Here is a 56,656-nt window from a genome sequence, read left to right on the forward strand (position 1 = left end):
TCCGTGCCGATCATCGGCACCCACATGGCCGCCAACGCCGGTCTGGCGATCGTGATGCTGATCGAGTCCGGTCGGCCGATCGGCGAGATCCGCGCCGCGACCGCCGCGAAGCGGAGGGGCACCGGCTCCGCACCGCGCCCGCCCGCCGCGGAGCCTCCTTCTTCCGCCCGTCCCCGCGCACGCTGGCGCTCGCCGTCTCCGGCGGGCTCGTCGTCGTGGCCGTCGCGTCGAGTCTGAGCCTCACCGTCGGCACCGGCTCCTCGGCCGAGTCGGCCACCGCGACGCCGTCCGCTGCTCCGACCTCGACCAGCGTCGCCGTGCTCCCCGCGACCACCGCCTCCGCCCGGGTCGTCCTCAGCTCCGTCTCCACCACCTCCGGCACCGTCGCCGGCGGCACGAGCGTGACGCTCGAGGGATCGAACCTGGACTCGGTCGCCACCGTGCGCTTCGGCGAGGCCGAGGGCAGCGTCGCGGTCGACAACCCCGACCAGATCACGGTCACCGCCCCTCCGGCCGACGGAGAGGCAGCGGGCGAGGTCCCGGTCGCCTTCTTCGACGCCGACGGTCAGGCCATCACGTTCGACGCGGTCACCGACTCCGCCGCGGCGGTCACCGTCGACGGGACCCCGGCCGACGCGGTGCAGCCGGCCGTCGACACGTCGGGCGCCGCGGAGGGCACGACGGCCGAGGCCTCGACCGACCTCGCCGCCCCGACCGCGGCCGCCACTCCCAGCTTCGCCGCGACCGGCGTGCTCGCCAGCACGAAGGTCGTCGCCTCGGCGATCACCTTCGCCTACACGCCCGACCCGGCGATCGAGGCCGCGAAGGCCCAGGCCGCGCTGGACGCGAGCCGCCTGGCCTCGCAGCTCGACTACCTCTCCACCTACTGGAACGACTACAACTCGGCCCAGTACGGCGTGATCTCGGGCAACGACTGCGTCAACTTCACCTCGCAGTCGCTGATCGCCCGCGGCTGGGAGATGGACGGCGAGTGGAGCTACTCCTCCTCCGGCGGGTACAGCTCCGCCTGGGCGTCGTCGACCGCGTTCAACGCCTACCTCGCCGCGCACCCCGAGCGCGCGACCGCGATCCCCGACTCCGAGCGGAGCCGGGTGAAGCCGGGCGACATCGTCCAGTTCGACTGGGACGGCTCGGGCGACTGGGACCACACGGGCGTCGTGACCAGCGTCGACGGCGACAGGATCCTCTACTCCTCGCACACCGCCGACAACCACGACCAGAGCATCGACGCGGCCTCCGCCGGCCGGATCATGTTCTGGGGCGTCTGACGCTCGACGCACCCGCTCCACGCACGACGACGGGGCCGCCACCGCTGATGCGGTGACGGCCCCGTCGAGGTTCCGGTCAGATCACTTCTTGAAGACGTCCTTGACGTCCTCGCCGACCTTCTTGGTGTGGGCCTTGGTCTGGTCGGCCTGGCCCTCGGCCTCGAGGCGCTCGTTGTCCGTCAGCTTGCCGACGGCCTCCTTGGCCTTGCCGACCAGGTTCTCGGCTGCGTTGCGGATCTTGTCGTCTGCACCCATGAGGGGCTCCTTCTGTTCGGTGTGACCATCCGCCGGCGGGTGCCGGGGAAGCTGCGGGACCGGAGTCAGGCGACCCGGTCCTCCTTGGAGAAGCCGGCCCGGGCGCTCGAGGCGACCTCGAGCAGGACCGGCAGGCGGGCGCCGAGCAGGGCGTCGAGCGCGTCGACCTCCTGGTGCACGGCGTCGACCACGGTGCGGGGCGAGACGCCGCCGCGGGGGAGGACGCGCACCTTCAGCGCGGTCTCGGAGCCGTGGCGGTAGGCCGCGACCGTGACGTCGAGGAGCTCCGTCCGCCCGGCGAGAGCCGTCTCGAGGACGTCCTCCGCGAAGCCGGTCGCGATCTCGATCCCTCCGGCGGGCGCGCCCTCGGCCTCGTCGCGGAGGACGGTGCCGGTGCGGCCGTGACCGTGGGCGAAGGCCATCACCAGCGCGAGGACGATGCCGAGGAGGCAGATCCCGACGACGGCGTAGAGCGGCCAGAGGACGGCGGCATCGCTCCAGGCGGTGCCCTCCTCGGGGGAGAGGCGCGAGACCAGGGCCGCGCCCTCGCCGTCGGCGAAGGAGAGGACGGAGTCGCGGACCGGCTGCGAGACGGCGATCAGGACGGCTCCGGCGCTGACCAGCGCGAGCACGAGGCCCACGACGAGCAGGACGAGCCGGTTGACGAAGCGGTTGCTCGTGGTCATCAGATCCTCCCGGAGGTCGAGACGCGGACGGTGGAGCGCGGGGCGGGCTTCGCGCCGATGCGGGCGAGCTCCTCGTCGACGGCGCTCTGCACGGCGTCGCGGTCGACCGCGATGCCGGAGGCGGGGGTCACCTCGACCAGTGCGGTGCGCCGCCCGAGCGAGGCGCGGGTGTCCTCGCGGCGGGAGTGGGCGGCCGTGCGGGCTGCGCGGGCCAGGGAGGAGGCGATCACGCCGTCGTCCACGACCACGGCGAGGCGGTCGTCGTCCACGGTGTGGCGGGCCCGGGCCCCGGGCGCCAGTGCGAGCACCAGCAGGACCAGGGCGAGGACGCCCGCGCCGACGGCCACGCCGATGAGGGCGGGGTTCGCCAGCGACGCGACTCCGACGATCGCGCCCAGCAGGGCGGACGGTGCGGCGAGCAGGGGCGCGGCGCCGAGGATCGCGAGCACCGCCTCCGTGCCGACATAGGCCGCGACCAGGGCGATGAGCACCAGGACGACGATCTGCGCGGCGGAGCGGGACTTGTGGGTCTCGCGACGGAGGTAGCGGCTGTAGCGGGTGTCGGGCGCCGACGGTGCGGGGCTCATGCGACTCTCCTCGTGCTTCGGGTGCGGGTGCCCGTGACCCGGATGTCGATCCGGCTGACGGTGCGCCCGGTCAGCGCCTCCATGCGGGAGGCGATGCGGGTGCGATCGCCGTGCAGGCGCTCGAGCAGGGATCCGCCGGCCGGGGCGGTGCCCGGCTCGACGACGACCGGCGCGGTCACCGCGAGGGCGAGGCCGCCCCGGTCATCGGAGAGGCGGACGCGGATCGCGGAGACCTCCACGCCCAGCTCCTCGTGGACGATCGCCACGGCGGCGCGTTCGATGGAGCGGACGGTGATGGTGACGGTGCCCGCCACCGGCGATGCGGGACGCGTGTCGAGAGCGGTCACGGTGGGCTCCTAGCGGGAGGTGGTGCGGCCGCGGAACACGTCCACGAGGCTGCGCACGTCGAGGGTGCCGTCGGCGATGCGGGCGATCACGACGCCGAGGGCCATGAAGAGGGCGGTGAGGACGAAGCCCCAGAAGCCGAACATCAGGGCCGCGAAGGCGAGGATCGCGCCGACCACGACACCGAGGACGGTGCTGCGGCCGCCGGGGGCGGTGGGCGCGGGGCGCTGGAAGTCGCTCATCGGACGCGGCTCTCGGTGGCCTCGTCGTCCTTGTCGTCGCCGGGGATGTGGACGTCGACGACGGCGATGTTGATCTCGGAGACGGCCATGCCGACCAGCTCGGTGATGGCCTCGGAGACGGCGGCGCGGACGGAGTCGGCGACCTTCTGCATCGGCACGGGGTACTCGACGACGATGGTCACGTCGGCCGCGACCTGGGTCTCGCCGACCTCGACGCTCACGCCCTGGGCGTGGTCGGCACCGCCGACGGCCTGGCGGATCGCGCCGAAGGCACGGGCGGCGTTGTTTCCGAGGGCGAAGACGCCGGGCACCTGGCGGGCCGCGATGCCGGCGACCTTGGCCACGACGCTGTCGTCGATGACCGTGGTGCCCTGGGCGGTGCCGGAGGTCCGCGAGCCGCCGAGGCTCGTGACCGTGTCGACGGAGGTCTTGTCGACGCGGGTGGTGGAGGGGGTGCGCGTGGTGTCGCTCATGAGGTCTCCTGGACGTCTCATCGGCTGCCGTTGCTGAGCAGACCGGGGTCGAAGGCCCGTCGGGAATCCGGTCGGGCTGTGCTTTCATGAGTGAGACGGAGCCCGGACGGCGTTCGTCACGGTGCTCGGTGGACTTTTTCCTGAGCGTCACCTGAGAGGCGGCCCGAGGCCGCGTGAGCGGAGAGGGAGGAGGCGCCGTGCCCGGACTGGAAGCGGCGAGCGACGCGCTGCTCGCCGAGCGCTCCGCCGAGGGCGACGTGCGCGCCTTCGAGGTGCTCGTCAAGCGGCACCAGTCGATCCTCCGCGCCTACGCCTGGCGCCTCACCGGCTCGCAGGCCGACGCCTCCGACGCCGTGCAGAACGCGCTGATCACGGTCTGGGCGCAGCTCCCGCAGCTCAAGGAGCCGGCGAGCGTGCGCAGCTGGATGATGCGGATCGTCAGCCGCTCCAGCGTCGACCTGCTGCGCCAGCGCCGCCCGACCGACGACGTCGACGCCGTGGAGCATCCCCCGGCCCGAGAGCCCGGCCCGTTCGAGGCCGCCGAGCAGAGCGACGCCATGCGGGCTCTCGCGCACGCCCTGTCCGAGCTGCCGGAGTCGCAGCGTCAGTGCTGGGTGCTGCGCGAGGTCGGCGGGGAGTCGTACAACGAGATCGCCGATCACCTCGGTCTCACGGTGACCGCCGTGCGGGGCAAGCTCGCCCGCGCGCGCGAGTCGCTGGTCGTGGCGATGGAGGACTGGCGATGAGGGAGCAGACGCGATGAACGCGGACCAGGGTCCCGGCGACGGGCCGGAGCGCGCGGGGGAGCACGACGTCGTGCTGCCGCCCGCGCTCGAGCAGGAGGCGGACGCGACGGAGCAGGAGGGCGACGGCATCGGCATCGACGAGCTGAGCGACTACCTCGACCGCGGGCGCACGCCGTACGACCCCGCCATCGAGGAGTCGCCGGAGCACCGGCGCACTCTGCGCGCCCTCGAGCGCGTGCGCGCCCTCTCCGGCGCGCTCATCGACGACGACGCCGCACGCCTGCCCGCGCCGGAGGAGAGCTGGTTCGGCTCGATCCTCACCCAGGTCCGCCGCGAGTCGCGGGCCGGACGCGACATCCCGCTGGCGAGCGTCCAGCCCGACGTGGCGCTCACGATCACCGAGGGAGCGGTCCGCGGACTCGTGCGCGAGGCGGGCGACAGCGTCGCCGGCGTGCTGGTCGGCCGCTGCCGCCTGGTCGGCGACATCGCCGAGCCGGGCGCGGAGGTCGTGGTGGAGCTGACGATCTCGGTCTTCTGGGGGGTGCCGATCGCCGAGGCGGCCCAGCAGGTGCGCGAGCGCGTGCACTCGCGGCTGCTGACCCAGACCGAGCTGCGGGTGTCGAGGATCGACGTCCGCGTGGAGGACGTCTACGTCCCCGGGACGGAGGAGTCGTGAGCGGCCTCGAGTCGGCGGCCCCGGTCGATCCGGTGTCCGCGCTCGCTGCGGAGCTGCGCGCCCTGGACGGTGTCGCGACCCTGATGCCGGCCAGGCCCGAGGTGCGCGACGTGCTCGCGCATGCGGCGACGGCGCTGAGCGCGACCGGGATCGTGGTCGAGCCGCTGGGCACCGCGAGCGGCGGCACGTTCGCCGATCCGGTCCTGGTCCGCGTCGCGGGGGACGAGGTGTTCGTGGCCGTCGACCTCTGCGTGACCGCTGAGGCGTCCGCGCCGGACGTGGCGCGCGCGATCGGAGCCGCGGTGCGCGAGTGGTGCGTCCGGGTGCATCCGGAGCTGCGGCCGCGGGTGACCGTCCGGGTCGCCGCGATCGACTAGCCGGATCGGGGAGCGGGCGCGGCTGTCCGCAGGGCGGGACGCCTCGCCGTGAGGAGCGGAGCCGGGCCGGGCGGTCCCGTGCTTCTTCGGAGTGCACCGTGCCGACCGGAGCGACGGTGCTGCGGGCCGCCCGAGGTCGGTGTCCGCGCCGTCTCCCCCTGAGGAGCTTCCCGCTCAGGCGAGCCTCCCCGAAGAGCTTCCCGCTCAGGCGCGCTCGGCGAGGAACGCGTCCGTCTCGGCCGCCGTCGGCGCGGACACCGCCGCTCCGGCGCGGGTGACCGAGATCGCCGCGGCCGCGCTCGCCCAGCGGGTGAGGGCGACCAGCTGCTCCGGATCGTCGAGCCGTGCTCCCGTGGCGGCGAGCCGGGCCGAGAAGGCGCCGCAGAAGGTGTCGCCGGCGCCGGTGGTGTCCACGGCCTCCACCCGGAAGGCCGGGGTGCGCTCCGGCTCGCGGTCGCGGACCGCCACGACGACGCCGTCGGAGCCGAGGGTGACCAGCACGAGCGGCACCAGCGCGGTGAGGGCAGCGGCGAGCGCGTCGTCGTCGGCGGCGGTGATGCCGCGATCGGCGGCGAGCTCGCGGGCCTCGTGCTCGTTGACGATCAGCACGTCGAGCACCGCGAGGAGCTCCTCCGGCAGCGGGCCGATCGGGGCGGCGTTCAGGATCGACACCGTGCCGCCGGCGCGCGCGGCGCGGGCCGCCTCCGTCACCGTCGCCGTCGGGATCTCGAGCTGGAGGAGCAGGGCGTCGGCCGCCGCCACCAGGGCCGACTCCTCGGCGGTCAACCCGACCAGGGCGGCGTTCGCTCCGGAGTCGACGACGATCGCGTTCTCCCCGCGCTCGTCCACGGTGATCTGCGCGGTGCCGGTGCGGACGTCGCCGCGGCGGGCGCGCAGCTCCAGCGGCTCCTCGCCGAGGACCGCGGCGAGCCGGTCTCCCGCCGAGTCGCGTCCGAGGCTCGTGACGAAGACGGTGCCGGGCGCGGTCCGTGCGGCCGCGACGGCCTGGTTGAGGCCCTTGCCGCCCGGGAACGTGCTCGCGTCGAGGGCGAGCACCGTCTCTCCGGGAGCGGGGATCCGGGCGACCCGGTGGACGTGATCGAGGTTGGCGCTTCCGAGCACGAGGAGGGGCATGCCCTCGACGTTAGAGCACGCGCAAGGGGGTCCGCCGCGGGCTCGGCCGCACCTACGGTGGAGGCATGGAAACTCGAATCCTCGGACGCACCGGCGCCCCCGTCTCCGTCGTCGGCCTCGGAACCTGGCAGCTCGGTGCCGACTGGGGGGACGTCGCCGAGACCGACGCCCTCGCCGTGCTCGACGCCGCAGTGGAGTCGGGGGTGACCCTCTTCGACACCGCCGACGTCTACGGCGACGGCCGCAGCGAGCGGACGATCGGCGCCTACCGCGCGGCGCACCCCGACGCGCAGGTCTTCGTCGCCACCAAGATGGGCCGTCGCGCGGAGCAGATCCCCGCCAACTACGTGCTCGACAACTTCCGCGCCTGGACCGACCGCTCGCGCGCCAACCTCGGCGTCGACACCCTCGATCTGGTGCAGCTGCACTGCCCGCCCACCTCCGTCTACTCCGACGACGCCGTCTACGACGCCCTCGACACCCTCGTCGCCGAGGGCGCGATCGCCGCCTACGGCGTCTCGGTCGAGCGCACGGAGGAGGCGCTGACCGCCATCGCCCGCCCGAACGTCGCGAGCGTCCAGATCATCCTGAACGCGTTCCGCCTCAAGCCGCTCGACGAGGTGCTGCCCGCCGCCCGCGAGGCCGGCGTCGGCATCCTCGCGCGCGTCCCGCTCGCCTCGGGCCTGCTCAGCGGCCGCTACACGACGGAGACCGTGTTCGCGCCGGAGGACCACCGCAGCTACAACCGCGACGGCTCCGCCTTCGACGTCGGCGAGACCTTCTCGGGCGTCGACTTCGCGACCGGCGTGGAGGCCGCGCAGGAGTTCTCCCGCCTCGCCGACGACCACGGCCTCGCCCCCGCGGCGGCCGCGCTCGCCTGGATCATCCAGCAGGAGGGCGTCACCTCGGTGATCCCCGGCGCCCGCTCGCCCGAGCAGGCCCGCGCCAACGCGGCCGCCGCCTCCGCCGCGCCCCTCGGCCCCGCCTTCATGGAGGCCGTGAACGCCCTCTACGACACCCACTTCCGCCCCACCGTCCACCCGCGCTGGTAGCCGGCCTTTTCCTCACCGCCGCTGAGTCGCCCGAAAAGGCTCGTTCTCCTGGGCGGGAACGAGCCTTCTCGGGCGACTGAGCGCAGCGCCTAGGAGTTCAGCGCCGCGTCCACGATCGTGCGCGCCTCGGCCTGGACCTCGTGCAGGTGGTCGAGGCCGCGGAAGCTCTCGGCGTAGATCTTGTAGACGTCCTCGGTGCCGGATGGGCGCGCGGCGAACCAGGCGTCCTCGGTGACGACCTTGACGCCTCCGACGGCCGCGCCGTTGCCGGGCGCCTTCGAGAGCTTCGCGGTGATCTCGGACCCGGCGAGGGTCGTCGCCGCGATCGCGTCGCCGTCCAGCTTGCCGAGGGCCGCCTTCTGCGCCTTCGTCGCCACCGCGTCCACGCGCTCGTAGACCGGGTCGCCGAAGCGCTCGGTCAGCTCGCGGTAGAGCGCCGACGGGCTCTTCCCGGTGACCGCCACGATCTCGGAGGCGAGCAGCGCGAGGAGGATGCCGTCCTTGTCGGTGGTCCAGACGGTGCCGTCGAAGCGGAGGAACGAGGCGCCCGCGGACTCCTCGCCGCCGAAGCCGACCGAGCCGTCGACCAGCCCGGGGACGAACCACTTGAAGCCCACCGGGACCTCCCAGAGGCGCCGGCCCAGCGACTCCGCGACCCGGTCGATGATCGAGGAGGAGACCAGCGTCTTGCCGATCGCCGCGTCCTCGCGCCAGCCGGTGCGGTGGCGGTAGAGGTAGTCGATCGCGACGGCCAGGTAGTGGTTGGGGTTCATCAGCCCGCCGTCGGGGGTGACGATGCCGTGCCGGTCCGCGTCGGCGTCGTTGCCGGTGAGGATGTCGAAGTCGCCGGCGCGCGCGACCACCGAGGCCATCGCGCTGGGGGAGGACGGGTCCATCCGGATCTTGCCGTCCCAGTCGAGGGTCATGAAGCCCCAGGCCGGGTCGACCTCCCCGTTCACCACGGTCAGGTCGAGGCCGTGCATCTCGGCGATCAGCTGCCAGTAGTGCACGGAGGCGCCGCCGAGGGGGTCGGCCCCGATCCGCACGCCGGCCTTCCGGATCGCGTCGAGGTCGATGATGTTCGCCAGGTCCGCGACGTAGTGCGTGCGGTAGTCGTAGGTCTCGACCGCGGAGGGCTCGGCCGAGGTCACGCCGCGGTTGCCGTCGGCGATGAGCTCGTTGGCCCGGTCGGCGATCCAGGTCGTCGCGTCGGAGTCGGCGGGGCCGCCGTGCGGCGGGTTGTACTTGAAGCCGCCGTCGCGGGGCGGGTTGTGCGAGGGGGTGACCACGATGCCGTCGGCCCGGTCGGTGTGCGCGGGGTCGTTGTTGTAGCGGAGGATCGCGTGGCTGAGCGCCGGCGTCGGCACGAAGTCGTCGAACTCGTCCACGAGCACGCGGACCTCGTTGCCCACCAGGACCTCGAGGGCGGTGGTGAGGGCCGGGCGGGAGAGCCCGTGCGTGTCGGCGCCGATGAACAGCGGGCCGGTGATGCCCTGCTCCGTCCGGTACTCGACGATCGCCTGGGTGACGGCGGCGATGTGGTCCTCGTTGAAGGCCGTGTCGAACGAGGATCCGCGGTGGCCCGAGGTGCCGAACACCACCTTCTGAGCCGGGTCGGAGACGTCCGGCTTCTTCTCGTAGTACGCCCTCACGAGGGCCTCGACGTCGATGAGATCGGAGGCCTGTGCCGGCTTCCCTGCGCGATCGGTCATGCGGTCCATAGTGGCAGTCCGGCCCCCTCCAGGGGTACCGCGGCTGGCTAGGCTTGCGCCATGCCCGACAGCGCCCCCGAGACCCGTGCCTACAGCTATCTCGGGCCCAGCGGCACGTTCACGGAGGCGGCCCTCGCGCAGGTCCCGGAGGCGCGCGGACAGCTGTGGCGCAGCGTCGCGAACGTGGGGGAGGCGCTGAGCGATCTGGTCACCGGCCGCAGCGACGGCGCGGTGATCGCGATCGAGAACTCGGTCGAGGGCGGAGTGACGGCCGCGCAGGACGCACTGGCGCGGATCCCGGGGCTGCGCATCGTCGGCGAGTACCTGGTGCCGGTGTCGTTCATCCTGGTCGGCCGCCCGGGGACGAGCCTCGAGGAGGTGCGCACCGTCGCCGCGCACCCCGTCGCCTACGGGCAGTGCCGGGTGTGGCTCGACCGTGAGATCCCCAGCCACGAGCACCTGCCGGCCTCCAGCAACGTCCAGGCCACCGTCGACCTGCTGGGCGGATCGCCCGCGGACGCGGCCATCGCCCCTCCCGGGATAGTCGCCCACCACGACGTCGCGGTGCTGGCGGAGCGGATCGGCGACAACCCGAACGCCGTCACGCGCTTCGTGCACGTCTCGCGCTCGCACGCGCTGCCCGAGCCGACCGGCGCCGACAAGACCAGCGTGATCGCCGAGCTCCCGGCCGACCAGCCGGGCGCCCTGCTCGACATGCTCGAGCAGTTCGCGACCCGCGGGGTGAACCTGAGCATGATCCAGTCGCGGCCGATCGGCGATGCCCTCGGCCGGTACCGGTTCGTCATCGACCTCGACGGGCACGTCCAGGACGAGCGGGTCGCCGACGCGCTGATGGGGCTGCGGCGCTTCAGCCCGAAGGTGATCTTCCTCGGCTCGTATCCGCGCGCTGACCGCCGCCCGGTCACCTCCGTGCGACGCTACGACGACGAGGTGTTCCTCGAGGCCCGCGACTGGCTGCGCGGGATCCTCTCCCACGAGCCGGAGGTCGACGATGACCGGGGACGACGATGACGGGTCGCGACGATGACTGACGACGACGACGAACGGGTCGACCCGCGCTACGACCCGGCCTTCCAGCGCGGGTTCTCGGGACCGGTGGAGCGTCTGAGAGGCGACGAGCGGGCGTTCGCGAGGCCCGGCTCGGGTGCCGCCCCGGGCGCTCCCGCCGCCACGTCCGGAGCCGCCGCTCGTCCCGCGCTCCCGGAGTCGCGCGTGGTCCGCCCCGGCTCCTCGTCCGTGCCCGGACCGCGCCGCATCATGGCCCTGCCCGACATCGCCGGAGCCGCCGAGGGCCGGCGGTCGCACCGCCTCGGCGCCGAGACCGCGCCCGCACCCCTGCCGGAGCCGGCCGCCGACCCCGCTCCCGCTGCTCCCGCCGAGCCCGTGCGCGAGGCGCCCCTGCTGCGGAACCCGTGGCTCCTCGTGCTCCTGCTCGCCGGCCTCGCGGGGACCCTGATCGGCCTCGCGCTCCTCTACACCGGCTACTCCTCGCCGCCTCCGCCCTACTACGGCGACTCCGACGTGCCCTCGCCCGCGTGGATCCAGCGGCAGCTCCTCTATTACTCCTGCATCCCCCTGCTGGGCTGCCTGCCGGCGTCGCTGCTGCTGGCGGTCGGAGTGGCCGCGCTGCGGTGGCGCGGCGTCGTCGTGCGGCCCCGCGCCGAGGAGCCGCGCGAGTCCGCGCAGCTCCTCGAGGCCGAGGCTCAGACTCCGGACGCGCCGAAGAGCAGGCCGAGGAGGTAGGTCACCAGGGCCGCGCCGTAGCCGATCCCGAGCTGGCGCAGCGCCCGGGCCAGAGGCGGGGCGCCCGAGAGCAGCCCGACGACCGCGCCGGTGGCGAGCAGGGCGATGCCCACGAGCACGCAGGCGACGACCACCGCGGCGAGCCCGGTCAGGCCGAGCAGGTAGGGCAGCACCGGGATGATCGCGCCCGAGGCGAAGAAGCAGAAGCTCGACAGCGCCGCGCCCATGCCCGTGCCGATCGACTCGTGCTCGTCGACGTCGGGGTCTCCTGCGGGACCGCCCAGCGTGATGGGGGAGGTGACGGCGCCGCCGCGCAGGCCCGTGAAGACGGAGGCGGCACGCGCGTCGGCCTGCTCCTGGGTCATCCCGCGAGCGCGGTAGACCAGGGCGAGCTCGTTCGCGTCGACGTCCAGGTCGGGGACGATGCGGTTCGCGTCGAGGTCCGGGCTGGAGGCCGAGAGCAGCTCGCGCTGCGAGCGCACCGAGACGAACTCGCCCGCGCCCATCGAGAGGGCGCCGGCGAGCAGGCCCGCGATGCCCGTGAACAGGACGACCCCCGTCCCGACTCCGCTCGCCCCCACTCCGAGCACGAGGGCGAGGTTCGAGACCAGGCCGTCGTTCGCTCCGAAGACCGCCGCGCGGAACGTCCCGGAGAGGCGGTTGCGACCGCGCTCGGCGAGCCCGCGGACGACCTCGCCGTGGATCCGCTCGTCGGCGGCCATCGCCTCGGTGGCGTCGTCGTCGTCGGCGTAGGGGGAGCGGGCCTCGGCGCGCTGGATCAGGGCGAGGACGAACACGGAGCCGAAACGGCGGGTGAGGAAGCCGAGGAAGCGCGTGCGGAGGTCCGGGCGGGGCGCGGGCTCCGCCGCGGAGCCGAGCAGCTCGCGCCAGTGCTCCTCGTGGCGTCCCTCGGCCACGGCGAGCGCGAGCAGGATCTCCCGCTCCTCGCCGGAGCGGCGGCCGGCGAGGTCGCGGTACACGGAGGCCTCGGCGAGCTCGTCGGCGAGGTAGCGGCGCCAGCGGCGCACCTGTGCGGGACTGGGGGTGGGGGCGGTGGTCGCCATGCGATCTCCTGGCTCAGGTCCGCCGACCCGCGCGAGAGGACCGGTCAGGACGTGCGTCGACTGACCGAAGGTCTCGTTCGCCCCGGCCGGAGCCGGGGTGGAGCGCCGGGCCCGGATCGTCCCGGACCAGCATGTCGACGCGCCTCGTCGTCCGCTCGGCGGACGGTGGGAACTACTCCCCTTCGCGGGGACCACCGTAGCCGAGATCGGAGGAGAACGCCCGGCCGATCCGCGGGCCGTCGGGCGGACGTCCGCCCGGCCCGGAGCCGGAGCGTCGTCGAGGACGCTCGCGCCGGGTCAGAGCGAGGCGGTCGCCCGGGCGGCGCGGCGGGCCTGGCGCTCGTGCTCGGCGTCCAGGAGCGTGCGCGTGGCGGGGACCGCCAGGAACTCGACCAGGGTGTCCGTCTCCTCGACGATACGCTCGGCGCGGTCGAGCGGGTCGGTGCGCAGGAGGCGGCGGGCGGCGGACGCGACGTGCGCCGGCTTCGCCGCCAGGGCGCGCACGCGCTCGTCGACGCGGCCGGCGAGGTCGGCGCGCGGCACGACCTCGGTCACGAGCTGCCACTCCAGCGCCTCGGCCGCGCGGACCGGGCGGCCCGACAGCACGAAGTCCAGGGCGCGGCGGCGGCCGACGACGCGGGGGAGCGCGGCGGTGACTCCGACGTCCGGGACGAGCCCGACGTCGCCGTACGCGCTGAGGAAGAGGGCGGCGGGAGTCGCTATCACGATGTCGGCGGCCAGAGCGAAGGCGATGCCGGCGCCGGCGACCATGCCGTCGATCGCGCAGACGACGACGGCGCGGCTGTCCTCGAGCAGGCGGATCACCTGGGCGGTCGTGGTCGCGACGTCGCGCAGGTAGTGGTCCGGGTTCTCGGACCCCATGATCGCCGAGATGTCGCCGCCCGTGCAGAACGCGCGGCCGGCCGCGGCGATCACGATGACGGAGCAGCCGGCGTCGGCGTCGAGGTCGGCGACGGTGCTCAGCAGCAGTCGCGCGGTGCCGAGATCGATCGCGTTGAGGGCGTCGGGGCGGTTGAGGGTGATCCGGGCGCCGGAGCCGTCGCGCTCGAGGACGACGCCGGGGGTCGCGTCGATGAGGGGGGTGGCGTGCATGGAAGAGCCTTCAGGGGAGCAGGGGTGTCGAACGCGGGGGGACGTTCTCGGGGGATGACTCAGATTCGCAGCTGTCCGCGCGATCGGATGCCTCCTCGCGGCCGATGCTCAGCCGGCCCCGGGGGTACGCGCGGGCGGCGGCCCGTCCCGGCCCTCCTCTACACTGCTGGGGTGATTGATCCCGTACTTCTGCGCGAGAACCCGGACGTCCTGAAGCGCTCGCAGGAGGCGCGCGGCGACTCCGTCGAGCTGGTCGACGAGGCGCTCGAGGCCGACCGCGTGCGCCGTGCGGCGATCACCGAGGCGGAGCGGCTCCGGGCCGAGCAGAACGCCTTCGGCAAGACCGTCGCCAAGGCTCCGAAGGACGAGAAGGCGGCCCTCGTCGCCGAGGCCCAGCGCCTCGCCGCCGCCGCCAAGCAGGCCCAGCAGGAGGCGTCCGAGGCCGACGACGCCTTCACCGTGCTGGTGAAGCGCATCGCCAACCCGATCATCGAGGGCGTCCCCGCGGGCGGCGAGGAGTCGTTCGAGCTCGTCAGGACGGTCGGCGAGCGCCCCGTCTTCGACTTCGCCCCGCGCGACCACCTCGAGCTCGGCGAGCTGCTGGACGGCATCGACATGCAGCGCGGCGCGAAGGTCAGCGGCGCGCGCTTCTACTTCCTCAAGGGCCTGGTCGCCCGCCTCGAGATCGCGCTGATGAACCTGGGCCTCGAGAAGGCGCTCGCCGCCGGCTTCACCCCGCTGATCACGCCGACCCTCGTGCGCCCCGAGATCATGGACGGCACCGGCTTCCTCGGCGAGCACGACGACGAGGTGTACCGCCTCCGCGACGACGACCTCTACCTCACCGGCACCAGCGAGGTCGCCCTCGCCGGCTACCACGCCGACGAGATCCTCGACCTCTCCGGCGGCGCGAAGCGCTACGCGGGCTGGAGCACCTGCTACCGCCGCGAGGCGGGCTCGGGCGGACGGGATACCCGCGGCATCATCCGCGTGCACCAGTTCAGCAAGCTCGAGATGTTCGTCTACACCCTCCCCGAGGACGCCGAGGCGGAGCACGCGCGCCTCCTCTCGTACCAGGAGGACGTCCTGCAGAGCCTCGGCCTGCACTACCGCGTCATCGACACGGCGGCCGGCGACCTCGGCCAGAGCGCGGCGCGCAAGTTCGACGTGGAGGCGTGGGTCCCCACGCAGGAGACCTACCGCGAGCTGACCTCGACCTCGAACTGCACCACGTTCCAGGCCCGCCGCCTCGACACCCGCTACCGCACCGAGTCGGGGAAGACGGCTCCGGTCGCCACCCTCAACGGCACGCTCGCGACCACCCGCTGGATCGTCGCCCTCCTCGAGACCCACCAGCGGGCGGACGGCTCGGTGCTCGTCCCCGAGGCGCTGCGGCCCCACCTCGGCGGCCTCGAGGTGCTCGAGCCCGTCGCATGAGCGCGGCCCGCGCCTCCGGCCGCCGCCTCGTCGCCCTCGACATCGACGGCACCGTCATGCACGAGGACGGCACCATCACCCGCGCAGTGACGGACGCGATCACCCGCGTGGCCGCCCAGGGCGACGAGGTGATGCTCGCCACCGGGCGCTCTCCCTCCTCCACCCTGCCGGTCGTCGAGCGCCTCGGGATCTCGCCCGAGTACGTGATCTGCTGCAACGGAGCGGTCACGCTCCGCCGCGACGCGTCCGGTGCGTACGTCCCCGAGACGGTCGAGACCTTCGACCCGACGGAGGTCCTCGAGACCATCCGCCGCTCCCTCCCCGACGCGCATTACGCCGTCGAGGACGCGGACGGCGCCTTCTTCTACACCGAGGCGTTCCCGGGTGGTGCCGTGATGGGTGCCGAGACGACCCACGTCCCCTTCGAGGAGCTGCTCGGCCGGCTGTGCACCCGCGTCGTCGTGATCTCGCCCGAAACCGGCATCGAGGAGTTCACCTCGCTGGTCGAGGAGATGGGCCTGCACCAGGTCAGCTACGCGATCGGCTGGACCGCCTGGCTCGACATCGCCCCGCACGGCGTCAACAAGTCCACCGCGCTCGAGGTCGTCCGCGAGGAGCTGGGCATCGAGCGGAGCGACGTGGTCGCGCTGGGCGACGGCCGCAACGACATCGAGATGCTCACCTGGGCCGCCGCCGAGGGCGCAGGGCTCGCGATGGGGCAGGCGCCCGACGAGGTGCGGGCCGTGGCTTCCGCCGTGATCCCCTCGGTCCACCAGGACGGCGTGGCGGTCGCGCTCTCGGCGCTGCGCTGACCACGGTCCCGCGCGCTCGGCGGTTACTATCGGGTGTCGCTCCTGCGGGAGCGGCCGGGAGGGCTGTCCGAGCGGCCGATGGAGCCAGTCTTGAAAACTGGTGGGCGGAAACGTCTCGTGGGTTCGAATCCCACGCCCTCCGCCACGCCGTCCGCCACGCCGTCCGCCACGCCGTCCCGTTCTTCGCGTCGCTTCCCGCCGGCGCCTTCCGACGCCCGTCCTGGCGCGCGACGACGGAGGGCCGCCCGCTCTCCTTCGGAACGCGCCAGCCCTCTGTATAGGATTGCGCGACGCCCGGGACCGACGCCCGGCCCTCACCTCCGCACCACTGACGCCTCGACACCGGGAGACGGATGCGCCGCACGGGCCCTTCGACACAGACTCGCGACACTCCGCGCACGCCGCGCCCCTTCGTGCGGCACGGCCGCCAGAAGCGGCACACCCTCGCGCGGACCCTGGTCAAGGGAGCCGCCCTCGTGGGCGGTGTCGGTGTGGTCGCCTCGGTGTCGGTGGTCGCGATCGCGGCGACGCTGATCGTCCAGTCCGTGCAGCCCTCGGTCGACCTGCACCCGGGCGCGGCCGGCTCCAGCGTCGAGGCAGGAGGCGCCCCGGAGATCGGCGCACTGGAGGGCGGCTTCAACGTCCTCGTCGTCGGCAGCGACTCGCGGAAGGGCCAGGGCGACGCCTACGGCGACCCCGATGAGGAGACGAGCGTCCTCAACGACGTCAACATGCTGATGCACGTCTCGGCCGACCACAGCAACGCGACGGTCGTGAGCTTCCCCCGCGACATGTACGTCGACATCCCGGAGTGCGTGAACGCCGCCACGGGTGAGACGATCCCCGCCCGGTACGACACCAAGATCAACGAGGCGATGGGCAGCGACGTCAGCCTCGGCTGCGTGGCGGGGGTCGTCGAGGACCTCATGGGCGTCCGGGTCGACTACGGCGCGGTCGTGCAGTTCAACGGCGTGATCGAGATGTCGAACGCGGTCGGCGGAGTCGACGTCTGCGTCGCGACCGAGATCGCGGACCCCTACACGAACACCTACCTCGAGCCGGGCGTGCACTCGCTCGAGGGCATGGCGGCGCTGCAGTTCCTCCGCAGCCGCCACGGCATCGGCGACGGCAGCGACCTGACCCGCATCAGCAACCAGCAGGTCTTCCTCTCGGCGCTCGTGCGCCGGATCAAGAGCGCGGACACCCTCCTCAACCCGGTCGCGCTCTACGGTCTCGCGAAGGCGGCGCTCGGCAACATGACGCTCTCGACCGGTCTCGACAACGTGAACACGATGGTCCAGATGGGACTCGCGCTGAAGGACGTCGACCTCGCGGACGTCGTCTTCGCGCAGTACCCGACCGGGGCGACTCCGAGCGGAGTGGAGCCGGACCGCGCCGCGGGCGACGTCCTGGCGAGCGCCCTGCAGACCGATCAGCCGATCGCCATCACCGGCGGCACGGGCGCCGGCGCGACCGTGGAGGGCGAGGCGGCGGCCCCGGCCGACACCGCCGCTCCGTCGGGCCCGGCGACCGCGGATCCGCTGGCGACGGCCGAGGCGGCACCCGGCACTCCTGCAGCGACTCCCGAGGACGGATCCAAGGTTGCCCTGCCAGAATCGGTCACCGGCCAGAGCGCCGACCAGCAGACCTGCTCGGTCGGCTTCTTCGGTTGAGCCGAGGGCGGGCGGCACCACGGGTGCTCTCCACCTCGCGCGCTGACTCCGGGACGATACGCGTCCCGCAGCCGAGAGAGAGTACGACCCGATGAGCGAACGCGCGTCCACCCGGACCACAGCAGCACGGCACGGCCGCCTGCGCCGCCCGAGCGGCGTGCGCTTCGCTGCGCGGATCCTCGCGGCCTGCGTGGGTGTCGGCGTGCTCAGCGCGGTCTGCATCGTGGCGATCGCCGCCTCGCTGATCGCCGGGAGCGCGCGTCCCTCCGTCGACCTCGGGATCGATTCGGGCGGGGGCGACGTGCCCGAGATCGGGGCGATCGAGGGCGGCGTCAACATCCTGCTCGCCGGCAGCGACAGCGCCGACGGATCGGCCGCCGGGGCCTACGGCGAGCGTGCCGAGAACCTCAACGACGTCACGATGCTCATGCACATCTCGGCCGACCACTCGACCGTGGAGGTCGTCAGCTTCCCCCGCGACCTCTACGTCCCGATCCCCTCCTGCACCGACCCGGCCACCGGCGCCGTCTCGGACGCGGTTGACTCGGCGAAGATCAACACCTCACTCGAGGCCGGCGGGCTGGCGTGCACCGTGCAGACGGTCGAGCAGCTGACCGGGCTCGAGATCCCCTACGCGGCGCTCATCCAGTTCGAGGGCGTCATCGAGATGTCGAACGCGGTCGGCGGAGTCGACGTCTGCGTCGCCACCCCGATCCAGGACGAGTACACGGGGCTGAACCTCGACGCGGGCACGCACACGCTCGTCGGCGCCGAGGCGCTGGCGTTCCTCCGCACCCGGCACGGCGTCGGCGACGGCAGCGACCTCACCCGCATCTCGAGCCAGCAGGTGTACCTCTCATCGCTGGTGCGCAAGGTGAAGAGCGCGTCGACGCTCTCGAACCCGGTGAACCTCTACGGCCTCGCGAAGGCGGCCGTCTCGAACATGCAGCTCTCCACCTCGCTCGAGAACGTGAACACCCTCGTGTCGATCGGCCTCGCGGTGAAGGACGTCGACCTCGCGAACGTGGTCTTCGTGCAGTACCCGACCTTCATCGACGGCAACGGCGTGTACCCCAGCGAGGACGCGGCGGCGGCGCTGAACGCGGCGCTCCTCGCCGACCAGCCGATCGCGCTGAGCGGCACCACCGGCGGCGGCTCACAGTCGACGGGGGAGGAGCCCGGGGCGACCAATGCTCCGGCGGCCACGGAGTCGCCGGCCACCGACGCCCCCGCGACCGACGCCCCCGCGACGAGCGCACCCGACGGGCCGGTCACCCTCCCGAGCGACGTCTCCGGGCAGACGGCGCAGCAGGAGACCTGCACGATCGGCCGGCCCCTGTCGGACCAGTAGGCGGCTTCCCGCCTTCCCGCGGAGGGGCGGGCGCCCGTGTCGCGAGGCCCTCGCGCGTGCGGTTATGATGGTCGTCGTGCGTCCGCCAGCGGGCGCTCAGGAGTCGTCGCATAGTCCGGTCGAGTGCACCACCCTGCTAAGGTGGAGAACCCTTTATTGGGTTCCGTGGGTTCAAATCCCACCGACTCCGCATCGTCCGAAGGCCCCGCTCAGGCGGGGCCTTCGTCGTTCCCGGCGGTGACTGCGCCTGCCGCAGTACCGGCGTCTCCCGGCGGTGCCGGTGTCTCCGCAGTGCCGGGGTCTGGCGGTGCCGGAGCCTTCCGGCCGGCGCTCCGCCGCTCGCGCGCGGCGTCGGCGGCCGATGCGACCCGGCGCCTCAGCCGGCCGGGATCCGCCGCCGATCCGCCGCGCGGGTGCGCTCCCGGAGCGGCTACCCTGATCGGATGCCCAGCCCGATCCTCGACGCCCTGTCCGCCCCTCCCGCGCGGAGGGACGTCGCCTCGATCCGGGGTGCTCTCGCCGAGGTCGCGATCGGCGACTCGGTGCGCGTCCTCGTCCGCTCCCCGCGCTACGGCCTCTACGGGATCGAGGGGGTCGTCCGCCAGGCCGTCGGCGGCGAGCTCGTCGTCGCGGACGTCTTCCTCGGCACGGGGACCGAGATCCAGAGCATCGCCCTGGCTCCGGACGCTGACGAGGTCGGCGGGGAGCGCTCGGCCGAGGGACTCGAGCACGGGGATACGGTGCGCGTGGCGTTCTCGACTCCGGCGCTCGGGTCGTTCACGATCACGGGCCCGCTGACGGCCGGCGGCCGCGACGGGTTCCTCCTCGTCGGCAGCTGGATCGTCGCGGACGGCGGCGAGCCCGGCCGCCACGTCGACCGCATCGAGCGCCTGACGGACGTCGGCGTCCACGAGAAGCACGTCCCCGGGCGCCGCTCCGCGGTCGAGGAGTAGCCCCTCAGCTCTGGCAGTGCGGGCACCAGTAGGTGACCCGCAGCTGCAGCTCGTCGTCGCCGAGCTCACCGCGCTCGATCGGAGTGCCGCAGCGCCGACACGGCTTGCGGTCGCGGCCGTAGACCCAGAGCTGCTGGCCCGGGCGCAGGTTGCCGGTCGTCGTGCGCTCGATCCGCTCGCGGTTCACGGTGAGGAGCCGCTTCGCGAGCGCGATGGTGCGCACGAGGTCGCCGCTCCCGCCGACCGGGCGCGTGGGCAGCACGCCGCGCAGGAAGCACAGCTCGGCGCGGTAGACGTTGCCGAGTCCGGCCATGATCCGCTGGTCGAGCAGCGCGAGCCCGATCGGCCGCTCCGGATCGGCGGACAGGCGTCGCAGCGCCTCGTGCGCGTCCCAGTCGGCGCCGAGCAGATCGGGGCCGAGATAGCCGACCACGTCCTCCTCGGCCGAGCGCGGGACGATCTCGAGGAGCCCGAGCTCGAAGCCGACCGCCTGCCAGTCCTCGGTCTCGAGGACGATCCGGGCCTGGAACGCCGGCCGGTGCCACTTCGGCCGCTCGCCCTCGCCGCGGGCGTAGAGGTGCCAGCTCCCCTCCATCTTGAGGTGGGAGTGGATCAGCGCGTCGCCGACCCGCATCAGCAGGTGCTTGCCGCGGGGGACGACCTCGTCGAGCGTCTCGCCGGTGAGGTCGACCGTCGCGTACTTCGGCACGCGGACGTCGCATCGGGTCAGGACCTCGCCGTCCAGCGCCTCGGCGAGGTTGTGGGCGGATCGGTAGACGGTGTCACCCTCGGGCACGCGGGCTCCCTCCGGCGCTCACGAGCGCATCCTCAGGCCGCGCGGATTCGCGACGAAGCCGGCGGCGACGAGGGCGTCGCCGAAGGGCGTGCCGAGCGCGAAGACGCCGTCGATCTTCTCGACGGTCAGCTTCTCGACCCCGCGGGAGCGGACCAGCTGCGAGAGGGAGGCGGCCGCGTCGGCGAGGGCCGCCTCGTCGGCGGTGAAGGTGAGGGCGGTCTTGCCGCCGCGCTCGAGGTAGACCGCGAGCGCTCCGTCGACGACGGCGACCAGCGCGCCGGCCTTCCGACCGGGGCGGTGCCCCTCGCCCTGCGGCCACGGCAGAGCGGCGCCGAACGGATTGGCGGGGTCGGTCGCCGCCAGCGCGAGCACCGGGCGTGAGCGCTCCTGCGCCTCGTCCTGCGGGGCGAACGTGCGGAGCCGGTCGACGCTGCCGGCTGTGCCGAACTGCGCTGCTCCCAGCTTCTCGATGAAGTAGCCCCTCCGGGCGCGGCCCTGCTGCTCGAAGCCGCTCAGCACCTTGTAGGCGAGGGCGAAGCCGCCCAGGACGCCCTCGGCCTGCACGGAGCCGCGGGTGACGATCCCGTACCGCTCGAGCAGCGTCTCGCCGAGCGCGTGCCCGCGGATCGTCGCGTCCGACTCCGCGAGCGGCACGATCGACCAGCGGCCGCCGGCGGTCGGCGGCCCCACGCGGGTGGCCATCGTGGGGCGGGCGGTCATCCGGCCCCGGGGCGCGCGGGCGCGGGCGGGGGCGCGCGGCTGGCGGTGGGCGCCGCCGGTCGAGCCGACGAGGGTGCGCAGCGGCGCCAGGGTGTCGTTCGTGACGAGCCCGGCCCAGACCAGCTCCCACAGGGCCTCGACGAGGCCCGCGTCGTCGGTGGAGCCGACCGCGTCGGAGAGCTGGCGGAAGAAGTAGCCGCCGCCCGAGCCGAGCACGCCGACGATCTCCTGCTGGAGCTCGGTCAGGGTCACGGACTCGGCGGCGGGGACGGGGAGGGTCAGCCCTGCCGTGTCGGCGAGATGGAGGCTCACCCAGCCGTCGTTGCCGGGCAGGGTGCCCGCGCCGGCCCAGAGGACCTCGCCGGTCGCGGTGAGCTCGTCGAGCATCGCGGGGGAGTAGTCGCGCACCCGGGCGGGCAGGATCAGCGACTCCCAGGCGGACGCGGGGATGGGCGCGCCGGCCAGCTGGTCGATCACGGAGGCCACGCCGTCGATACCGCGGAGCGAGCCGCCGACGTGCTGCCAGGCGGGGAGGAAGCGGGCGTACGCGGCCGCGTCCACCGGCTCCACCTCCTTGCGGAGCGCGGCGAGAGAGCGGCTGCGCAGGCGGCGCAGCACCTCGGCATCGCACCACTCGGTCCCGGTGCCGGTGGGGCGGAACTCGCCCTCCGAGACGCGGCGCTCGCCCGCGAGGCGGCGCAGGGTGTCGGTGACGACCGCGACTCCGAGGCCCAGGCGGGTGGCGACGGCGGCGGCGGTGAAGGGGCCGTGGGTGCGCGCGTAGCGGGCGACGAGGTCGCCGAGCGGATCGCGGACCGGGTCGATGAAGGCGACGGGGACGCCGATCGGCAGGGGCACGCCGAGAGCGTCGCGGAGCCGGGAGGCGTCCTCCATCGCGGCGTACCGCTGCTCACCGCCGAGGCCCACGGGCAGGACGCGCTTGGCCTTCACGAGCGCGGCCACGTCGGCCTCGAGCACCGCGCGCTCGATCGCGGGCGCCTTCGCGACGTCCGCCGAGGCGACCGACTCGTCGACCAGGCGCTCCCCGAGCTCGTCGAGCGTCAGCGGGCCGAGCAGCCGGAGCAGGTCGGCGGCGCCCTCGAGCCCGCGGAGGCGGCGCTCGGGCTCGACGCGCTGCAGCTCGCGCTCGATCTGCGCGAGGACGGCCGGGTCGAGCAGCTCGCGCAGCTCCGCCCGGCCGAGCAGCTCGCCGAGGAGCGTCGCGTCGACCGAGAGCGCCGCCGCGCGGCGCTCGGCGAGCGGGCTGTCGCCCTCGTACATGAAGGCAGCGACGTAGCCGAAGAGCATGGACCGCGCGAACGGACTGGCGGTCGGCGTCTCGACCTCGAGGATCCGCAGCTCGCGCCCGTCCAGCCGTGCGGCGAGCCGGAGCAGGGCGGGCAGGTCGTAGACGTCCTGGAGGCACTCGCGGACGGTCTCGAGGATGATCGGGAAGGTCGGGTAGGTGCGGGCGACGTCGAGGAGCTGCGCCGCCCGCTGCCGCTGCTGCCAGAGCGGGGAGCGCTTGCCCGGGTTGTACCTCGGGAGCAGGAGCGCCCGCGCCGCGCACTCGCGGAACCGGGCGGCGAAGAGGGCGGAGCCGCCGACCTCGCTCGTGACCAGCTGCTCCAGCTCCTCGCGCTCGAACAGGAACAGCTCGGAGCCCGGCGGCTCCGACTCGGTGTCGGGGATCCGCACGACGATGCCGTCGTCCCCGGCCATCGCCGCTCCGTCGACGCCGTGCCGCTCGCGGACGCGGGCGCCGATGGCGAGCGCCCACGGCGAGTGCACCTGCATCCCGTACGGGGAGTGCAGCACCAGCCGCCAGTCGCCCAGCTCGTCGCGGAAGCGCTCGAGCACGAGGGTGCGGTCGTCCGGGATCTGCCCGGTGGCCAGGCGCTGCTCGTCGAGGAAGGAGAGGAGGTTGTTGGTCGCGTACTCGTCGAGCCCGGCCGCCGTGCAGCGCTCGCGCGCCGTCTCGGGGGCGGCGGCGCCCACCTCGCGGGTGAACGCCCCGATCGCCTCGCCGAGCTCGGCGGGGCGCCCCTGCGAGTCGCCCTTCCAGAACGGGAGGCGCCCGGGCTCGCCGAACGCCGGCGTCACGATCACGCGGTCGTAGGTGATCTCCTGGATGCGCCAGCTGGTGGCTCCGAGCGCGAAGACGTCGCCGACGCGGGACTCGTAGACCATCTCCTCGTCGAGCTCTCCGACGCGGTTGCCGGTCGAGCCCGGCTCGCCGACCATGAACACGCCGAAGAGCCCGCGGTCGGGGATGGTGCCGCCGCTGGTGACGGCGAGGCGCTGGGCGCCGGGCCGGCCGGTGAGCGTGTTCGCGTCGCGGTCCCAGACGAGGCGCGGCCGCAGCTCCGCGAACTGGTCGGAGGGGTAGCGGCCCGAGAGGAGGTCGAGGGTCGCCTCGTAGGCGGAGCGGGGCAGGGACACGAAGGGGGCGCTGCGGCGGACGGTGTCGAACCAGTCGTCCACGTCGAGGCTCTCGAGGGCGGTCGCGGCGACGGTCTGCTGCGCGAGGATGTCGAGCGGGTTCGCGGGGACGGCGATCGCCTCGATCAGGCCCGAGCGCATCCGCTCCGTCGTCACGGCGGAGTGGAGAAGGTCGGCCCGGTGCTTGGGGTAGAAGGACCCGCGCGAGACCTCGCCGACCTGGTGGCCGGCTCGACCCACGCGCTGCAGGGCGCTCGCGACCGAGGGCGGCGTCTCGACCTGGACGACGAGGTCGACGGCGCCCATGTCGATCCCCAGCTCGAGGCTCGAGGTCGCGACCACGCAGCGCAGGCGGCCGGACTTCAGGTCGTCCTCGATGATCGCGCGCTGCTCCTTGCTCACCGAGCCGTGGTGGGCGCGGGCGAGCAGCGGCTCCTCGTCGGGCGCGGACTGCCCGCTGCCGCTCGTGCCCCCGGCCGCTCCCATCGCCTCGGCCGGGGAGCGGCGGACGGAGGAGGAGGCCGCCTCGGCGAGCAGGGCCCCGACGGCGACGGGCTCGCCCGCCTCGCGCGCCCGCTCCGCGGCGAGCTCGCGGCGCTCGGCGTAGATCTCGTTGAGCCGGGCGGTCAGCCGCTCGGCGAGACGGCGGGAGTTCGCGAAGACGATGGAGGAGGTGTGCGCGAGGACCCGGTCGACGATCGACTCCTCGACGTGCGGCCAGATCGACCCGCTCTGCGGACCGGTGGCCCCCATCGTCGATCCGTCCTGCGGAGCCGCCGTCCCCAGCTCGGACATGTCCTCGACCGGGACGACGACGCTGAGGTCCCACTGCTTCTCGGACGCCGGAGCCACGATCGCGACCGGGGAGCGGCCGGCGAGGAACCGGGCCACCTCCTCGCGCGGGCGCACCGTCGCCGAGAGGCCGATGCGCTGCACCGGCTTCGGGAGCAGGGCGTCGAGCCGCTCGAGGGAGACGGCGAGGTGCGCCCCGCGCTTGGTCGACGCGACCGCGTGGACCTCGTCGACGATGACCGTCTCGACGCCGCGGAGCGACTCGCGCGCCGCCGAGGTGAGCATGAGGTAGAGCGACTCGGGGGTCGTGATCAGGATGTCCGGCGGCGTCTTCTGCAGCACGCGCCGCTCGGCGGCGGGCGTGTCTCCCGACCGCACCCCGACGGTGACCGTGGCCGGCGCGCTGCCGATGCCCTCGGCGCTCAGCCGCAGCGCCGTCTGGGTGACGCCGACGAGCGGCGAGCGGAGGTTGCGCTCGACGTCGACGCCGAGAGCCTTCAGCGGCGAGACGTAGAGCACGCGCGTGCGGTGCTGCGGATCCTCCGGCGGCGGGCCCTGCACGAGCCGGTCGATCGCCCAGAGGAAGGCCGAGAGCGTCTTGCCGGAGCCGGTGGGAGCGACCACGAGGGCGTGCGCTCCACTCGAGATGGCCGACCAGGCGCCCTCCTGGGCGGCGGTCGGCGCCGGGAACGCGCCCTCGAACCACGCGCGCGTGGCGGGGGAGAAGCGCTCGAGGACGTCCGGCATGCATCCATCCTCCCTGCCACCTCCGACATTGCCGGGGCCGCGGCCCGGGGGCGAGCCCTTGACGCGGGGGAGCCCGCCCGTCAGGCGAAGCCGAGACGCACGAACGTGCCGATGTCGGCGAGCTCGGCCTGCCCGACTCCGTGGGCGACGCCCTCGTAGACCCGGGCGTCGAGCGCCGTGTGCTCCGGGAACCAGGCCGCCGCGTCCCGCACGAGCTCCTCCGGGATCACCGTGTCGAGCGTCCCGCGGCCCCAGAACACCGGCGGACGCTCGCGGGTGAGCCGCTCGTCCGCGTCGTCGCCCTCGGCGAGCGGGACCACGAACCCGGACAGGGCGACCGCGAAGGCGAAGCGGCCAGGCGCGCGCCGCAGCAGCTGCACCGCCAGCGCGGCGCCCTGGGAGAAGCCCAGCAGCCCCACCGGACCCGGGTGCTCCAAAGCGTCGAGCCACTCGATCACAGCCGCCGCCGCCGCCTCGACGGCCTCGGGATCGGCCCGCGGCTCGTCAGGCACCAGCGGCACCCGGAGGGGCCACCACGCGTTCGCCCCGCCGCCCAGGGCGAGAGGCGCCCGGAGGGACGCGAGGACCGGCTCCAGCGGCAGGTAGGCGCCGAGCGAGAACAGGTCCCCCTCGTGCGAGCCGTAGCCGTGCAGCAGCACCAGGAGGGGCCTGCCGACGCGGTCGCGCTCGGAGGAGGACCACAGCACCGCGTTCGCGTCGATTCCCATCGCACCATCATCCCCCTGAGTGCGGGATCGCCGCCGCCGGTCGGAACACCAGCCGCGAAGGGTGAGAATGGCTGCATGAGCGTGCGCACCCCTGACCCGAACTCCGGGTGGCTGTCCGACGACGAACTCGCCGAGATCCGCCGGCGGCTCCCGCTGCTGTACGTGGAGGCCGTGCCCGTCCGGGTCGACGGGCTCGGGCAGGTCACCGAGGTCGGCGTGCTCCTGCGCGCGACCCCCTCCGGCCAGATCACCCGCACGATCGTCTCGGGCCGCGTGATGTACGGCGAGACGCTGCGCGACGCGCTGTTCCGCCACCTCGAGAAGGATCTCGGTCCCATGGCCTTCCCCCTCCTCCCGGCGAGCCCGCTCCCCTTCCACGTCGCCGAGTACTTCCCGATGCCCGGCATGGGACCGTTCACCGACGACCGCCAGCACGCGGTCTCCCTCGCCTACGTCGTCCCCGTCACCGGCACCTGCGACCCCCGCCAGGACGCCCTCGAGCTCACCTGGATGACCCCCGACGAGGCCTGCTCCGACGCGATCTCCGCCGAGATGGAGGGCGGGCGGGGCGCGCTGATCCGCGCCGCGCTCGCTTCCGTCGGCCGCCTGTCCTAGCGGCGCGGATCGGCCGCGGTGCTCCCTTCTGCGCGCCGATAGCGGCGCGCCGCGGTCGGCTCGCAAGGACGGTGGGCCGGCTGGAGCGTCGGGCGTCCGCCTGGACCGATCCGCCGGCACGCGACCCGGCCGTTCGGCTCGTGGATCCGGCGTCCACGGGACCTCTGTGACCGGGCGAGGAGAGGCGGCGCCCCTGCCCGACGACGGCGCCGCAGGGGATCGCCTGATCAGGACGCGGTGAGGACTTCCGGAACTCCCCGCGCGGGACTCCGCTGGAAGAGGTGAAGCGTGAACGACGAAGGGCCGGGGCCCGCGACCAGAAGTCGCGGGCCCCGGCCCTTCGTGATGTCGGCGCCCTGATCAGGACGAGCGCTGAGGTGCGATCACCGAACGCTCAGCCCCCGGACCAGCGGCTGCCCGCGAGGCGAACGGTCGATCCGCGTGCGAGCGGATCGGACCTAGCCGGTCGCGACACGCTCTGCGCGTCGCGACCGTGCTTGAAGCCGACCGCGGTGCGCCGCTCCGCGGTGCGCCGCTCCGCGGCTGCCCACGAGGCGAACGGTCGATCCGCGTGCGAGCGGATCGGACCTAGCCGGTCGCGACACGCTCTGCGCGCCGCGACCGTCCTTGAAGTCGACCGCGGTGCGCCGCTACGCGGCGCACAAAACGGTTCAGCCCTGCGCGCGGCGGCCGCCGCGGCGGGCGCCGCCGCCGGCGGACTCGCGGGCGGGAGCGCCCGAGGCTGCTCCGCCGGTCGCGGTGCTGTAGAACGAGCGCGATCCGCCCGAGGTCGAGGGGGCGCCGGCGGCCGAGCGGCTGCGGCCTCCGCGGGCGCCGCCGCGGGCGGGTCCCTCGGCGGCGGTGCGGTCGCGGCGGGGGCGGTCGCCTCCGCCGGTCGCGGCACCCGTCGAGCGTCCGCCGCGGGGTGCGGCGGTGCCCTCGGTGCGGGCCGCGCGCTTGCGCTGCGCGTTGGCGCCCTGCGAGCGTCCGCCCTGCGACTGGCTGCGGACGGGCTCGACGACGGCGCTGGGGGTGACGTACGGAGCGACGTCGCCGACGAGCTTCGCGACGGCGGCCGAGTCGGCCGTCACCTGCTGGGGCGCGACCTGGATCGCGGCCTTGCGGAGGAGGGTCTTCACGTCGCTGCGCTGCGTGGGCAGGACGACGGTGACGACGTCTCCCTCGCTGCCGGCGCGGGCGGTGCGGCCCGAGCGGTGCAGGTACGCCTTGTGCTCCATCGGCGGGTCGACGTGGATGACGAGCTCGACGTCGTCGACGTGCACGCCGCGGGCGGCGACGTCGGTGGCGACGAGGACCTTGACGGTGCCGGCGCCGAACGCGGCGAGGTTCCGGTCGCGGGCGACCTGCGAGAGGTTGCCGTGCAGGTCGACCGCGGGGATGCCCTGGCCGGTGAGCTGCTTGGCGAGCTTCTTCGCGTGGTGCTTGGTGCGCATGAAGAGGATGCGGCGGCCGGTGCCGGACGCGAGGGTCTTCACGAGCGCGTTCTTGGCGTCGAGGCCGTCGACCTCGAACACGTGGTGGGTCATCAGCGCGACGGGGGAGTTGGCCTCGTCGACCGAGTGGAGCACCTCGTTCTGGAGGTACTTCTTGACCAGCTTGTCCACGCCGTTGTCGAGCGTCGCGGAGAACAGCAGGCGCTGCCCGCCGCGGGGGGTCTTGTCGAGGATGCGCGTGACGACCGGCAGGAAGCCGAGGTCGGCCATGTGGTCGGCCTCGTCGAGGACGGTGATCTCGACGGCGTCGAGGTTCACGAAGCCCTGCTTCATCAGGTCCTCGAGGCGGCCCGGGCAGGCCACGACGATGTCGACGCCCTGCTTGAGCGCCGCGACCTGGCGCTGCTGCGAGACGCCTCCGAAGATCGTGGTGGTGACGATGCCGTAGGCGTCGGCGAGGGGCTGCATCGCAGCGGTGATCTGCGTGGCGAGCTCGCGGGTCGGCGCGAGGACGAGTCCGAGCGGGCGTCCGGGGCGGCGGCGCCCGCCGGCGAGGGAGCCGCCGAGGCGGGCGATCATCGGGATGGAGAAGGCGAGGGTCTTGCCGGAGCCGGTCTTGCCGCGGCCGAGGACGTCGCGTCCGCCGAGGGTGTCGGGCAGCGTGTCGACCTGGATCGGGAAGGGCTCGGTGATGCCGCTCGCGGTGAGCGCAGCCACGAGGGGGGCCGGCACGCCGAGGGCGCTGAAGGAGAGGGGGGTGTTCGACATGGAGTGGTGCCTTTCGGGGGCATCATGCCGATCGAGGACGCGCGGGCGGTGGCCGGGGCGCGGGTGATCGGCGTTCGGGCGAAGGTGACGGTGGTCACATCCGTTCGCCGTACGATTCGGTGCGCGCGGCCGGGGGCCTCATGCACGTGCGCCAGATGGTCGGGACGGATCCTCGACGGTCAGAGTCCTAGGGGACAAGGGGCGTTCTACGACGCGGGGGAGCGCAGTCGCTGCGCTCGCACCATCCCACTCTAGTGGATGCCGATCCATCCGCGCATCGCGGCCTGCACGCGGGAGCCGTCGCGGTCGCTCAGCTTGGTCCCGACGAAGTCGCCCGCCCAGTCCGAGGTCTGCACGCGGAAGGCCGGCTCCGGGTCGCGCAGGGTCTTCAGGATGACGGCGGCGACGTCGGACGGGTCCTGCGCGTGGGTCGAGGAGAAGGACGACGCGGCGCGGTCGAGGTAGGCGCCGAGCGCCGGCGAGTAGGGGCCGGCCTGCGCGAGCATCGCCGCCGCGTCGATGCCGACGTTCTCGACGAAGCTGCTGCGGACCGCTCCCGGCTCGATCAGCGACACGTGGACGCCGACGGAGGCGGCGACCGGGGCGAGCGCCTCGAAGAACCCCTCGACCGCGAACTTCGACGCGCAGTAGTCCTCGTTGAACGGCTGCCCGATCGCGCCGCCGACGCTCGAGACGGTGACGATGCGACCGCGGGACGAGCGCAGCATCGGCATCGCGGCGCGGGTGACCGCGACGGTGCCGAAGAAGTTGACCTCCATCACGCGGCGCAGCTCCTCCGGATCCTCCAGCTCGAGGGTGCCGAGGTGGCCGGCTCCGGCGTTGTTCACGAGGGCGTCGAGACCGCCGAGCTCCTCCTCCACGGCGCGGAGGCAGCCGGCGACGGAGTCCGCGTCGGTCACGTCGAGCGATCGCAGGTCGAGCTCGACGCGGGCCTCGGCGGCGGCGGCGCGCAGGCCCTCCGCCCGCTCCGGATCCCGCACGGTGGCGACCACCCGCCAGCCCGCGCGCGCGGCCTCGATCGCGGTGGCGCGGCCGATGCCGGTGGAGGTTCCGGTGACGAGGAGGACGGGACGGGGCATGCGGCTTTCCTGCTTTCCGGCGCACGACGGCGCCGCCCGGAGGCTATCGGCCGCCCCTCCGAGAACGTCCAGGGTCGGTGTCAGCCCCGGTAGCGCTCGCCGACCGGCACCTCGACCGGCAGCCGGTTGCCCGCCTGGGCGAGCGGGCAGGCCCAGGCCGGGTCGTAGGCGCAGGAGGGGTTGTAGGCGAAGTTGAAGTCGAGGACCAGCGTCCCCGGGGCGGAGCCCGGGCCGAGGTCGGCGCCCTTCACGGTGTCCAGGAGGTAGCGGCCACCGCCGTAGGTGCCGCCGGGTGTCCCCGCGAGGGCGTCCTTGACCGGCAGGAACAGGCCTCCGCCGTAGGACGCCAGGCGCCAGACGTCGAGGCTGCCGGTGTCCGGCACCTCGACCGTGCCGATCAGCTCGAAGGGGACGGTGCCGTCGGTGCCGGTCTCCACGTCCATCCGTCGCGCCTCCTCGGCCGGGGCCACCTCGAGCTCGAAGCGCCAGGCCGCGTCGTAGGGCGCGATCGGCAGCGAGCGGAAGTGCGCGCGGTCGGCCGGGAGGAGGGGGGTGGAGGGGTGCTGCGCGAAGAGCGCGTTGCGCCCGCGGATCCAGGACGCGTGCGCGGCGAGCAGGTCCACGTTCGAGAGTCGGCGCACCTCCGCGTAGAGGGCCTGGACGTGGCGGCGCCAGTCCGACACCTCGACCGCCGTCGTGAGGCGGCGGCGGGGCGAGACGCCGTCGTCGTCCTGCTCCTCCTCGTCGGCGGAGGGCCACTGGAGGCGCAGGAGCTCCGAGCGCGACAGCTCGGTCTCCTCCTCGGCGACGCCGTCGGGGCTCATGCGGCGGACTCCCCGCGCGGGCGGGTGTCGGCACCGAGATCGTGGCGCCAGGACGGGGCGAGGGAGCGGATGCGGATGCCGCGCCACTGCCAGAACGCCCACATCGAAGGCCAGAGCGCGGCCGAGGCGAGACCCGCCGAGAACTCGAGGCGGTCGCGGAAGAGCGTGCGCCCGTCAGGGAGCGGGGCCACGGCCATGCGGTGGTCCCACGCGGTGATCAGGCGGAGGGAGCCGGTGAGGGGCCCGCCGCTGTCGCGCAGGATCCGCACGTCGGGCATCGAGGGGACGCGGCGGTAGGAGAGGTCGATCTCCTGCGCGCCCATCGGCACGATCCCGAGGGCGTCCATCGCGACCTCGTGGGAGCCGAGCCCCCAGGTCGGGCGGAAGCCGCCCTCGTCCAGCGACGCGGCGGTCAGGAGCGGGGACATCACCTCCCGGAACACGGCCGGACTCTGCAGGGCGCGCCAGGCGGAGTCGGCGTCGGTGTCGAGCACGTGCTTGAGCATCACCTTCACGAGGGACATCCTCCTCCGCCCGCCCCTGCGCGGGAACCGGGTGCGCGCGGAGCCCCGGACGTGTATGCGCCTCCGGGGCTCGCTACCGTGTCAGGGTGACCGCTCCCGCCGCCTCCGTCGATCAGTCGACCTACCAGATCCGCTTCGAGTGGGGGGCCCGCGCCCTCCGCGTGCTCGCCCCCGCCCACGTCACGGTGCTCGTCGACGCTCTGCCCGGAGGCGAGAGCCCCGACCTCGGGGGAGTGGAGGGCCGCGTCGTCCGCGCGGGCCTGGCCGACCGCTCGGCCGTCGCCCGCTGGATCCTGGAGCGCCAGCACGAGAACGGCGGGCGCACCAGCGTCAACGTGATCGCACTCGGCGACGTCGACGACAGCGGAGCGGCGCGGTTCGCGATGGAGGACCAGCTGGCGGCCGGCGCCGTCGTCGACGCGCTCATCGGGCTGGGCATCGACCACGTCTCGCCCGAGGCCGCGGTGGCCTGCGCGTCCTACGAGGGCCTGCGCCGGGCGTGCGCGCATCTGCTCACCGCGTCCGAGTCCGGCCGCCTGCTCGCCGCCGAGGGGCGGGCGGACGAGGTCCGCGCCGCCGCCCGGGTCGACGCCGTCGACGAGGTGTCGGTCCTCCGCTGACCCGCCGCTCCGGCGGGCGCGGCCTCCGAGCGGTGCAGGGCGTCCGCGGAGCGCACAAGCCCCTGCGGATCCGAGCCGCCGCCTCGACCACTCGCCCGCCCCCGGCGTAGCGTTCGGCGGAGGCGGTCCCTCCGCCCCCGCCCCGACCGAAAGCTGGCCCGCATGAAAGCCGTCCTCAACGACGTCGTCCTCGCCGACGCCCCCGACTCCGACCTGATCTCGATCGAGGGCAACTGGTACTTCCCGCCGTCGAGCATCGCCGAGGGCGTGCTCGTCGAGAGCCCCACGCCCTACATCTGCCCGTGGAAGGGCGAGTGCCAGTACTTCTCGGTGCAGACCGGCGACGGCCTGCAGAAGGACAAGGCCTGGTCGTACCCGCACCCCTACCCGACGGCGTTCGACCGCGTCGGCAAGGACTTCTCGGGCTACGTCGCCTTCGACCGCTCGGTCCGCGTCTCCGACTGACCCGTCCCGCCGCGGTGCCGCTCCCGGTGCCGCGGCGGTGCGTCAGCCGCGCGGGGCGGCGGCGCGCGCCCGGTACGCCCGGACCTTCGACCGGTTCCCGCAGCGCTGCATCGAGCACCAGCGGCGCGAGCCGGCGCGGGACGTGTCGAGGTAGAGCATCCGGCACTCCGGATCCGCGCAGCGCCTCAGCCGTCCGGCCACGGCCGGGCCCAGCAGCCCCACGGCCTCCCGGGCGATGGACGCGAGCGCCTGCCTGCCCGCCGCGTGGAGCCGTCCTGCCTGCCGCGATCCGCCGCTCAGCACCGGCGGGATATCGGGCATCGCCGCGACCAGGTTGACCACGTCGACGTCGCGCGGGTCGGGCGCGGTGCCGGCCTCGGCCGCGACGGCCAGCCGGGCGATCGCGCCCCGGAGCATCAGCGCGTCGTCGAGGCGCGCGTCCCGGCTCTCGGGGCCGACCGCCTCGAAGCGCTCGGCGAGCCAGGCGGCCAGGGCGGCGTCGGAGTCGAGGTGCTCGGCCGCTCCCGGAGGCAGTGCTCCGGTCGTGGCGAAGTCGAGTGCGAGGCTTCCGGAGTCGAACCACCAGCGCCGGCCGTCGGCCTCGGGGAGCCACTGCCCGGTGACCGGCGTGCGCCCGCCGTGCGGGGCCTCGTCCGGGGTCACGGCGCCGGGACCGGTCGGCGCCGCCACTGGATCGCGTTCGCGGCCTCGAACCGGCGCGCGCAGCGGCCGCAGGCCAGGGGCCGGGTGGGCCGGCGATGGCGGTAGAAGAGGTGTCCGCCCGGGCAGGTGCCGACCCACGGCGCGAGCTCGTCCGCGGTCGGGTTGCTGTGGGTGCGCGATCCCGTGTAGCCGAGCCGCGCCGCGATCCGCCGCCACTGCGGTCCGTGCCCGGCGTCGGGCCCCGCGAGCGCGTGAGCGACCTCGTGCAGGAGTGTCTGCCGGACCTCCTCGTCGCTCCAGCGGGCTGCGAGGTGGCGCGAGACCGTGATCCGGCGGCGCGTCCAGTGGCAGGCGCCGCCGCGGGTGCGCGCGTGGTCGAGCGCGAAGGACCAGGAGGGGTCGAGGTGCTCCTCGATCAGCGCGTCGGCCCAGCGGGCCACGTCCTCGAGGTCGGCCACAGGTGGCGCTGCCTAGGACTCGTCGCCGTCGGCGCGGCGGCGGCCGCGGGCGGTGCCGTCGGTGCGGGCCTCGCGGTCGGTCCCGTCCTGGAACTCGGAGGCGGCGGCGTAGCCCAGGCGGGCGACCTCGAGCTCCTCCTCGGGGACCCCGACGCGCTCGCCGAGGGCGGTCGCGGCGTCGAAGTCGCGCATCGCCCGGCCGTACTCGCCCAGCTCGAAGAAGGTGAGGCCGCGGTGCTTGAGCGCGAAGGAGTGCTCGAGGTGCCACTCGTGCGTGCGGGCCTCCTCGACGCAGAGCGCGAGCTCCGAGAGGGCCTCGTCGGTGCGGCCCCGCAGCTGCATGAGGCGGGCGCGGCGGACGCGGGCGGTGAGCAGCTCGGCGCGGTCGCCGGAGAAGCGGGTGCGGCGGACGGCCTCGTTCGCGAGGTCCCACGCCTCGTCGACGCGCCCGAGCAGGCGCAGCAGCTCCGCCTTCTCGGTGAGCGCGGCGAGGCTGCGCAGCGCGCCGATCTCCTCCAGGCGCTCCTGGGCGGCGTCGACGTCGATCTCCTCGTGGAGGGTCGCGGGGTCGTGGCGGATGATGATGCTCAGGGCGATGCTTCCTCGTGGAGTGCGGATCCGGATCGTCGCGCGTGGCGGACGAGAGGACGGTCGGGGTCGCTGACCCCGGCGTCGAGTGTACCGGCGGGTCCCCGGACGGCGCCCCGACGCGCGGCCCGGGTCAGCCCCGTCGCACCTGGAAGATGCTCCGCGCCGGCAGCGGCGACGGGGTGGCGGTCTCGTCCGTGACGACGAGGGCGCCGGCGATGAAGTTCTCGAGCTCCCGCCCCTGCACCAGCTTGGAGGGCGCGGGGTCGGAGGCGAGGCGCCGCGGCAGGCCGTCGAGCGGCAGCGGATCGGCCGAGGCGAGCATCACCACGTTCCCGAAGCGCTTGGCCTTGAGCATCTGGGTGTCGGTCATGATCGCGGTGTGCGCGAAGACGGAGGCGAGCGTCGCGGCCTGGGCGCGGGCGAAGGCGAGCGCGCCGCCGTCGGCCACGTTCACCGCGACCAGGCCGCCGGGGGCGAGCAGCGGCGCGATCGCCTCGTAGAACTCGGCGCTGGTCACGTGCGCGGGAGTGCGCGCGCCCGAGAAGATGTCGACGACGACCACGTCGACCGTGCCGCGCAGCCCGGGCGGCAGCTTGCCGAGCACCTCGCGGGCGTCGCCCTGGCGGATGCGGATCTGCGCCCCGCGGGGGAGCGGGAGCGCCTCGCGCACCAGCTCGACCAGAGCGCCCTCGATCTCGACGACCTGCTGGCGCGAGCCCGGCCGGGTCGCGGCGACGTAGCGGGGGAGGGTCAGCGCTCCGGCGCCCAGGTGGAGCGCCGTGACGCTCTCGCCCTCGGGGGCGACGAGGTCGATCGCGTGGCCGATCCGGCGGACGTACTCGAACGAGAGGTGCGTCGGATCCGCGAGGTCGACGTGCGACTGCGGAGTGCCGTCGACGACCAGGGTCGCCGCCTCGGGCGAGTGGCGGTCGGGCTCGATCCGCGCGGTGTACCCGCTGGCGAGCACGGCGCGGGGGTGCTCGGAGTCGTCTCCGCGTCGGCGGCCGGTGCGTTCCTGCATCCGACCAGTCTGCCGCGGCGGCGGGACGGCGGGGCTCCGCGCCCGGCCCGGTCGGATCGATCCGGGAGGCCGTGGCCTCGTATACCGGACCCCGCGGGGCGGCGCAAGCATCCGCACTTGCGCGGCGTGGCGCGATGCGGCTATATTCGTACTTTGCGCTCCCGAGTACCCATGCCCTCATATCGCGGTCGGCAGGTCACCGGAACCCGGCATCAGATGGTGGATGCCGTTGCCACACTCTAGCCCCGCCCCCAAGACCGAGTCGCCTCGGTCCGCACGGCGTGCGGGCAGGGGTGGCGGCCCGTCCGGCGGGAGCCCACTCCACACATCCCACAGATTGAGACCCGCGAGGGTCTACGGAGGTTCCTTCCTTGGCTGCTGCGTCCACCGCGACCACCACCTCACCCAAGAACGGACGCGGAGCTTCGCGTCTCTCGTTCGCCAAGATCAGCGACACCCTGACCGTTCCGGATCTGCTCGCGCTGCAGACCGAGAGCTTCGACTGGCTCGTCGGCTCGGAGGCGTGGAAGACCCGCGTCGCCGAGGCGAAGGCCGCCGGCCGGGAGGACCTCCCCGCCAACTCCGGCCTCGACGAGATCTTCGAGGAGATCTCCCCGATCGAGGACCTCAGCGAGACGATGCAGCTGAGCTTCACGAACCCGTACCTCGAGCCCGAGAAGTACACGATCGAGGAGTGCAAGGAGCGCGGCAAGACCTACGCCGCTCCGCTGTACGTCGAGGCCGAGTTCATGAACCACCTCACGGGTGAGATCAAGACCCAGACGGTCTTCATGGGCGACTTCCCGCTGATGACCGAGAAGGGCACGTTCATCATCAACGGCACCGAGCGTGTCGTCGTGTCCCAGCTCGTGCGCAGCCCCGGCGTCTACTTCGAGCGCCAGCAGGAGAAGACGTCCGACAAGGACATCTACTCCGCCCGCGTCATCCCGAGCCGCGGCGCCTGGCTCGAGTTCGAGATCGACAAGCGCGACCAGGTCGGCGTGCGCATCGACCGCAAGCGCAAGCAGTCGGTCACCGTGTTCCTCAAGGCCCTCGGCCTCACGAGCGAGGAGATCCTCGAGCAGTTCGCCGGCTACGAGTCGATCGAGCTGACCCTCGAGAAGGACAACATCCTCACCAAGGAGGACGCCCTCCGCGACATCTACCGCAAGCTCCGTCCGGGCGAGCAGGTCGCCGCCGAGGCCGCCCGCGCGCTGCTGGACAACTTCTACTTCAACTCCAAGCGCTACGACCTCGCGAAGGTCGGCCGCTACAAGATCAACCGCAAGCTCGGCATCGACAAGGCGCTGTCCGACTCGGTGCTCACGGTCGAGGACATCATCGCGACCATCAAGTACCTGGTCGCCCTGCACGACGGTCGCACCGCCCTCCCCGGCGTGCGCGACGGCGAGCCGGTCGAGCTGCGTCTCGACGTCGACGACATCGACCACTTCGGCAACCGCCGCATCCGCGCGGTCGGCGAGCTGATCCAGAACCAGGTCCGCACCGGACTGTCCCGCATGGAGCGCGTCGTCCGCGAGCGCATGACCACGCAGGACATCGAGGCGATCACCCCGCAGACCCTGATCAACGTGCGCCCCGTCGTCGCCGCGATCAAGGAGTTCTTCGGCACCAGCCAGCTGTCGCAGTTCATGGACCAGAACAACCCGCTCGCGGGTCTGACCCACAAGCGCCGCCTGTCGGCGCTCGGCCCCGGCGGACTCTCCCGTGAGCGCGCCGGCGTCGAGGTCCGCGACGTCCACCCCTCGCACTACGGCCGCATGTGCCCGATCGAGACCCCGGAAGGCCCGAACATCGGCCTGATCGGATCGCTCGCGTCCTTCGCGCGCATCAACTCGTTCGGCTTCATCGAGACCCCGTACCGCAAGGTCGTCGACGGCACCGTCACCTCGCAGATCGACTACCTCACCGCGTCCGAGGAGGACGAGTACCTGGTCGCCCAGGCGAACGCCCCCCTCACGAAGGACTTCCGCTTCGCGGAGGGCAAGGTCCTGGTCCGCCCCAAGGGCGGAGAGGTCGAGCTCGTCGACGCCGAGCGCGTCCACTACATGGACGTCTCGCCGCGCCAGATGGTCTCGGTCGCGACCTCGCTGATCCCGTTCCTCGAGCACGACGACGCGAACCGCGCGCTCATGGGCGCGAACATGCAGCGTCAGGCCGTCCCGCTGCTGCGCAGCGAGTCGCCCGTCGTCGGAACCGGCATGGAGGGCTTCGCGGCCATCGACGCCGGCGACGTCATCACCGCCGACAAGGCCGGTGTCGTCCAGGAGGTCTCCGCCGACTCCGTCACCGTCCAGCTGGACGAGGGCGGCACGCAGACCTACTTCCTCCGCAAGTTCGACCGCTCCAACCAGGGCACCTCGTACAACAACCGCGTGGTCGTCTCGGCCGGCGAGCGCATCGAGGTCGGCGAGGTCGTCGCCGACGGCCCCGCCACCGAGAACGGCGAGCTCGCGCTGGGCAAGAACCTGCTCGTCGCGTTCATGCCGTGGGAGGGCCACAACTTCGAGGACGCGATCATCCTCAGCCAGAACCTGGTGAAGGACGACGTCCTCTCCTCGATCCACATCGAGGAGTACGAGGTCGACGCCCGCGACACCAAGCTCGGCAAGGAGGAGATCACCCGCGACCTCCCCAACGTCAGCCCGGAGCTCCTGGCCGACCTGGACGAGCGCGGCATCATCCGCATCGGCGCCGAGGTCCGCCCCGGCGACATCCTCGTCGGCAAGGTCACGCCCAAGGGCGAGACCGAGCTCTCGGCCGAGGAGCGCCTGCTCCGCGCGATCTTCAACGAGAAGAGCCGCGAGGTCCGCGACACGTCGCTGAAGGTGCCCCACGGCGAGCAGGGCACGATCATCGGCGTCAAGGTGTTCGACGCGCAGGACGGCGACGACGAGCTCGGCTCGGGCGTCAACCAGCGCGTGGTCGTCTACATCGCCCAGAAGCGCAAGATCACCGAGGGCGACAAGCTCGCCGGCCGCCACGGCAACAAGGGCGTCATCTCGAAGATCCTGCCGGTCGAGGACATGCCGTTCCTCGCCGACGGCACCCCGGTCGACATCGTCCTCAACCCGCTCGGCGTCCCCGGCCGCATGAACTTCGGCCAGGTCCTCGAGATCCACCTCGGGTGGATCGCGAAGCAGGGCTGGAAGGTCGAGGGTCAGCCGGAGTGGGCCGCGCGCCTGCCCGAGCACGCCCGCGAGGCGGCGCCCGGCACCAAGGTCGCGACCCCCGTCTTCGACGGTGCGGCGGAGGAGGAGCTCGCAGGGCTCCTCGACTCCACCACCCCGACGCGCGACGGAGAGCGCCTGATCGGCTCGTCCGGCAAGACGCAGCTGTTCGACGGCCGCTCCGGGGAGCCCTTCCCGGACCCGGTCTCGGTCGGCTACATGTACATCCTGAAGCTGCACCACCTCGTCGACGACAAGATCCACGCGCGCTCGACGGGCCCGTACTCGATGATCACCCAGCAGCCGCTCGGTGGTAAGGCGCAGTTCGGCGGACAGCGCTTCGGCGAGATGGAGGTGTGGGCCCTCGAGGCCTACGGCGCCGCCTACGCCCTCCAGGAGCTCCTCACCATCAAGTCGGACGACATCCTCGGCCGCGTGAAGGTGTACGAGGCCATCGTCAAGGGCGAGAACATCCAGGAGCCCGGCATCCCGGAGTCCTTCAAGGTCCTCATCAAGGAGATGCAGTCCCTGTGCCTGAACGTCGAGGTCCTCTCGGCCGACGGCACCGCGGTCAGCCTGCGCGACACCGATGACGAGGTCTACCGCGCCGCGGAAGAGCTCGGCATCAACATCTCCTCCCGGTTCGAGTCGTCCTCCGTCGACGACATCTGATCCGCGCCAGCATCTGACGACCTCCCGTCTCTGACGAGACACCCTGTTTTCCGACAAGGAGAAAACATTGCTCGACGTAACCACTTTCGATGAGCTGCGCATCGGCCTCGCAACGGCCGATGACATCCGTCGCTGGTCGCACGGTGAAGTGAAGAAGCCCGAGACCATCAACTACCGCACCCTGAAGCCCGAGAAGGACGGCCTGTTCGGCGAGCAGATCTTCGGACCCTCTCGCGACTGGGAGTGCTCCTGCGGCAAGTACAAGCGAGTCCGCTTCAAGGGCATCGTCTGCGAGCGCTGCGGCGTCGAGGTCACCAAGTCCTCGGTCCGCCGCGAGCGGATGGGCCACATCGAGCTCGCCGCCCCCGTCACCCACATCTGGTACTTCAAGGGCGTCCCCTCGCGCCTCGGATACCTGCTGGACATGGCGCCGAAGGACCTCGAGAAGGTCATCTACTTCGCGGCGTACATGATCATCGACGTGGACGACGACGGCCGTCACGCCGACATGCCCGGGCTCGAGAACGAGCTCCGGCTCGAGATCAAGACCCTCTCGGACCAGCGCGACTCCCGCATCGCGGACCGCCTGGCGCGCCTGGAGACCGACCTCGCCGCCCTGGAGGCGGAGGGCGCCAAGAGCGACCAGAAGCGCCGCACCAAGGACGGCGCCGAGAAGGAGATGGGCCAGATCCGCAAGTCCTTCGACGAGGACATCGCGCGGCTCGAGAGCGTGTGGGAGCAGTTCCGCACCCTCAAGGTCGGCGACCTCAAGCCCGAGGACGCGGTCTTCAACGAGCTCGTCGACCGGTACGGCGTCTACTTCGAGGCCTACATGGGCGCCGAGGCGATCAAGAAGCGCCTCGAGCAGTTCGACCTCCAGGCCGAGGCCGAGACGCTGCACCTGCAGATCGCCGAGGGCAAGGGTCAGAAGAAGATCCGCGCCATCAAGCGCCTGCGCGTCGTCAACTCGTTCCTCGCCACCGGCAACTCGCCGGCCGCGATGGTCCTCGACGTCGTCCCGGTCATCCCGCCGGAGCTGCGCCCGATGGTGCAGCTCGATGGAGGCCGGTTCGCGACCAGCGACCTGAACGACCTCTACCGTCGCGTGATCAACCGCAACAACCGACTCCGCCGCCTGCTCGACCTCGGTGCCCCCGAGATCATCGTGAACAACGAGAAGCGCATGCTCCAGGAGGCGGTCGACGCCCTCTTCGACAACGGCCGCCGCGGCCGCCCCGTCACCGGAACCGGCAACCGCGCCCTGAAGTCCCTGAGCGACATGCTCAAGGGAAAGCAGGGTCGCTTCCGCCAGAACCTGCTGGGCAAGCGCGTCGACTACTCGGGCCGCTCGGTCATCATCGTCGGCCCGCAGCTCAAGCTGCACCAGTGCGGTCTGCCCAAGCAGATGGCGCTGGAGCTGTTCAAGCCGTTCGTGATCAAGCGCCTGATCGACCTGTCGCACGCGCAGAACATCAAGGCCGCCAAGCGCATGGTGGAGCGCTCGCGCCCGCAGGTGTGGGACGTGCTCGAGGAGATCATCCGCGAGCGCCCCGTCCTGCTGAACCGCGCGCCCACGCTGCACCGTCTCGGCATCCAGGCCTTCGAGCCCCAGCTGGTCGAGGGCAAGGCGATCCAGCTGCACCCGCTCGTCTGCGCCGCGTTCAACGCGGACTTCGACGGCGACCAGATGGCCGTCCACCTGCCGCTGTCCGTCGAGGCCCAGGCCGAGGCGCGCATCCTGATGCTCGCGTCGAACAACATCCTCAAGCCCTCGGACGGCCGTCCGGTCACCCTGCCCACGCAGGACATGATCATCGGCCTCCACCACCTGACGACGATCCGCGAGGGCGCCGCCGGCGAGGGCCGCGCGTTCTCCTCCGTCTCGGAGGCGATCCTCGCGAAGGACCAGGGCTCGCTGCACCTGAACTCGAAGGTCAGGATCCGCATGTCGGACGTGTACTTCGCGCAGGGTCAGGCACCCGAGGGCGTCGAGATCGACGAGAACGGCAAGGTCACCGCGCCGGTCCTCCTCGAGACCACGCTCGGCCGCGCCCTCTTCAACGAGGCGCTGCCGGTCGACTACCCCTACTTCGAGCAGGTCGCCGACAAGACGACCATCTCCGGGATCGTCAACGACCTCGCGGAGCGCTACCCGAAGGTGGAGGTCGCCGCCTCCCTCGACCGGATCAAGGACGCCGGCTTCTACTGGGCCACCCGCTCGGGTGTCACCGTGGCGCTGTCCGACATCCTCACGCCGCCGTCGAAGCCCGAGATCATCGCGGGCTACGAGAAGAAGGCCGCGAAGGTCGAGTCCGAGTACGACAAGGGTCTGACCACTCAGGCCGAGCGCCGCCAGGAGCTCGTGAAGATCTGGACCGAGGCGACCGACGAGGTCGCCAAGGCCATGCGCGCGAACTTCCCGACGGACAACACCATCAACCGCATGGTCACCTCCGGTGCCCGCGGCAACTGGCTGCAGGTGCGCAACATCGCCGGCATGCGAGGCCTGGTGAACAACCCGAAGGGCGAGATCATCGCCCGACCGATCATCTCCTCGTACCGCGAGGGCCTGTCGGTCGCCGAGTACTTCATCGCCACGCACGGTGCCCGCAAGGGCCTGGCCGACACCGCGCTCCGCACCGCGGACTCGGGCTACCTGACGCGTCGACTCGTCGACGTCTCGCAGGACGTCATCATCCGCGAGGAGGACTGCGGCACCTCGAAGGGCCTCGACCTGCCGATCATGCTCCAGGACGCCACCGGCGCCTGGATCAAGGACTCCAACGTCGAGAACTCCGTCTACGCCCGTTCGCTCGCCACCCCGGCGTCGAACGAGGCCGGCGAGCTCGTCGCCGAGGCCGGCGAGGACGTGGGCGACGTGCTCATCGAGAAGCTGGTCGGAGCGGGCGTGCGCCACATCAAGGTGCGCTCCGTCCTGACCTGCGAGTCCGCCGTCGGCGTCTGCGCGGCCTGCTACGGCCGCTCGCTCGCCACCGGCAAGCTCGTCGACATCGGAGAGGCCGTCGGCATCATCGCGGCCCAGTCGATCGGCGAGCCCGGCACGCAGCTCACGATGCGCACCTTCCACACCGGTGGATCGGCCTCGGCCGACGACATCACGCAGGGTCTTCCCCGCGTGCAGGAGCTCTTCGAGGCCCGCACCCCCAAGGGCGCGTCGCCGATCGCGGAGGCCGCCGGCCGGATCACCATCGAGGACACCGACCGTGCCCGCCGCGTCATCCTCCAGCCGGACAACGGCGACGAGGCGGTCATCTACCCGGTGCTCAAGCGCTCGCAGCTCCTCATCGAGGACGGCCAGCACGTCGAGCTCGGGCAGCAGCTGCACGTCGGAACGGTCGACCCCAAGGAGGTCCTGCGCGTGCTGGGCGTCCGCGAGGTCCAGAAGCACCTGGTGGGCGGCGTCCAGGGCGTCTACCGCTCGCAGGGTGTGCCGATCCACGACAAGCACATCGAGGTCATCGTGCGTCAGATGCTCCGCAAGGTCACCGTGGTCGACCACGGCGACACGGAGCTGCTGCCGGGCGAGCTCGTCGACCGCTCGCGCTACAGCGAGGTCAACCGTGCGGCTCTGACCGAGGGCAAGCGGACAGCGTCCGCCCGCCAGGAGGTCATGGGCATCACCAAAGCCTCGCTCGCGACCGAGTCGTGGCTGTCGGCCGCGTCCTTCCAGGAGACCACCCGCGTCCTCACGCAGGCGGCCATGGAGGGCAAGCGCGACCCGCTGATGGGCCTGAAGGAGAACGTGATCATCGGAAAGCTGATCCCGGCGGGAACCGGTCTGCCCAAGTACCGGAACGTGTCGGTCGAGGCGACCGAGGAGGCGAAGGCCGAGCGGTACCCCAACCGCATCTTCGCCGACGACGCCGCGTTCAGCGACGCCGACCTCTCGTTCGTCGACTTCGACTCGTTCTCGAGCGACGGCTACGAGCCGGGCAACTACAGCTGATCCAGGTGAGCTGAACGATCGAAGGCCCCGTCGGGACACCGGCGGGGCCTTCGTCGTGCCCGGCCCGCGGTCACCCGCACGGGGGGCCGCCCGTTCGCGACGAGCGTCCTCCCCCGCAGGAGCGGGGTGATTGACTCGATGCGTGCTCGTCGGGTCGAGCCTGTACCCGTTCCCCGTCCTGGTCGCGGCACGTGAGGAAACGCGCGGATGAGACTCGTGATCGTCGTGCTGGCCGCACTGCTCGTGGTGGTCGGCGTCGTCGTGGTGCCCGCGGGGCGGGCGGAGGCGGGCGAGGCGGTCGCACCCTCGTCCTGCGGCGTCGCCGAGCTGGCTCCCGTGCTCACGGGCGACGACGTCCGGCCGCGCTCCGCCGCCGCCCTGGTCCCCATCGTGATGCTGCACGGCTGGCTGGGCACGGCGACGCACGACGCCGACCGCACAGGGGCCTTCTCCCATCTCGTCGACATGGTGTCGTCGGAGTCGGCGACGGCTCCGCTCGACGCTCCCGAGCCGTCCCTCCTCGGCCGGCTGCAGCAGATCGACGGCGCCGCGGTCTACACCTTCGACTACCGCCGGCTCGCCGCGCGCTGGGTCACCGACCCGGGGATCAGCGACGCGCTCGCCTCCTCGATCGCCTGCCTCGTCTCCGCGACCGGGCACCGCGCCGTCGTCGTCGCGCACTCGATGGGAGGGCTCGCCGCCCGCCAGGCGCTGAGCGGCTCGGTCGACGGGACCGCCGTCGCCTCGATGGTCTCGTCCGTCCTCACCTTCGGCACCCCGAACACGGGATCCGACGTCGCGGAGCGCCTCGGACGAATGGTCGACGACTCCGGCCAGGTCAGCCCCGCGGTGATCGCAGGACTGGACCCGCAGAGCCGGCTGAGCGTCTCGGCGATGCTCGCCTCCTGCGGGGACGCCGTCTCCGAGGACGCCGAGCACGCGGGGGAGTGCACGGGAGTGCCGATGATCGACGCCCTCGCCTCGGCGGCGGGCAAGGGCCTGCGGACGGGATCGACCGAGCTCGGCTCCCTGCCGCCCTGGCCCGCCGGCGTGCACGTGACGGCGCTGGTGGGTGACATCCAGGTGACCGCCGCGGTGGCGCTCGGCCTCGCCACCGCGCCGGTCGACCTCGGCGACATCATGGTCGCGACCGGATCGGCGACGGCCGGAGTCGACGACTACGTGGTCTCGACCTGCCGCTACACCTACCTCGCCGCGGCGGACGTGCCGTCCCTCGTCGCCGAGCTCTCGCCGTTCGCGCGGCTCGGCGATGCTCTGCGCTTCGCGAAGCTCGTGGTCGACGTCGACGCGAGCCCGTGCCACCACGCGCGGCTGACCCGGAACGTCGACCTCGTCGAGCACGCCACCGGCGTCGTGTCGGACGTCGTCACGGGCGAGCTGTCCGCTCCGCACGCCTCTCGAGCGCAGACCGCGGCGAGGGCGCTCCCGGCGGCGGAGGAGTCCCGGAGGCGGTCCTCGTGACCGGTCGGCGGACACCGCCGAGGAGACACCATGTCGCGTCAGTTGACGGACGTCTGTCGGGAAGCATACGGTCGGACCGGCCCATGGGGAGGCCGCCTGGGGGACAGGCAGCGCGGCCCGCGCGGCACCCGAGCCGCATGCGCGGGCCGCGCCCGTCTCCGATCTCCTCTCACGTTCCGCGCTCCCTCCGGGTACGCTCGGCTGGACAGCAGATGTCGGAGGCTCCTCCGTGCATCCCGGCGCCGGAGGCCTGATGAGCGACGACCCCCTCGATGCGGAGGAGTCGGCGCGTCCTCCCCGCCTGACCCGCGAGCAGGTCCGCACCCGCCTGCTGGACGCCGCTCTCGCAGTCGTCCGCGCCGAGGGCCTGCGCGTCGGAGTCGCCCACCTGCCCCTCGAGGACGTCATCCGCTCGGCGGGTGTTCCGCGCAGCACCGTGTACCGGATCTGGCCCACCCGCCAGTCGTTCTACGACGAGCTGATCGCCGCGATCCCGGAGAGGGTCCTCGCCACCCGCCTCGACCAGCCGTCCCTGCGGGCCGGGAACTCCCACCTCCACCGCAGCCTCGACCCCGAGCCGACCCCGGCGCAGCGCCGCGAGGCCCTGATCGCCTCCGTCCGGGTCGCCGTCGATGCGAACGTCGACAACGTCTTCTCGTCGCAGCACTGGCGCAACTTCATCGCTCTCGCCGGCGCGGTGGGCTCGCACGAGGAGCCGGCGCGGACCGCCATCGGATCCGCTCTGCGGTCCCGCCAGCTGCACTTCATCGACAACATGGCGAAGTACTACGAGCACACCCTCGCCGAGGCGGGGCTCCGGCTGCGCCCGGACCGCGGCTCCGCCGCTCTCGCCTCCGCCGTCTCGGCACTGATCGAGGGGCTGTGCATCGCGCGGATCGCGGCACCGGAGCTGGTGACCGGCCCGCTCGACCCGGCCGATCCCGAGGGGCCGTCACTGGCGGTGGTGTCGGTGCTGCTGCTGATCGACGGGTTCACCGAACCGGACGAGTGATCCGGGTCGCGGGGTCCGCTCAGTCCTCCGCGACCGGCTCCAGCATCCCGTCGACGATCGAGCGGATCGTCCAGGCCGCCAGAGTCCACTCGACCGGCTCGCCGTCGAGGCCGGGGGCGGTCACCGCAGCGTCGAGGTCGTCGTCGAGGAGCCGGCCGCGGTGCGCGAGCCCGTCGATCACGATCGCGGTGAGGTGGGCGAGCTGGAGCGTCGTGAATCCCGGGCGCATCGTCCCGCCGAAGACCTGCAGGGTCTCCTCGTAGAAGTCGCGCATCCGGCGAGTGAGCATGCCCTCGATCCGCTTCGCCGTGGCGCGCACGGCGTCGCGTGCAGGCCCCTCCTCCATCGAGAAAGTGCAGGCGAGCAGCGCGTTGTACGAGGACCAGTCGGCGGAGCGGCGGAGCGACTCGGCATTGGCCCGCGCGCCGATGCGGATGGTCTCCCAGGCGACCCGGCGGCGGCCGGCGGCCGTGGAGAGCAGATCGGTGGAGCGCTCGTAGACCTCGCGCATCTCCTGCTGGGCCTCGGGATCGGCGCCCTCCGCGTACCGGTCCCGCACGAAGACCTCGCCGACCAGGTCGGCCACGAACTCCTCGCGCGTGCTCCAGATCCGGTAGACGGAGCTGCGCGGCACGCCGGCCAGGCGGATGTACTCCTCCATGGGCAGGTGCGCGAAGCTCACCGTGAGGCCGTGGTCGGAGACGACGTCGCGCGCCGTGGCGATCATGCGGCTGCGCACCTGCTCCGCGGGGATCCTCCGGGCCCGCCGGGAGCCCTCTGCGCTGTCGTCCATGGAGAGGGACACTAGCCGGAGACGGTGCCGCGGGTGGTCCTCCACGCGCTCCGGGAGCCGATCCGGAGCGCTCTGGGGGCGTCCTCCCACTGAGACGGAATGTCCCATCACCTGCACGATGACGTCGCGGACCGCTACGGTGCAGCCGGGGCGGACCCGAACCTGCCCCTGCTAGGGGACCCCCGTGACCGGATTCGATCGGTTCACGCTGGCCGTCGTCGACGGACCAGCGATCGAGCGCGCCGCGCTGCAGGCGCTGCTCGCGCAGCTGCTGCCGCAGTTCTCGCACGACGAGGAGGGCGTCGACCGCATCGCGGTCCTCGACCTGGACGGCGTGCCCGGCGAGGAGGTGGCCGACACCCTCGAGCGTGCGGCTACCCGGACCGTCGGCCTCGTCGTGCTCTCCTCCTCCGACTCCCTGGAGCCGGTGCGGGCCGTGCTGCGACGGGAGAGAGCGGCCTACGTCTGGAAGGGCGACGACCCCAGCGAGCTCGCCGCGGCGGTCGTCTCCGTCGCCTCCGGCCGCACCTGGATCTCGGACACCGCCCGCCACCGGCTCGTGCACGGGCGCGAGGAGCGCCGCCCGGTGCTGAGCCCCCAGGAGAGCCGGGTGATGCGCGCCTACGGAGCGGGTGCCGCGGTCCGCACCGTCGCGGTCGACCTCAGCGTCGCCGAGCACACTGTCCGCACCTACATCAAGCGGATCCGCGCCAAGTACCTCGAGACCGGCGTCACTCTCGACTCACGGGTCGACTTCTACCGCCACCTCGGCGACCACGACGTCGCCATCCGCCGCGGCGGAGACCGGGTGCGGGCCGGCGCGCAGCAGGCGGCCGGCGACGTCGTCGGCGAGCGCCGAGCCTGAGGCGAGCAGGATCGCGTTCCCGCCGGTGCGCCCCTCGACGAAGGCCGTCGATCCGACCGCTGCGGTGACCGGGAGCAGCTCCCGGACGACCCCGCGCAGGCGGTCCAGCCTCCGGTGGTCGGCGTCGTCGGCGACGTTGACCGCGAGGAGCCCGTCGGCGCCGACGCGGGCGGCGAGCGGAGCGAGGACGGACGCGCGGTAGAACGCCTCCGGGATCTCGTCCCCGTCGTAGACGTCGAGCACGACGAGGTCGGCGCTCCAGGGCGGCAGGGGCCCTGCGGCGTCGGCCGTGAGGAACCGGACGCGCGCGCCGCGGGGGAGCGGCGCGTGCTCGAGCACGAACTCCACGAGTCCCGCCGCGCTCTCCACCGCGAGCTGCTCGGAGCCCGGCCGGGTCGCGGCGACGTACCGGGCCAGGGCCAGGGCTCCGGCTCCGAGGTGCAGCACGCGCAGCGGCTCGCCGGGCGGGGCGGCGGCGTCGACCACCGCGCCGAGGCGCGCGAGGTACTCGAGGTGCAGAGCCCGGGGATCGCCCGGATCGATCAGCGACTGCTCCGCGCCGTCGACCGTGAGCAGCAGCGCCTCCGGCCGCACGGGATCCGGCCCCAGCACGGCTGTGCGGCCTCCCGGCAGCAGGAGGGACGGAGGCATCCCGTCACGCTAGCGCTCCTCGCGCGATCCGCCCCGCCGCCGCTACGGTGACAGGCATGGCCGCCCTGATCCTGCTCGACGTCGACGGCGTCCTGAACCCCTCCGTCCGCAGCGATCGCGCCTCGGGCTCGCACCGCCTGGAGCTCGAGCCGGAGCGGGCGGCGCTCGTCGCCCGCCTGGCCGCGGTCGGCACGATCGTGTGGGCCACGACCTGGCCGCCGCGCTTGACGCGGGTCCTCGCCCAGGACCTCGGGCTGCCGGCGGGTACGGAGGCGATCGTCTTCGACGGCGGCCTCCCGCGCGACCCGCGGTTCCCGGGCCGGACGGGCAAGCTCCAGCCCGTCGCGGTGTGGCTGGAAGCGGCCGCCGAGCGCGGCGCGATCGACGCCGTGGTGTGGATCGACGACAACCTCCACGAGGACGCCTACGACTGGGCCCGCGAGCAGAGCACCCCCTTCCACCTGGTGCGTCCGGAGTCGGCGGCGGGCCTCACGAGCGACGAGGTCGCCGGTGCTGAGCACTTCCTGGCCGGACTCCCGGCGTCACACGGCGACATCCGGGAATAGGGCCGCCCCCTCCACTGGTTATCGTCACTCCGGGCGGTTCCGCCGAGCAGCGGTCCGCCCCGGGACGACCCGTCCCCTCGTCGATCCCCGCGCCGCATCCGGCGCAGCGGGACCGCCACGACTCCGTGATGCACCGAAGGACAACACCGTGACCCTCTCCGCCCGCACCTCCCTGCGCGTCCTGCTCGGCACGACCGCCGCCGCCGCCGCCCTGGTCCTCGCCGGCTGCGCGCCCGCCTCGACCGACGACGTGGTCTCCGGCTCGAGCGGCGAGGGCACCGCCTCCGCGAGCTCCGGCCTGACCCTGGCCGAGGTCGAGGACTCGGGGAAGCTCACCATCGGCACCGAGGGCACCTACCCGCCCTTCTCCTTCCACGCCGACGGCGGGACGGGAGCCCTCACCGGCTACGACGTCGACGTGATCACCGCCGTGGCCGAGAAGCTGGGCGTCGAGCCCGACTTCCAGGAGACGCAGTGGGACGCGATGTTCGCGGGCCTGGACGGAGCGCGCTTCGACGTGATCGCGAACCAGGTCTCGATCAACGACGAGCGCGAGGCGAAGTACGACTTCTCGGAGCCGTACTCGGTCAGCCCCGGCGTCGTGATCGTCCCCTCGAGCGACACCTCGATCACCGACCTCGCCGGCCTCTCCGGCAAGACCACCGCGCAGTCGCTCTCGAGCAACTGGTACACCGTCGCGCAGGAGAACGGCGCCGAGGTCGAGGGCGTCGAGGGCTGGGCGCAGGCCATCGCCCTCGTCGAGCAGGGCCGCGTCGACGCGACCGTGAACGACCGCCTCACCTGGCTCGACTGGTCCACGACCTACCCCGACCAGGCCGCGGGCCTCAAGGTCGCCGTCACCACCGACGACACCTCCGAGAGCGCCTTCACCTTCCCGAAGGGCTCGGACGACCTCGTCGAGGCCGTCGACTCCGCCCTCGACGAGCTGCGCGAGGACGGCACCCTCGCCTCCATCTCCGAGCGCTACTTCGGAGCCGACGTCTCCCAGTAGCCCCACCCCGAGACGGCTCCTCCCCTTCCGGGAGGGGCCGTCTCGTGCGTGAGCGGTCCCGACGCGGGGGAGCGGCGGAGCGGCTCAGGCCGCGGGTCCGCCTGCAAGGGCGCCCGCCCCGGCGCGAAGCGTGCCAGCATTCCCCAGGAGGCGGAGACGATCCGCCCCCGACGCCACCACCCGATCGAGCCGACCGCGGATCCTCCCGCGAAGGCGGGAGAACACAATGGACCTCGTCCTCCGGTCGTTCTGGCCGATCCTCTCCGGGGGCATCGTCGGGACGATCCCGCTCGCGCTGGCGAGCTTCGCCATCGGGCTCGTGCTCGCGCTGGCGGTCGCCCTGATGCGGCTCTCGCGGGTGCGGATCCTCTCCTGGATCGCGCGCGCCTACATCTCCGTCATCCGGGGCACGCCGCTCCTGGTGCAGCTGTTCGTGATCTTCTACGGGCTGCCGAGCCTCGGACTGAAGATCGACCCCTGGCCCAGCGCCACCATCGCGTTCGCCCTCAACGTGGGCGGCTACGCGGCGGAGGTGATCCGCGCGGCGATCCTCAGCGTCCCGAAGGGGCAGTGGGAGGCAGCGCACACGATCGGCATGAGCCGCTCGCTCTCGCTGCGGCGCATCATCCTCCCGCAGGCCGCGCGCGTCTCCGTCCCGCCGCTGTCGAACACCTTCATCTCGCTGGTGAAGGACACCTCGCTGGCCTCCCTCATCCTGGTGACCGAGCTCTTCCGGCAGGCGCAGAAGATCGCCACCGCGTCGAGCGAGTTCATGCTCCTCTACCTCGAGGCCGCTCTGATCTACTGGCTCATCTGCCTGGTGCTCTCCAGCGGCCAGGGCCTGCTCGAGAAGCGATTGGACCGCTATGTCGCCCGCTGACACTCCGACCGACGCCCGGCCCGTGCTCAGGGCCCGCGGCCTCCGCAAGTCGTTCGGCGGGGTGGAGGTGCTGCGCGGCATCGACCTGGAGGTCCACCGCGGCGAGGTCGTCGCCCTGATCGGGCCGTCCGGCTCGGGCAAGACCACCGTCCTGCGCTCGCTGAACAGCCTCGAGGTGCCGGACGGCGGGGTGGTCGAGCTCGCCGACGGCAGTGTCCTCGACTTCGACCGCGGCGTCGGACGGAAGGCGCTGACCGGGCTGCGCGACCACTCCGCGATGGTCTTCCAGCACTTCAACCTCTTCCCGCACCTGACCGTCCTCCAGAACGTGACGGAGGGGCCGCTGCGAGTGCAGCGCCGTCCCGCGTCCGAGGTGGTCCCGGAGGCGGAGCGCCTGCTCGAGCGCGTCGGCCTCGGCGGCCGGGGGAGCGCTTACCCCTTCGAGCTCTCCGGCGGTCAGCAGCAGCGCGTGGGCATCGTCCGGGCGCTCGCGCTGCGGCCCGATCTGCTCCTCTTCGACGAGCCCACCTCGGCGCTGGACCCGGAGCTGGTCGGCGACGTGCTCTCGCTGATGCGGGAGCTGGCGGGGGAGGGCTGGACCATGCTCGTCGTGACGCACGAGCTCGAGTTCGCCCGGCAGGTGGCCTCGGAGGTCGTCTTCATGGCCGACGGCGTGGTCGTCGAGCGGGGCGCCCCTGCGCAGATCCTCCGGGAGCCGCGGGAGCCTCGCACCCGGCAGTTCCTGCACCGCCTCCTCCACCCGCTCGAGTAGACGGTCGGCGCTGTCCCCCGTCGACGGGGAGCCGCGCGGCGCACCGGGCGCGGCGGAAGGCGTGCCTATGCTGTCCGGGTGACCTGGAGCAGCGACGCCGAGACCACGCGGATCCCCTCCGCGACCGAGACGTCCGGCGGAACCGGACCCCAGCCGACCCGGGAGTACGTCTGGCCCGAACCCGTGACGGGCCGGCAGCCGACCGTCGAGCCCGTCGCCCCGGCCGTCGCGGCATCAGCCCCCAGCGCCCTCGGGCCGGTCGAGGCCGAGCCCGAGCCGGTCCGGCGCTCCGGCAACCGCCTCGCGGGCCTCGCGCTCGCCCTCCTGACGACCGCGGTCTTCGCCGTCCTGTACCTCGTCGCCCTGACGGCGATCCGCCTGCTGGTCGACCGCGTCGGCGGCGACCCGGTCGCCCTCGCGCTCGACGCTGCGCCGACCGCGCTCTTCCTCGCCCCGGTGGCCGCGTTCCTCGTCGGCCTGGCGCTGATCGTGCTGGTCGTGAACCGCGCGGGCTGGTGGGCCTACGTCCTCGGCGGCTTCCTCGTCGCCCTCCTCACGGCCGCGGCCGCGCTGGTCGGCGGCTGGAGCGCCGTCGGACCGCTCGCCCTGCCGATCGACCGCTCCCTCGCGCTCGACTACGTCCGCGATCCCGCCGTACTCGCGGCGGTCCTCGCCGCCGGCGTCCTCGGCCGGGAGGCGAGCGTCTGGGGCGGCGCCGCGATCGCGGGCCGTGCCCGGGGCGTCAAGCGCCGCAACGCCGAGCGCGAAGCGGCCGCGCAGTCGTGACTCCGGAGGGGCAGGGGCAGGGCCGCGGAGCCGGCCTGGGCTACGGCCTCGCGCTGGCCGGCTTCGCCGCGTTCCTCTACCTCGCCCTGGTCGTCTGCGCGTTCGGGGTCCTCAGCCTCCTGCTGGACCAGGACGTCGTGCCCGAGCGCGACGCCGGTCCGCTGCTGGGGCCGGTGTCGGTGGCGGTCTGCGTCGTCGCCGTGCTGGTCGCGATGGTGACCCTCGCCGCCCGTCCCGCCGTCCACCGCGTCCTCGGCCCGTCGCTGCTGACCGGGGTCGTCGTCTACCTGCTCTTCCTCCTCACCGGCGGAGCGCTCTACGGGCTCGGCCGCCAGGAGCCGGGGGAGATCCTCGGCTGGATCCTCGACCACGCCCCCACTGTCTTCGCGATCGCGACCGGCGTGCTCGCGGCGGCCGTCCAGCTCGTGTTCCTCCTGCTCCTGGCCCGTCGCGACGCCGGCGGCCGCAGCCCTCACTGGGGCTGGGAGGGCGACGAGCGGGAGTGAGGGCGGAGTCCCGGCGCGTCTCGTCGCGGCGCTGCGGCATCTCCCAGGGCGAACGCCGCTCGGTTGACCGGCCCCGTCACTCCCCGTAATATTCTTCGGGTGTGCGCTTTGCCGTGCGCTCGTGTCGTGCCTCCGGGCCGATGCGGTCGCCGCACTTCGCTCCACCGGGTCCGCGAGGATCCGCGGGTTCGTCCGATCGGGCGGCCCCCACGGCATACCCCTCACCCTCCCGGTCCCGCTCGCGGGGCCGCGGGGTGCGTCGGGTCCAGATGAACTCGGCCGTTCCCGGAGACGGGAGGGCCGAATGTCGACCATCGATCCGCTGTCACCGTGCAGCATTCAAGGAGCAAAACCAGTGCCAACGATTCAGCAGTTGGTCCGCAAGGGACGCACGCCGAAGGTCACCAAGACCAAGGCGCCCGCCCTGAAGGCCAACCCCCAGCAGCGCGGCGTCTGCACGCGCGTCTACACGACCACGCCCAAGAAGCCGAACTCGGCCCTCCGCAAGGTGGCCCGCGTGAAGCTCTCCAACGGCACCGAGGTCACCGCCTACATCCCCGGCGAGGGCCACAACCTGCAGGAGCACTCGATGGTGCTCGTGCGCGGCGGTCGCGTCAAGGACCTCCCCGGTGTCCGCTACAAGATCGTTCGCGGCGCCCTGGACACCCAGGCCGTCAAGAACCGCAAGCAGGCTCGCAGCCGGTACGGCGCGAAGATGGAGAAGAAGTAATGCCTCGTAAGGGCCCCGCTCCCAAGCGCCCCGTCGTCGCAGACCCCGTCTACGGCGCCCCCATCGTCAGCCAGCTCGTCAACAAGATCCTCCTGGACGGCAAGAAGGGCCTCGCCGAGCGCATCGTCTACGGTGCCCTCGAGGGCGTCGCCGGCAAGAACGGTCAGGACGCGGTCGTCACCCTCAAGAAGGCGCTCGACAACGTCCGCCCGACCCTCGAGGTCCGCAGCCGCCGCGTCGGCGGCTCGACCTACCAAGTCCCGGTCGAGGTCAAGCCCCACCGCGCCAACACCCTCGCGCTCCGCTGGCTCACCAGCTACGCGAAGGCCCGTCGCGAGAAGACGATGACCGAGCGTCTCATGAACGAGATCCTCGACGCGTCGAACGGTCTGGGCGCCGCTGTCAAGCGTCGCGAGGACACCCACAAGATGGCCGAGTCGAACAAGGCCTTCGCGCACTACCGCTGGTAGCGCACCCCGCGGCCGCCCCCGGGCGACCGCGACCACCGGGCCCGCGGCGTCACCGCTGCGGGCCCGGTCCCGGCGGCGGATCGCCCGATCCCCGCGACCGGGCGACCGCCACCACCAGAATCCCAGCCATTCGGCCATGAACCCGGTGCGCTGGCTCCATCACCTATCGGAGGAACTCCGTGGCACAAGATGTGCTCACCGACCTGAACAAGGTCCGCAACATCGGCATCATGGCCCACATCGATGCCGGCAAGACCACCACCACCGAGCGCATCCTGTTCTACACGGGTATCACGCACAAGATCGGCGAGGTCCACGACGGCGCCGCGACGATGGACTGGATGGCGCAGGAGCAGGAGCGCGGCATCACGATCACGTCCGCCGCGACGACCTGCTTCTGGAACAAGAACCAGATCAACATCATCGACACCCCCGGTCACGTCGACTTCACGGTCGAGGTCGAGCGCTCGCTCCGCGTCCTCGACGGCGCCGTCGCCGTCTTCGACGGCAAGGAGGGCGTCGAGCCCCAGTCCGAGACCGTCTGGCGTCAGGCCGACAAGTACGACGTCCCGCGCATCTGCTTCGTCAACAAGATGGACAAGCTCGGCGCCGACTTCTACTACACGGTCGACACGATCATCAAGCGCCTCGGCGCGAAGCCGCTGGTCATCCAGCTGCCCATCGGCGCGGAGTCCTCCTTCGAGGGCGTCGTCGACCTGGTCGAGATGCGCGCGCTCACGTGGCGCGGCGACTCGAAGGGCGACGTCGCGCTCGGCGCGAAGTACGAGATCGAGGAGATCCCGGCCGACCTCGCCGACAAGGCGGCGGAGTACCGCGAGAAGCTCCTCGAGACCGTCGCGGAGACCTCCGACGAGCTGCTCGAGAAGTACTTCGGCGGCGAGGAGCTCACCGTCGCGGAGATCAAGGCCGCCATCCGCAAGATGACCGTCAACTCCGAGATCTACCCGGTGCTCTGCGGCTCGGCGTTCAAGAACCGCGGCGTCCAGCCGATGCTCGACGCTGTCGTGGACTACCTCCCCTCCCCGCTCGACGTCCCCGCCATCGAGGCCCACGACGTCCGCGACGAGGAGAAGGTCATCATGCGCCACGCGGACTCGACCGAGCCCTTCTCGGCGCTCGCGTTCAAGGTCGCCGTGCACCCGTTCTTCGGCCGCCTGACCTACGTCCGCGTCTACTCGGGCAAGCTCGACTCCGGCGCCCAGGTCATCAACTCGACCAAGGGCAAGAAGGAGCGCATCGGCAAGATCTTCCAGATGCACTCCAACAAGGAGAACCCGGTCGACTCGGTCACCGCCGGCCACATCTACGCCGTCATCGGCCTCAAGGACACCACCACCGGTGACACCCTGAGCGACCCGGCCGCGCAGGTCGTGCTCGAGTCGATGACCTTCCCGGAGCCCGTCATCGAGGTCGCCATCGAGCCCAAGACGAAGGCGGACCAGGAGAAGCTCGGCACCGCGATCCAGAAGCTCGCGGAGGAGGACCCCACCTTCCGCACCGAGCAGAACCAGGAGACCGGTCAGACGGTCATCAAGGGAATGGGCGAGCTGCACCTCGACATCCTGGTCGACCGCATGAAGCGCGAGTTCAACGTCGAGGCCAACGTGGGCAAGCCCCAGGTCGCGTACCGCGAGACGATCCGCCGCACGGTCGAGAAGTACGACTACACCCACAAGAAGCAGACGGGTGGCTCCGGCCAGTTCGCGAAGGTCCAGATCACCATCGAGCCGATGGAGGTCGAGGCCGACAAGACCTACGAGTTCGTCAACGGCGTCACCGGTGGCCGCGTCCCGCGCGAGTACATCCCCTCCGTCGACGCGGGCATCCGCGACGCCATGCAGGTCGGCGTGCTCGCCGGCTACCCCATGGTCGGCGTGAAGGCGACCCTGGTCGACGGAGCGGCGCATGACGTCGACTCCTCCGAGATGGCGTTCAAGATCGCCGGCTCGATCGCGTTCAAGGAGGCCTCGCGCAAGGCGCAGCCGGTCCTCCTCGAGCCGCTCATGGCCGTCGAGGTCCGTACTCCCGAGGAGTACATGGGCGACGTCATCGGCGACATCAACTCGCGTCGCGGGATGATCCAGTCGATGGAGGACGCCACCGGCATCAAGGTCATCCGGGCCAACGTCCCGCTGTCCGAGATGTTCGGCTACATCGGAGACCTGCGCTCGAAGACCTCGGGCCGCGCCGTCTACTCGATGACGTTCGAGACCTACGCCGAGGTCCCCAAGGCCGTGGCCGAGGAGATCGTCCAGAAGAACAAGGGCGAGTAGCTCCGCCCCTGGGCCGTCGCCGTTCCCCGGAACGGCGGCGGCCTGGTAGTGTCGTGCGGGTTTGCTGCCGAGTGCAGCGCGCCCCCTGTCGCAGCGGGACGGCCGCACGACCACTGCCGGTAACATACGTACACAAAACCCCCGCAAGTCCTCCTGTCCTCGTGCCGCCCCGTGCGGCCGCCCGGATGCGGATGCTTGCACCTAAGTCCTGAGGAGGACCCACAGTGGCTAAGGCCAAGTTCGAGCGGACCAAGCCGCACGTCAACATCGGAACCATCGGTCACGTCGACCACGGAAAGACCACGCTCACCGCGGCGATCTCGAAGGTTCTGGCGGACAAGTTCCCGTCCGCGACCAACGTCCAGCGTGACTTCGCGTCGATCGACTCCGCTCCCGAGGAGCGCCAGCGCGGCATCACGATCAACATCTCGCACGTCGAGTACGAGACGCCGAAGCGCCACTACGCGCACGTCGACGCCCCGGGTCACGCCGACTACATCAAGAACATGATCACCGGCGCGGCCCAGATGGACGGCGCGATCCTCGTGGTCGCCGCCACCGACGGCCCGATGGCTCAGACCCGTGAGCACGTCCTCCTCGCCAAGCAGGTCGGCGTCCCCTACCTCCTCGTCGCGCTGAACAAGGCCGACATGGTGGACGACGAGGAGATCCTGGAGCTCGTCGAGCTCGAGGTCCGCGAGCTCCTCTCGTCGCAGGGCTTCCCCGGCGACGACGCCCCCGTCGTGCGCGTCTCCGGCCTCAAGGCACTCGAGGGCGACGACACCTGGACCCAGTCGATCCTCGACCTGATGGACGCGGTCGACGAGTCCATCCCGGACCCGGTGCGCGACAAGGACAAGCCGTTCCTCATGCCGATCGAGGACGTCTTCACGATCACCGGTCGTGGAACCGTCGTCACCGGCCGTGCGGAGCGTGGA

52 protein-coding genes, 2 tRNA genes and 1 pseudogene (1 of these 55 cut by a window edge) are annotated in these 56,656 nt (G+C 72.6%); 33 read left to right on the top strand and 22 right to left on the bottom strand.

Annotation, left to right across the window (positions count from 1 at the left end; all coding sequences use genetic code 11):
* Positions 1-237: pseudogene (locus tag C5C95_RS17685) on the top strand (hypothetical protein); the annotation flags it as partial.
* On the top strand, positions 216-1,289 hold the full coding sequence (locus tag C5C95_RS11280; protein WP_104324470.1) for an amidase domain-containing protein: 1,074 nt from the start codon (positions 216-218) through the stop codon (positions 1,287-1,289). The pseudogene C5C95_RS17685 and the gene C5C95_RS11280, both read left to right, overlap by 22 nt.
* Positions 1,290-1,370: 81 nt before the next feature.
* Here the strand turns inward: C5C95_RS11280 and C5C95_RS11285 are convergent, their stop codons facing one another.
* The 6 genes from C5C95_RS11285 to C5C95_RS11310 all read right to left on the bottom strand — a co-directional run bounded on the left by C5C95_RS11285 (position 1,371) and on the right by C5C95_RS11310 (position 3,877).
* Positions 1,371-1,544, bottom strand: coding sequence for a CsbD family protein (locus C5C95_RS11285; RefSeq protein ID WP_104226788.1), 174 nt, complete (start codon positions 1,542-1,544; stop codon positions 1,371-1,373).
* Between the two features lie 65 nt (positions 1,545-1,609).
* Positions 1,610-2,230, bottom strand: coding sequence for a hypothetical protein (locus C5C95_RS11290; protein ID WP_104224951.1), 621 nt, complete (start codon positions 2,228-2,230; stop codon positions 1,610-1,612).
* Positions 2,230-2,817, bottom strand: coding sequence for a DUF6286 domain-containing protein (locus tag C5C95_RS11295; protein WP_104226787.1), 588 nt, complete (start codon positions 2,815-2,817; stop codon positions 2,230-2,232). The genes C5C95_RS11290 and C5C95_RS11295 overlap by 1 nt, the downstream gene beginning before the upstream one ends.
* Complete coding sequence (locus C5C95_RS11300; RefSeq protein WP_104224953.1) at positions 2,814-3,164, bottom strand: hypothetical protein; 351 nt, start codon at positions 3,162-3,164, stop codon at positions 2,814-2,816. The genes C5C95_RS11295 and C5C95_RS11300 overlap by 4 nt, the downstream gene beginning before the upstream one ends.
* 9 nt (positions 3,165-3,173) lie before the next feature.
* Positions 3,174-3,404: a DUF2273 domain-containing protein gene (locus tag C5C95_RS11305; RefSeq protein WP_104224954.1), complete on the bottom strand. Its 231-nt coding sequence runs from the start codon at positions 3,402-3,404 to the stop codon at positions 3,174-3,176.
* Positions 3,401-3,877 carry an Asp23/Gls24 family envelope stress response protein gene (locus C5C95_RS11310; protein ID WP_104324471.1) on the bottom strand — a complete coding sequence of 159 codons (477 nt, stop codon included), beginning with the start codon at positions 3,875-3,877 and terminating at the stop codon, positions 3,401-3,403. The genes C5C95_RS11305 and C5C95_RS11310 overlap by 4 nt, the downstream gene beginning before the upstream one ends.
* Before the next feature lie 197 nt (positions 3,878-4,074).
* On the opposite strand from C5C95_RS11310, the gene C5C95_RS11315 reads away from it, so the two are divergent.
* From C5C95_RS11315 to C5C95_RS11325, 3 genes are read left to right on the top strand one after another with little or no spacing between them, the layout of a single operon-like run.
* Entirely contained in the window at positions 4,075-4,623 is a 549-nt protein-coding gene (locus tag C5C95_RS11315) for an RNA polymerase sigma factor (RefSeq protein WP_104224956.1), read from the top strand.
* Positions 4,624-4,636: 13 nt separating this feature from the next.
* On the top strand, positions 4,637-5,299 hold the full coding sequence (locus C5C95_RS11320) for an Asp23/Gls24 family envelope stress response protein (RefSeq protein ID WP_104233947.1): 663 nt from the start codon (positions 4,637-4,639) through the stop codon (positions 5,297-5,299).
* Positions 5,296-5,676 carry a hypothetical protein gene (locus tag C5C95_RS11325; RefSeq protein WP_104324472.1) on the top strand — a complete coding sequence of 127 codons (381 nt, stop codon included), beginning with the start codon at positions 5,296-5,298 and terminating at the stop codon, positions 5,674-5,676. The genes C5C95_RS11320 and C5C95_RS11325 overlap by 4 nt, the downstream gene beginning before the upstream one ends.
* 204 nt (positions 5,677-5,880) lie before the next feature.
* On the opposite strand, the gene C5C95_RS11330 is transcribed toward C5C95_RS11325, so the two are convergent.
* Entirely contained in the window at positions 5,881-6,810 is a 930-nt protein-coding gene (locus C5C95_RS11330) for a ribokinase (protein ID WP_104247576.1), read from the bottom strand.
* A gap of 65 nt (positions 6,811-6,875) precedes the next feature.
* On the opposite strand from C5C95_RS11330, the gene C5C95_RS11335 reads away from it, so the two are divergent.
* Positions 6,876-7,862 carry an aldo/keto reductase gene (locus C5C95_RS11335; protein WP_104226781.1) on the top strand — a complete coding sequence of 329 codons (987 nt, stop codon included), beginning with the start codon at positions 6,876-6,878 and terminating at the stop codon, positions 7,860-7,862.
* Positions 7,863-7,951: 89 nt separating this feature from the next.
* On the opposite strand, the gene pgm is transcribed toward C5C95_RS11335, so the two are convergent.
* Complete coding sequence (gene pgm, locus C5C95_RS11340) at positions 7,952-9,574, bottom strand: phosphoglucomutase (alpha-D-glucose-1,6-bisphosphate-dependent) (protein WP_104224971.1); 1,623 nt, start codon at positions 9,572-9,574, stop codon at positions 7,952-7,954.
* Between the two features lie 60 nt (positions 9,575-9,634).
* On the opposite strand from pgm, the gene pheA reads away from it, so the two are divergent.
* Both pheA and C5C95_RS11350 read left to right on the top strand, forming a co-directional pair.
* On the top strand, positions 9,635-10,606 hold the full coding sequence (gene pheA / locus C5C95_RS11345; protein ID WP_104247578.1) for a prephenate dehydratase: 972 nt from the start codon (positions 9,635-9,637) through the stop codon (positions 10,604-10,606).
* A 12-nt stretch (positions 10,607-10,618) separates the two neighbouring features.
* Complete coding sequence (locus tag C5C95_RS11350) at positions 10,619-11,338, top strand: hypothetical protein (protein WP_104324473.1); 720 nt, start codon at positions 10,619-10,621, stop codon at positions 11,336-11,338.
* Here C5C95_RS11350 and C5C95_RS11355 read toward each other — a convergent pair.
* Together C5C95_RS11355 and C5C95_RS11360 are read right to left on the bottom strand one after the other, a co-directional pair.
* Positions 11,299-12,402, bottom strand: a complete 1,104-nt coding sequence (locus tag C5C95_RS11355) for a VIT1/CCC1 family protein (RefSeq protein ID WP_104224963.1) — start codon at positions 12,400-12,402, stop codon at positions 11,299-11,301. The genes C5C95_RS11350 and C5C95_RS11355 overlap by 40 nt on opposite strands.
* A 297-nt stretch (positions 12,403-12,699) precedes the next feature.
* A complete protein-coding gene (locus C5C95_RS11360) occupies positions 12,700-13,515 on the bottom strand; it encodes an enoyl-CoA hydratase/isomerase family protein (RefSeq protein ID WP_104247581.1) in 816 nt (271 codons plus the stop codon).
* A gap of 171 nt (positions 13,516-13,686) precedes the next feature.
* Here C5C95_RS11360 and serS point away from each other — a divergent pair, with 171 nt between their 5' ends.
* From serS to C5C95_RS11395, 7 genes are all read left to right on the top strand, one after another.
* Positions 13,687-14,952: a serine--tRNA ligase gene (gene serS / locus C5C95_RS11365; RefSeq protein WP_104224965.1), complete on the top strand. Its 1,266-nt coding sequence runs from the start codon at positions 13,687-13,689 to the stop codon at positions 14,950-14,952.
* Positions 14,949-15,764 (top strand): HAD family hydrolase, encoded by an 816-nt coding sequence (locus C5C95_RS11370; RefSeq protein WP_104247582.1) that lies wholly within the window; start codon positions 14,949-14,951, stop codon positions 15,762-15,764. Before serS ends, C5C95_RS11370 begins: the two co-directional genes overlap by 4 nt.
* A 57-nt stretch (positions 15,765-15,821) precedes the next feature.
* A tRNA-Ser gene (locus tag C5C95_RS11375) sits at positions 15,822-15,909 on the top strand.
* Positions 15,910-16,177: 268 nt separating this feature from the next.
* On the top strand, positions 16,178-17,437 hold the full coding sequence (locus C5C95_RS11380) for an LCP family protein (RefSeq protein ID WP_258063535.1): 1,260 nt from the start codon (positions 16,178-16,180) through the stop codon (positions 17,435-17,437).
* A gap of 91 nt (positions 17,438-17,528) precedes the next feature.
* Positions 17,529-18,788: an LCP family protein gene (locus C5C95_RS11385; protein ID WP_104226775.1), complete on the top strand. Its 1,260-nt coding sequence runs from the start codon at positions 17,529-17,531 to the stop codon at positions 18,786-18,788.
* Positions 18,789-18,887: 99 nt separating this feature from the next.
* A tRNA-Ser gene (locus C5C95_RS11390) sits at positions 18,888-18,978 on the top strand.
* Positions 18,979-19,231: 253 nt separating this feature from the next.
* Positions 19,232-19,741, top strand: coding sequence for a hypothetical protein (locus C5C95_RS11395; protein WP_104226774.1), 510 nt, complete (start codon positions 19,232-19,234; stop codon positions 19,739-19,741).
* 4 nt (positions 19,742-19,745) lie between these two features.
* On the opposite strand, the gene C5C95_RS11400 is transcribed toward C5C95_RS11395, so the two are convergent.
* The 3 genes from C5C95_RS11400 to C5C95_RS11410 form a co-directional block, all read right to left on the bottom strand.
* Complete coding sequence (locus tag C5C95_RS11400; RefSeq protein WP_104324474.1) at positions 19,746-20,537, bottom strand: DNA-formamidopyrimidine glycosylase family protein; 792 nt, start codon at positions 20,535-20,537, stop codon at positions 19,746-19,748.
* A gap of 18 nt (positions 20,538-20,555) precedes the next feature.
* Entirely contained in the window at positions 20,556-25,238 is a 4,683-nt protein-coding gene (locus tag C5C95_RS11405; RefSeq protein ID WP_104263214.1) for an ATP-dependent helicase, read from the bottom strand.
* An 80-nt stretch (positions 25,239-25,318) separates the two neighbouring features.
* Positions 25,319-25,966, bottom strand: a complete 648-nt coding sequence (locus C5C95_RS11410) for an alpha/beta hydrolase (protein WP_104324475.1) — start codon at positions 25,964-25,966, stop codon at positions 25,319-25,321.
* Positions 25,967-26,041: 75 nt separating this feature from the next.
* On the opposite strand from C5C95_RS11410, the gene C5C95_RS11415 reads away from it, so the two are divergent.
* Positions 26,042-26,581, top strand: a complete 540-nt coding sequence (locus tag C5C95_RS11415) for an NUDIX hydrolase family protein (RefSeq protein ID WP_104225113.1) — start codon at positions 26,042-26,044, stop codon at positions 26,579-26,581.
* Positions 26,582-27,252: 671 nt separating this feature from the next.
* Here C5C95_RS11415 and C5C95_RS11420 read toward each other — a convergent pair.
* From C5C95_RS11420 to C5C95_RS11435, 4 genes are all read right to left on the bottom strand, one after another.
* On the bottom strand, positions 27,253-28,803 hold the full coding sequence (locus C5C95_RS11420; RefSeq protein WP_104324476.1) for a DEAD/DEAH box helicase: 1,551 nt from the start codon (positions 28,801-28,803) through the stop codon (positions 27,253-27,255).
* Between the two features lie 251 nt (positions 28,804-29,054).
* Complete coding sequence (locus C5C95_RS11425; protein WP_104324477.1) at positions 29,055-29,903, bottom strand: SDR family oxidoreductase; 849 nt, start codon at positions 29,901-29,903, stop codon at positions 29,055-29,057.
* An 80-nt stretch (positions 29,904-29,983) separates the two neighbouring features.
* Positions 29,984-30,727: a DUF1684 domain-containing protein gene (locus C5C95_RS11430; RefSeq protein ID WP_104226769.1), complete on the bottom strand. Its 744-nt coding sequence runs from the start codon at positions 30,725-30,727 to the stop codon at positions 29,984-29,986.
* On the bottom strand, positions 30,724-31,251 hold the full coding sequence (locus C5C95_RS11435) for a hypothetical protein (RefSeq protein ID WP_244248113.1): 528 nt from the start codon (positions 31,249-31,251) through the stop codon (positions 30,724-30,726). Before C5C95_RS11435 ends, C5C95_RS11430 begins: the two co-directional genes overlap by 4 nt.
* Positions 31,252-31,337: 86 nt before the next feature.
* Here C5C95_RS11435 and C5C95_RS11440 point away from each other — a divergent pair, with 86 nt between their 5' ends.
* Together C5C95_RS11440 and C5C95_RS11445 are read left to right on the top strand one after the other, a co-directional pair.
* Positions 31,338-31,871, top strand: a complete 534-nt coding sequence (locus C5C95_RS11440; RefSeq protein ID WP_104226768.1) for a 2-phosphosulfolactate phosphatase — start codon at positions 31,338-31,340, stop codon at positions 31,869-31,871.
* 162 nt (positions 31,872-32,033) lie between these two features.
* Positions 32,034-32,336 carry a DUF427 domain-containing protein gene (locus C5C95_RS11445; RefSeq protein ID WP_104324478.1) on the top strand — a complete coding sequence of 101 codons (303 nt, stop codon included), beginning with the start codon at positions 32,034-32,036 and terminating at the stop codon, positions 32,334-32,336.
* 42 nt (positions 32,337-32,378) lie between these two features.
* Here the strand turns inward: C5C95_RS11445 and C5C95_RS11450 are convergent, their stop codons facing one another.
* The 4 genes from C5C95_RS11450 to C5C95_RS11465 all read right to left on the bottom strand — a co-directional run bounded on the left by C5C95_RS11450 (position 32,379) and on the right by C5C95_RS11465 (position 35,069).
* Positions 32,379-33,026 (bottom strand): CGNR zinc finger domain-containing protein, encoded by a 648-nt coding sequence (locus C5C95_RS11450; protein ID WP_258072663.1) that lies wholly within the window; start codon positions 33,024-33,026, stop codon positions 32,379-32,381.
* The gene (locus C5C95_RS11455) at positions 32,996-33,457 is read right to left on the bottom strand and encodes a SprT-like domain-containing protein (RefSeq protein ID WP_104263210.1); all 462 of its coding nucleotides are present in this window, start codon (positions 33,455-33,457) and stop codon (positions 32,996-32,998) included. Before C5C95_RS11455 ends, C5C95_RS11450 begins: the two co-directional genes overlap by 31 nt.
* Before the next feature lie 12 nt (positions 33,458-33,469).
* Entirely contained in the window at positions 33,470-33,799 is a 330-nt protein-coding gene (locus C5C95_RS17490) for a hypothetical protein (RefSeq protein ID WP_181027192.1), read from the bottom strand.
* A gap of 379 nt (positions 33,800-34,178) precedes the next feature.
* Positions 34,179-35,069 carry a spermidine synthase gene (locus tag C5C95_RS11465; RefSeq protein WP_104324479.1) on the bottom strand — a complete coding sequence of 297 codons (891 nt, stop codon included), beginning with the start codon at positions 35,067-35,069 and terminating at the stop codon, positions 34,179-34,181.
* A gap of 371 nt (positions 35,070-35,440) precedes the next feature.
* On the opposite strand from C5C95_RS11465, the gene rpoB reads away from it, so the two are divergent.
* From rpoB to C5C95_RS11485, 4 genes are all read left to right on the top strand, one after another.
* Positions 35,441-38,932, top strand: a complete 3,492-nt coding sequence (gene rpoB / locus C5C95_RS11470) for a DNA-directed RNA polymerase subunit beta (protein ID WP_104224581.1) — start codon at positions 35,441-35,443, stop codon at positions 38,930-38,932.
* A 67-nt stretch (positions 38,933-38,999) separates the two neighbouring features.
* On the top strand, positions 39,000-42,899 hold the full coding sequence (locus C5C95_RS11475; RefSeq protein WP_104224580.1) for a DNA-directed RNA polymerase subunit beta': 3,900 nt from the start codon (positions 39,000-39,002) through the stop codon (positions 42,897-42,899).
* A gap of 207 nt (positions 42,900-43,106) precedes the next feature.
* Entirely contained in the window at positions 43,107-44,381 is a 1,275-nt protein-coding gene (locus tag C5C95_RS11480) for a triacylglycerol lipase (RefSeq protein ID WP_104226763.1), read from the top strand.
* Between the two features lie 253 nt (positions 44,382-44,634).
* Positions 44,635-45,393, top strand: a complete 759-nt coding sequence (locus C5C95_RS11485; protein WP_104324480.1) for a TetR/AcrR family transcriptional regulator — start codon at positions 44,635-44,637, stop codon at positions 45,391-45,393.
* A gap of 19 nt (positions 45,394-45,412) precedes the next feature.
* On the opposite strand, the gene C5C95_RS11490 is transcribed toward C5C95_RS11485, so the two are convergent.
* A complete protein-coding gene (locus C5C95_RS11490) occupies positions 45,413-46,186 on the bottom strand; it encodes a hypothetical protein (RefSeq protein WP_146076958.1) in 774 nt (257 codons plus the stop codon).
* Positions 46,187-46,370: 184 nt separating this feature from the next.
* Here C5C95_RS11490 and C5C95_RS11495 point away from each other — a divergent pair, with 184 nt between their 5' ends.
* The 11 genes from C5C95_RS11495 to tuf all read left to right on the top strand — a co-directional run.
* Positions 46,371-47,051 carry a LuxR C-terminal-related transcriptional regulator gene (locus C5C95_RS11495; protein WP_104224576.1) on the top strand — a complete coding sequence of 227 codons (681 nt, stop codon included), beginning with the start codon at positions 46,371-46,373 and terminating at the stop codon, positions 47,049-47,051.
* 707 nt (positions 47,052-47,758) lie between these two features.
* Positions 47,759-48,268, top strand: coding sequence for an HAD domain-containing protein (locus C5C95_RS11500; protein WP_104233923.1), 510 nt, complete (start codon positions 47,759-47,761; stop codon positions 48,266-48,268).
* Between the two features lie 148 nt (positions 48,269-48,416).
* On the top strand, positions 48,417-49,280 hold the full coding sequence (locus C5C95_RS11505) for an amino acid ABC transporter substrate-binding protein (RefSeq protein WP_374953121.1): 864 nt from the start codon (positions 48,417-48,419) through the stop codon (positions 49,278-49,280).
* A gap of 226 nt (positions 49,281-49,506) precedes the next feature.
* Positions 49,507-50,160 (top strand): amino acid ABC transporter permease, encoded by a 654-nt coding sequence (locus C5C95_RS11510; RefSeq protein ID WP_104224574.1) that lies wholly within the window; start codon positions 49,507-49,509, stop codon positions 50,158-50,160.
* On the top strand, positions 50,147-50,932 hold the full coding sequence (locus C5C95_RS11515) for an amino acid ABC transporter ATP-binding protein (RefSeq protein ID WP_104324482.1): 786 nt from the start codon (positions 50,147-50,149) through the stop codon (positions 50,930-50,932). The genes C5C95_RS11510 and C5C95_RS11515 overlap by 14 nt, the downstream gene beginning before the upstream one ends.
* 78 nt (positions 50,933-51,010) lie before the next feature.
* Positions 51,011-51,718, top strand: coding sequence for a hypothetical protein (locus C5C95_RS11520; protein WP_104295964.1), 708 nt, complete (start codon positions 51,011-51,013; stop codon positions 51,716-51,718).
* Positions 51,715-52,224 carry a DUF6121 family protein gene (locus tag C5C95_RS11525; RefSeq protein ID WP_104233922.1) on the top strand — a complete coding sequence of 170 codons (510 nt, stop codon included), beginning with the start codon at positions 51,715-51,717 and terminating at the stop codon, positions 52,222-52,224. Before C5C95_RS11520 ends, C5C95_RS11525 begins: the two co-directional genes overlap by 4 nt.
* 355 nt (positions 52,225-52,579) lie before the next feature.
* On the top strand, positions 52,580-52,954 hold the full coding sequence (gene rpsL, locus C5C95_RS11530; RefSeq protein WP_011186743.1) for a 30S ribosomal protein S12: 375 nt from the start codon (positions 52,580-52,582) through the stop codon (positions 52,952-52,954).
* The gene (rpsG, locus tag C5C95_RS11535) at positions 52,954-53,424 is read left to right on the top strand and encodes a 30S ribosomal protein S7 (RefSeq protein ID WP_068251443.1); all 471 of its coding nucleotides are present in this window, start codon (positions 52,954-52,956) and stop codon (positions 53,422-53,424) included. The genes rpsL and rpsG overlap by 1 nt, the downstream gene beginning before the upstream one ends.
* Positions 53,425-53,603: 179 nt before the next feature.
* Positions 53,604-55,718, top strand: coding sequence for an elongation factor G (gene fusA / locus C5C95_RS11540; protein WP_104247597.1), 2,115 nt, complete (start codon positions 53,604-53,606; stop codon positions 55,716-55,718).
* Between the two features lie 224 nt (positions 55,719-55,942).
* Positions 55,943-56,656, top strand: the 5' portion of a protein-coding gene (gene tuf / locus C5C95_RS11545; protein WP_104224570.1) for an elongation factor Tu. 480 nt of this gene lie beyond the right edge of the window; the window shows 714 of its 1,194 coding nt (coding positions 1-714); its start codon is at positions 55,943-55,945; the stop codon falls past the right edge of the window.

This window comes from Rathayibacter sp. AY1B7 (assembly GCF_002932735.1).
Taxonomy (GTDB): domain Bacteria; phylum Actinomycetota; class Actinomycetes; order Actinomycetales; family Microbacteriaceae; genus Rathayibacter.

Excerpts from the sequence above, each read along its gene's own strand:
- C5C95_RS11285 (WP_104226788.1), bottom strand. The coding sequence starts at position 1,544 with ATGGGTGCAGACGACAAGATCCGCAACGCAGCCGAGAACCTGGTCGGC.
- C5C95_RS11290 (WP_104224951.1), bottom strand. The coding sequence starts at position 2,230 with ATGACCACGAGCAACCGCTTCGTCAACCGGCTCGTCCTGCTCGTCGTG.
- C5C95_RS11295 (WP_104226787.1), bottom strand. The coding sequence starts at position 2,817 with ATGAGCCCCGCACCGTCGGCGCCCGACACCCGCTACAGCCGCTACCTC.
- C5C95_RS11305 (WP_104224954.1), bottom strand. The coding sequence starts at position 3,404 with ATGAGCGACTTCCAGCGCCCCGCGCCCACCGCCCCCGGCGGCCGCAGC.
- C5C95_RS11310 (WP_104324471.1), bottom strand. The coding sequence starts at position 3,877 with ATGAGCGACACCACGCGCACCCCCTCCACCACCCGCGTCGACAAGACC.
- C5C95_RS11320 (WP_104233947.1), top strand. The coding sequence starts at position 4,637 with ATGAACGCGGACCAGGGTCCCGGCGACGGGCCGGAGCGCGCGGGGGAG.
- C5C95_RS11330 (WP_104247576.1), bottom strand. The coding sequence starts at position 6,810 with ATGCCCCTCCTCGTGCTCGGAAGCGCCAACCTCGATCACGTCCACCGG.
- C5C95_RS11335 (WP_104226781.1), top strand. The coding sequence starts at position 6,876 with ATGGAAACTCGAATCCTCGGACGCACCGGCGCCCCCGTCTCCGTCGTC.
- pgm (WP_104224971.1), bottom strand. The coding sequence starts at position 9,574 with ATGACCGATCGCGCAGGGAAGCCGGCACAGGCCTCCGATCTCATCGAC.
- pheA (WP_104247578.1), top strand. The coding sequence starts at position 9,635 with ATGCCCGACAGCGCCCCCGAGACCCGTGCCTACAGCTATCTCGGGCCC.
- C5C95_RS11350 (WP_104324473.1), top strand. The coding sequence starts at position 10,619 with ATGACTGACGACGACGACGAACGGGTCGACCCGCGCTACGACCCGGCC.
- C5C95_RS11355 (WP_104224963.1), bottom strand. The coding sequence starts at position 12,402 with ATGGCGACCACCGCCCCCACCCCCAGTCCCGCACAGGTGCGCCGCTGG.
- C5C95_RS11360 (WP_104247581.1), bottom strand. The coding sequence starts at position 13,515 with ATGCACGCCACCCCCCTCATCGACGCGACCCCCGGCGTCGTCCTCGAG.
- C5C95_RS11370 (WP_104247582.1), top strand. The coding sequence starts at position 14,949 with ATGAGCGCGGCCCGCGCCTCCGGCCGCCGCCTCGTCGCCCTCGACATC.
- C5C95_RS11385 (WP_104226775.1), top strand. The coding sequence starts at position 17,529 with ATGAGCGAACGCGCGTCCACCCGGACCACAGCAGCACGGCACGGCCGC.
- C5C95_RS11395 (WP_104226774.1), top strand. The coding sequence starts at position 19,232 with ATGCCCAGCCCGATCCTCGACGCCCTGTCCGCCCCTCCCGCGCGGAGG.
- C5C95_RS11405 (WP_104263214.1), bottom strand. The coding sequence starts at position 25,238 with ATGCCGGACGTCCTCGAGCGCTTCTCCCCCGCCACGCGCGCGTGGTTC.
- C5C95_RS11410 (WP_104324475.1), bottom strand. The coding sequence starts at position 25,966 with ATGGGAATCGACGCGAACGCGGTGCTGTGGTCCTCCTCCGAGCGCGAC.
- C5C95_RS11415 (WP_104225113.1), top strand. The coding sequence starts at position 26,042 with ATGAGCGTGCGCACCCCTGACCCGAACTCCGGGTGGCTGTCCGACGAC.
- C5C95_RS11420 (WP_104324476.1), bottom strand. The coding sequence starts at position 28,803 with ATGTCGAACACCCCCCTCTCCTTCAGCGCCCTCGGCGTGCCGGCCCCC.
- C5C95_RS11425 (WP_104324477.1), bottom strand. The coding sequence starts at position 29,903 with ATGCCCCGTCCCGTCCTCCTCGTCACCGGAACCTCCACCGGCATCGGC.
- C5C95_RS11430 (WP_104226769.1), bottom strand. The coding sequence starts at position 30,727 with ATGAGCCCCGACGGCGTCGCCGAGGAGGAGACCGAGCTGTCGCGCTCG.
- C5C95_RS11435 (WP_244248113.1), bottom strand. The coding sequence starts at position 31,251 with ATGTCCCTCGTGAAGGTGATGCTCAAGCACGTGCTCGACACCGACGCC.
- C5C95_RS11445 (WP_104324478.1), top strand. The coding sequence starts at position 32,034 with ATGAAAGCCGTCCTCAACGACGTCGTCCTCGCCGACGCCCCCGACTCC.
- C5C95_RS17490 (WP_181027192.1), bottom strand. The coding sequence starts at position 33,799 with ATGCAGCTGCGGGGCCGCACCGACGAGGCCCTCTCGGAGCTCGCGCTC.
- C5C95_RS11465 (WP_104324479.1), bottom strand. The coding sequence starts at position 35,069 with ATGCAGGAACGCACCGGCCGCCGACGCGGAGACGACTCCGAGCACCCC.
- C5C95_RS11480 (WP_104226763.1), top strand. The coding sequence starts at position 43,107 with ATGAGACTCGTGATCGTCGTGCTGGCCGCACTGCTCGTGGTGGTCGGC.
- C5C95_RS11485 (WP_104324480.1), top strand. The coding sequence starts at position 44,635 with ATGAGCGACGACCCCCTCGATGCGGAGGAGTCGGCGCGTCCTCCCCGC.
- C5C95_RS11490 (WP_146076958.1), bottom strand. The coding sequence starts at position 46,186 with ATGGACGACAGCGCAGAGGGCTCCCGGCGGGCCCGGAGGATCCCCGCG.
- C5C95_RS11500 (WP_104233923.1), top strand. The coding sequence starts at position 47,759 with ATGGCCGCCCTGATCCTGCTCGACGTCGACGGCGTCCTGAACCCCTCC.
- C5C95_RS11510 (WP_104224574.1), top strand. The coding sequence starts at position 49,507 with ATGGACCTCGTCCTCCGGTCGTTCTGGCCGATCCTCTCCGGGGGCATC.
- C5C95_RS11515 (WP_104324482.1), top strand. The coding sequence starts at position 50,147 with ATGTCGCCCGCTGACACTCCGACCGACGCCCGGCCCGTGCTCAGGGCC.
- rpsG (WP_068251443.1), top strand. The coding sequence starts at position 52,954 with ATGCCTCGTAAGGGCCCCGCTCCCAAGCGCCCCGTCGTCGCAGACCCC.